The organism is Maritimibacter harenae, assembly GCF_009882975.1.
Taxonomy (GTDB): Bacteria; Pseudomonadota; Alphaproteobacteria; order Rhodobacterales; family Rhodobacteraceae; genus Maritimibacter; species Maritimibacter harenae.
Genome location: NZ_WTUX01000070.1, coordinates 1 through 57,342, shown reverse-complemented (window position 1 = coordinate 57,342; position 57,342 = coordinate 1). Strand labels below are relative to the sequence as shown.

The window sequence follows — 57,342 nt, the reverse complement described above, 5'->3', positions numbered from 1 at the left end:
GCGCAACCGCAGCATCCATGGCGGGGACAGCTATGCCCCGTGATGACGCCCCTGATGCAGCGATCGATCCCCGCACGATGACGCCGGAGTGGTATGCGCGCGAGACCCGCCTCGCGCATATGCTGCCCTATGTGAGCCTCGTCGACGACCAGACGGTGCGCACCCGGGTCAACGAGCTCTTCCGGTGCATTCGGCTCGAGGGGATCAACAGCTACACGACGGACGATGCCTATCTCAACAAGGTGACGGCGCTTTTTGCCCGCATCGTCGCGCAGCTTGGGCCGGAATTCAGCTATTACGTCCACAAGGTCTCCAAGGCCATCAAACCTGATCTCGACCCCATCCGTGAGGACAGCTTCGCAGGCGAGGTGGACCGGCGCTGGCGCGCGAAACTCGAGACCAGTGGGCTCCGCGACAAGACGCTGACGCTCACCGTCATTCACCGCCCACCCCCGAAAAGCCTCCTGCCGTTCCTCAGCCGCAGCGCACCGGACCGCCTGAGAGAGGAAACCCGCAAACGCCTGCAGCGCCTCGGTGAGGCCGTGAACGTCTTCCTCTCGGGGCTTACCGAGCTCAAGCCGCGCCTGCTGTCAGCCGGATCGGGAGAGTTGGTGGGATTTTTGGGCGCGCTCAACACGGGCACCGAGCTGCCGCTCTACCCGGCCAACACCTACGGATTTCTGTCCTTCAACGTCGCCAATACCCGCGTGACGTTTCACGGCGATCATTTCGAGCTTTCCGAGGGCGTCGTGGGCCACCGCTACGGCAAGAGCTTCACCATCGGAGAATACTCGGAAGGCACCTCCTGCACCATGTTCGACATGCTGAACCTGCCGGTCGACATGATCGTGACGCACTCCTTTACGCCGATCAATTCGAACCTCATGGCGGGCCGCATCAAGCGGCAAAAGCGCCAGATGCAGGCCAGCCAGGATGCGGCCCTCTCCCTCCTGGAAGCCCTCGACATCGCCGCCGATGATCTCGAGGCCAAGCGCCAAAGCTTCGGCGAGCATCACATGGTCGTGACGCTCTTTTGCGACACGCTCGAAGAACTGCAGACCCTCAGCGCGGAGATCGTGAACGCCGCCGCAACCGAAGGCGTGAAGATGATCGGCGAGCGGGTCGCGGCCAAGGCGCATTACCTCAGCCAGCATCCCGGCAACCAGCCCAAGCGCGTCCGCGCCAGCGCCGTCACCAACCGCAACTTCGCGGATTTTGCGGCCTTCCACCGGACACAGCTCGGCAAACCTGCAGCACTTACCCCCTGGGGCCGGTTCGTCACATATTTTCCCACGCCGGAGCAGAGCGCCTACCGGTTTTCCTATCACGAGCAGGGCGCGCCCGACAAAGAACCGACCAGCGGGCATACCCTGATCATGGGACGGCCCGGGTCGGGCAAATCGGTGCTCTCGGCCTTCCTGATGACCCAGGTCCGTCGCGCAGGGGCGCGGATCTTCGTCTTCGATTACCGTCTTGGCATGGAGATGGCGGTCCGCGCCAATGGCGGGCGCTACGCGTCTCTGAACGCCGGTCAGCCCACGGGCCTCAACCCGCTCTGGACAGAGACCGATGCGCGCGGCACCGCCTGGCTCTCGGACTGGCTCACAACACTGCTTTACCGCGCCGACAAGCCCCTGACCCCGGCACAGACCAACCGCATCCAGGAGGTCGTGCGCCAGAACGCCCAGGCCACCAATCCGGCCCTGCGGAACTGGCGGGATTTCGCATCGCTTTTTGTGTCCACCGACGATGGCGGCGATCTGCACCAGCGCCTGCTCGAATGGACCGAGGACGGCCGCTATGGCTGGATCTTCGGGCAGAGCCTCGAGGACACGTTCTCGCTCAAGGGCGATGTGGTGGGCTTCGATCTGACCGGCATTCTCGACAGCGAGGCCGACAAGGAACGGATGGCGGTCCTGTCCTATCTCTTCCGCCGGGTCGAGCGCGAAATCGAGGACCGCCGCCCCACCATCATCGTGATCGACGAGGCCTGGAAGGCCCTCGATAACGCGTATTTCGCCGAGCGGCTGTCGAACTGGCTGGTGACAGCGCGCAAACAGAACACGGTCGCGGTGATGATGACGCAATACGCAAGCCAGCTCGAGCGCACCCGGACCGGCAAGACCATCATCGAGGCGGTGCCGACGCAGATCCTGCTCCCCAATATCCGCGCGCAGCCAGCGGACTACGCCATGCTGAACCTCACGGAGAAGGAGCTCGATGTCCTTCTCAACACGGGCAGCAACAGCCGCTTGGCGCTGATCCGCGACGATCAGGGCTCGATCGTCGTCGATGCCGATCTGAGCGCGCTTGGACCCAATCTCACCATCCTTGGCGGCATGGAAAAGGGCGAAGCGCTTGTCGGCGCCGATTACCGCGACCGCCCTGATTTCTGGAGGCTTTCATGACCCGTATTTTGATGTTCGTTGCCGCGCTCGGTGCGTTGGCCTCCTGTGCCCAGTACCAGGAACCGCAGGCCAATTGCTTCACCTTCCTCGCCTCCACGACAGCCATCTCGCCTGATTGCACCTTCACGCCCCTTGGCGCACCGGAGGGCGACATTGAAGTCTAGCCTGCCTCATATCCTGGCCCTTTGCCTGCTGCCCGGTCTCGCTTTGTCTCAAGGCGTGCCGACCAATGACAGTGGGCTGACCGCGCGTGACATCGTCGAGACTGGCGATCGCGAGGCTGACTTGGCCGTTCAGGCCGACAAGCTTGCCGTGCGCGAACTCATTGCCGAGATCGAACGGGAGCAGCTGGAAACCCTGCAACGCATCCTCGATGCCCAGACCAGCTTCGGCGGTCAGGGCTTGCCGGCTATGGTCTCGGGGCTGGAAAGCGGCAGCGGGGATCCGGCCCGGTCAGTCGAGGCGGTCTATGGCAATGCCGACATCGACCCCAATCCCGGCGGTGCGCAGATGTTCGGGGATGCGGCGGAAAACATCGAGCAGCTCATTATCCGCGTGGCTCAGGAGACCAGCGGCTTTGCCGGCGTTGGCCGCGCGGGCCTCTCCCCGGTCCAATGGCGCGCACTCCTACAGGCGCTGATCTGGCAGGAAAGCCGTTTCACCATCGGTGCACGCTCTCCCGTCGGCGCCTTTGGCCTCACCCAGATCATGCCCGGTACCGCCAGCGATCTGGGCATCAATCCGGAATACTATGACAGCCCCTACCTGCAGGTGCATGGCGGTGCACGCTATCTCGCGACACAGCTCAACACCTTCGACGGCAATATCATCAATGCGCTCGCGGCCTATAACGCGGGACCCGGCCGGGTTTTCGAGTATGGCGGCGTGCCACCCTTTCGCGAGACCCAGCACTACGTCCAGGTGATCCCCGAACGCTATAACCTCTATTTGACCCGTATCGGCGGGATCGAAGCGCTTGGCACGATCGACCCCGCGCTTCTGGCCAATGCCAACCTCTCGCTCACTGGGCACGGCGCGGCCTTCTATGGCAACAACTCACCCGCCGCGATCAGGCAAGCCGCCCTACGTATTGCGGATATCGTCGAACGGATTTCCGAGACCGAGGATGTGCAGGAGAGCGTTGCGCTCAACACTTATGCCCGCGCCGAACTCGTGCGTCTCGTGGCCGCCCGCATCCGGCTTCAGGCCGCCCGCACCCGCGTGCTCTCCGCCGAAGAGCTGGCCCAGGCCAGCGCCCGCATGGCCGAAGGCGCGTTCATGGATTTTACGATCAGGGAGATTGAATGATGGGACATCTGCTCTTGAGGACAGCTTTGGCCACGACACTTGGGGTTGGTCTGCATCTTGGCGCCCTATCCCCCGTCCTCGCGCAAGGCGTGCCCGTCGTCGATACCCAGAACATCGCGCAAAACATCCAGCAGCTGCGGCAGATGATCGAGGACGAGATCTTGCAAAACGAGCAGCTGACGCAGCTCCGCGAACAGCTCGGCCTTCTCACGGACCAACTCGCGGAGCTGCAAAGAACCTACGAGGCCCTCACCCGCCTCGCCGAGCTTCCAGAAATCATCCGCACCGAGATGGAAGACGAACTCAATGGCCTACTCGACCAAGAGTTCGGCGATATCCTCGCCACGATTGAGGCGATCAAGACGGGAGATTTCTCGGGCCTCTCGGGCTCCGGCGCGGGCGAAATCGAAACCCAGATGGATCGGGTGCTGGCCGATCTCGGATTTGACGATGACACCCTCTCGGAAATGGCCACGAGCGGCAATCCCGGGGCCAACCGCGTGGCGACGCAGGCCACCACCGGTGCCCTTGTCTCGGCGGCAGCCCAGAACAGCTATGAGGATGCCGGCCAATCGCTCGAGCGGGTCGACCGCCTTGTCGGGCTCATCGACGACATGGACGAACTAAAGGAAAGCATCGATCTCAACACGCGCGTGACCGCGGAGCTCGCCATTGCACTGGTCGCCATGTGGCAACTCGAAGCCATCCAGACCGTGGGCGATGGCACCGGCGGCGTGATCGATGCCGCCACCATCGCCGAAGAGCAGCGCTTCATGGACTTTACGCTGCCGGACCTGCGCGCAGACTGATTTGAGGCATGACGCGTGGCGAGTGAACAGGAAATCATCGAAGAAGAGCTGGTCTATGGTGCTCTGCGCCGTGAACGCCTCTGGCAGCGCCTTGGGCTCATCGGGCTCATCTTCGGCATTCTCGGATGCCTGAGCGCGGCGGCTGTCGCGATCCTCGATGTCGATCCGCCGCCTGTGGTCGTGCCCTATGATCCCGCCACCGGCTTTGCCCTGCCCGAGGCTTCGGTGGGCGCGACGTCTGTCACAGCCAACCAGGCGATCATCGAGGCTGAGGTCTTCCGCTACGTGACCGACCGCGAGGTCTATAACCAGCTCGACAACGACCTGCGCATCCGCAGCGTCCTGCGCCGCTCGGACGGAGCTGCCGAGAGCGGGTTGCGCCAGATCTGGAACAGCGCCAACGAGAATTACCCGCCGACCGTCTATGGCCCCAACGCCAGGCTCGACGTGGAAATCCTCAGCATCAACCGGATCGGAACCAACCGCGCGACGGTCCGCCTGCGCAAGCGCCTGACGTCCATTAACGGCACCCAGACCGGCCTCTTCACTGCGACGCTTCTCTTCGAGTTCCGCCCGGAGACCCGCCGCTCCATCGACGAGGTCTGGACCAACCCCTTCGGCTTCACCGTGCGCGAATATTCCATCCGCTCCGACAGATTGGAGAACTGACGTTGTTGTATATGAGATCGCTTATTTTTGTCATTGCCCTGTTGCCCGGCCTCGCCTCTGCCGAAACCATCCCGCGTGGCGGTCCCAACGACAGCCGAGTGCGCTTGGCCACCTACCAGGAGGGTCAGGTCTACCGTCTCAGCGTGTCGCTCACCCATGTGACCACGGTCGAATTCGGTGAGGGTGAAAGCATCCGCTCGATCATCGCGGGCGACACGGAAGGCTTCGAGATCGATGGCGTCCCCGGTGGTCAGGCCTTTGCAATCAAGCCCGTCGCGCGCGGTGTCCATACCAATGTGACGGTCTACACGAACAGGCGAAGCTACTATTTCAACGTCGAGGAGGTCCGCAGCCCGACCTTCTACGTTGTGCAGTTCCGCTACCCTGACGACGCTGCGCGCCCGATCCGGGCCATCGCCGCCCAAGCGCCGAACTACAATTACGGCGCCAGCGCGCGGACCGAGTTCACGCCAACCCGCATCTGGGATGACGGGACGTTCACGTATTTCGCCTTTCCAAGAAACGCACCTGTGCCAGCGATCTTCCGCTACGCGGGCGGCCGTGAACGCACGGTCAACACGCAAACCCCTGAGGACGGTGTGATCCGCGTCAGCGGCGTAAACCGCCAATGGGTCCTGCGACTTGGCGAAGAGGTGGTCTGCATCGAGGCGATCCCGCCCGCGGAGGCCGCCTCATGAGCGATACCGAGAACACCGAGCTGGAAAAACGCCTCGCCGCCCTTGAGAAAGGCAGTGCCCGCGCCCCCACGGCGGCGCAGCGCCGGTCGCCCCTTCTCGCGCTGATCGTGGTCCTCGTCATCGGCGCGGGTGGTGCCCTGCTTTATCTTCTCTCACAGCCCGACGAAGAGGAAGCCTTGCCGACGGCCACCCCGGATGTCTTCCAAAACGAGGGGGACGGCTTTGGCGCCATCGAGACCTTGCCCCCGCCCGAGCCCGAGGTTGTGTTTGTCGGACCGGATCCAGTCGAGCCCAACGCGGAGCTTCTGGCGCAGATCACCGCGCTGCAGGCCCAGATCGAGGAGTTGCGCAACGCCCCTGAACCAGTTGTCGAGGAAGACACCGCTGCCGCAGATGCGATTGACGCGCTGACCGCGCAGATCGCGGCCCTGCAAGCCGCGTCGGAAACCGCGCAACAGCAGTTTCGCGATGAGCTCACGGCGCGCGACCGCGAACTGGAGCAACTCCGCATGGACCTTGAGCTCGCGCAGCTTGAGGCCAACCGGCCCCTTCCGGCACCCATCGGGCCCACCGAGGACGAGTTACGCGCGCGGGAAGAAGAGCGGCTCCGGCGCGAGGAAGAAGCAAGACGGCTCGCGGAACTTGAACGCCGCGCCGCGGAGGAACGCGCCTTCCAGGAGCGGCGCATCGCCTCGCCGACCATCGCTTTTGGCGGTGCCTCCGGAGCGAATGAAACAGCTCTGACCGAACGCACTTTTGGCGAGGTGACGGATTTCGTGCTGAACGGGGCGCTGCCCTCTACCGTGACGCAGGCCGAGGTGATCGCCAATCCCTCCAACACGATTCTACAGGGCACCATGATCCAGGCCGTCATGGAAACTGCCCTTGACAGCTCCCTGCCCGGCCAGACCCGTGCCGTGGTGTCCGAGGATGTCTACAGCGTCGATGGCGCGCGCCTCTTGATCCCCCGCGGATCCCGTCTCATCGGGCGCTACCGCGCTGGCGTCGATATCGCGCAGCGCCGCGTGACTATCGCTTGGGACCGGATCATCCTGCCCGCGGGCCAGACCGTCCAGATCAGCTCCTTCGGAGGTGATGAACTGGGCCGTTCTGGCGTCACCGGTTTCGTGGACACACGCTTCGCCGAGCGTTTCGGGTCGGCCGCCCTGATCTCGCTGATCTCAGCAGCACCCAGTGCTGCCGCCTCCGAAGTCCAGGATGAGACTGCCGCCGACGCTCTCGAAGACGTTGGCGATGATCTGGCAGATGCCACGGACAGCGTCATAGGCGATTACCTCTCCATCGGCCCCGTCATCTATGTCGACCAGGGCGCCCGCGTCACGGTCATGGTCGACCGCGATCTGGAGATATTCTGAGCCCATGTCGCTGAGCTATCTCGAAACCTCGCTCGACCGGATCGACGCCGCCGCTCGCGACGATGTCATCGAGATCTGCATCAACCCTGATGGCACCTGCTGGGGCGAATTCCAGGGCGATCACTTCATGCGGAGGCTGGACCAGGCGTTGACCGCAACAGAAGTGAAGGACCTCGGCAACCAGATCGCCTCTTCCGCCAACACAACGATGAGCAAGGACCGCCCGATCGTCTCGGTCTCGATCACCTACAAGGGGCGCCCGATCCGCGCACAGGTCATCACCCCGCCTGCCGTGCTCTCGGCCATGTCGATCAGCCTTCGGTTCTTCTCAAGCCTGCCGCTTGACGGGATTGCGCTTGATTTCCTTTTTGGCAAGGAACGCAAGCTTGAAGAACTCCGCCTCGAGAAAACCCACGAACTGCGCGAAGTGGTGGCCGCGGGCGTGATCGACGATGCGCTGGCCTTTTGCGTCGACAACAAGCTTAACATGATCGTCTCTGGCGGCACCTCCACCGGCAAGACCGTGGCTGCACGCAAGATCCTCTCGCACGTGCCATCCGAGGAACGCATCGTCACCATCGAGGAAGCCGCCGAGCTTCTGCCGACCCAGCCCAATGCCGTGACCCTCATCGCCAATCGCGATGCGGAGTTCCAGACCGCCGATGTGCTGCTCACCGCAACGTTGCGCATGCGCCCCGACCGGATCATCCTGGGCGAGGTGCGCGGCAAGGAAGCCATGACCTTCCTCGAGGCGATCAACACTGGCCATGGCGGCTCAATGACCACGCTGCACGCAGAAACCCCGCAACTTGCCGTGCAGCGTCTGGCCATCGCCGCACTCAAGACCGAGATCCCGATGACCTATGCCGACATGATCCAGTACATCGAGAACTCCATCGACGTAATCATCCAGGCCGGTCGCCATGATGGCAAACGCGGCATCACCGAATTCTACCTCCCCGGCACCAATGAGATCGGAGCTTCCCAATGAAAACCTTTGAATACGATATCCTGTCCTTTCCCATGACCCGCAAAACCAGCCTTGCCGACATGCAAGCCAGCCTGAATGCCAAAGGTGCGGAAGGCTGGGAGGTGGTGTCGATCAGCTCCTCGGAATTCGCGAATGTTGGGCACACGGTCTTCCTGAAACGCGAAACGACCACCATCGGAGCCACGGCATGAGGCTGGCACGGCTAAGCGTTGCTTTGACCGGAGTGGCCCTGAGCCTACTGGCTGTCCCCGCCTTCGCCGAGCGCAATCTAGTGCCGACGCTCGATCGCAGCTTCAACGTCTGTCCGGACCGGCCCGCTGAGCCCAGCTGGATGCAAGGAATCCCCCTGCGCCAAGCCTATCAGCGCGTATTGGTCCAGGACATCTATCGCGCCCAAAACCTCGAGCGGATTGTCGAGTCCGGCAGCTGCGATTGCGAGACCCGGTTCCCATCTTGGGACGCAGCTGAGGCGGTGTTTCGTGAGCGCCACGCCAGTGGCGAACGCTGGGAAATGCTGGAAGCTTCCGAAACCTACAATCGACGCGCCAACGACGTTCGCCTCGAGGCCAAAGCCATCTGCGACGCTGCGGGCAATTGGTAAGGCTGATCCCCGATGAGCGTCGTCACATATTTCGTTGAAACCTCCCAAGGCTATCTCGACACCGCGGCGGAAACCCAGTTCGGTTCCGTTGCAGCTACTGTCGGCACGCTTCTGGTGCTGGGAACAACATTGGTGGTGATCCTTGTGTTCCTCAACATGATCTACCAGTACAAGGCGATGGACGGGCGCACGGCATTCTGGCTCGCGGTCAAGATCGGACTGATCGGGATATTCGCGACTAACTGGGTGCAGTTCAACGCGCTCTCATCCGCCATCCTTGCCGGGATCGACAGCATTGCAGGGGCGCTCGTGGCCTCGGTCGGTGGTGGGACTCCCGGCCCTTCTGGTACCTTCGCCGAAGAATTCGACCGGTTGATCGCCGAGTTGGGGGACTATTTGAATGCCGCTGGTTCCGAGTTGAACTGGATGGCAGGGGCCATGCTCGACATTGTCGGGGTGCTGCTGCTTTCCATCCTCGGCGGGCTGGCCGCCTTCATTCTCGTGGCCTCGCGTTTGATGATCGCGCTTCTGATCGGGATCGCGCCGGTCATGATATTCCTGACACTCTTCGAGGTGACCAAAGACTACTTCGCGCGCTGGCTGTCGGCGCTGGTTTCCTTTGCGCTCTACCCCATCGTCGTCGCCGGCGTGTTCGCGACAATCACCGGCGTTTCCTCCGCACTCATCGGCGAGCTTGGCGATCCTGAAGGCGCCTCAAACATCGGCGCGCTCATTCCCTTCTTCATGATGGTGCTCATGGCCAAGGGCTTCATCATCGCAACGCCCTTCATCGTTCGCGCGATCTCCGGCAACATCATGATGCCCGCCCTCTCCGGAGGTCTCGGCGGGGGCTACAGCTTCGCCCGCGCCGCCATGGGCAGCCAGCAGGCCTACAACCGCTATCTGATCGGCGGTGCCAGTGGCGCGGAATATGCCGCCCTTAGAGCGCGGCAGTTCTTTGGTGTGCAGCAGATGCCAGTGCGGCAAGGCATGGGGCAGACCGGACAGGCAAGTGGCACTGGGTCACCTGGGGCAGGGTCTCAAATGCTGGCTCAACTGGCCCGGTTGGGAAGGCTGGGGCGGCGGTGACGGGCAAATGTGAAAAACCCTCCAAAACCGCAAAGGTATCGCTGGTGATCTGCCACGGGCTGTATGCATATCCAAAGGTTTGACTATATTAAAATAGGATTGCCAGCAAGAACGACTGCTTACCGCCTGACTTTTATTAGAATCCTCTACGCCTTCGATAACCACGCTGGGTGGGTTCTGCGAACTGAACCACTGGCAGCGGCCTCCCTTCACAAATCAACCTAGCGAACTCCACCTTTGGGAAGTCGAAGAGATAGCGGCTTCTGCCTTGTGCGGCTGTTAGCAAGCATAGATTTTCGCCGCCAAAGTCAAATCCGACAATCTTGCCCAATGATCCCCATTCTTTGAGAAGCCGTGTTTCCTCGCAATAAACGGTGTAGATATCTACGCCGTCGAACCGTTCCGGATAGTTTTCTGACAGCATCCGTTCATATTGGGTCAGATCAGTTGGGCGGCGGGTTCCATCGATAATCCAAATCACTTGACCGTAGAAATCTGTGCGCTTTCTTACCTCATCCGACTTGATAGCAGAGTGCTGGAACTCGATCACAAGGTCATAGGGTGTTTTGATATCCGCAATATGAAGCTCGCCAGTTTCATCGCGAGCTGGCACCTCTTGCCAGTCGGTAAAAAACCGGTTCTTCCAGTCGCGATGCCACTCGGTTTCGTTTTCCCACCAATGATCACAATGATGGCGGCCTTTGTGCGCCCAATGCCAGACCTTCTTGGTACCGCATCGAGCTAGCATGGCGGCATTGCAGCCTGGGCAGTAGCCCAAGGCACCAGGCGTCGCCTCAACTCGTTGACCATTCAAAAGTGCAAAACGCATTCCGATCACGCCTAGTTCAAATCTGACTTTACGTTCTGGTACAACGTCACTAACTCGGCCATGCCCATGTCTAAGATTGGCTCATACATAAAGGAATTGAGATGTATGTTTGCTGGCGTGATTAGATTGACCCGGCGTAGAAGGCCTATTTTTTCAGCTTCGTTATTAAACAAGTCTTTGAATTTCTGAAATATTTTCCCTGTTTGTTTATTCGAAACATCATATTCAGCCTCCGCAGAACGGATCTTTGCGACCATGTATCGCTCGGCTCGCATTCTGATCGCGATTGACAGAGCGATCTTGTGCTCAAGATTGATGCCATCGGCAACTTTTTCACACTCATCGGCGGTCGCGAAAAGATGCTCAATAACTGGCTGCGTCAGATCAACATCGGGGAATGTACACCCGGCCAAATGGCGTTCGAACACGTCCTTGTAATCCTCGATGGTGAGGGCTTCCGTTTCATCTTTGAAGTGGAGCATCCTGGTAAGCTGCAGGTAGTCAGCATTAGGATTCCCATCGGCATCTTTGGGGCCAAGCGTGTATTCGATTAAATTACGTAAGAACGGTATATAGGCAATTAGAACTGACGGTTCGGCCAACCTGCCTTGCCACTTACGAAACGGACTCTGGATTTCCGTCCGCTCGAATGGCTCAAGCTTGATCCCGTCATCAGATCGAAACGCCAGCCGACACTGATGTGCTGGACAGATATCTCTGCTTGAAACTGTTCGAAGGAAATCGAAGTTGTGAGTCAGAACGATGGCAAGGCAATTAGTGTCTTCGGTCTTGGTCACATCCTCTAAGAAATCAATGATCGCGAACTTGTTTTTGTAGTCAAACGAGTCAGAAATGTCGTCAAAGACAAAGAGGGTCTTGGTGCGGTTCTTCCATCGCACGAACACCTCATACATGATATCAAGGATGTAGAGTGCGCGACTTTCACCTGTGCTTAGCGCTCGGAGCAGCTCTTGCTTTTCGGATGAAGCGTAACGCCTCTCTTCACCTGAATCTTTGATGATGAAAGCAATCGAAGGAGCACTTCCTTTGAGGATCGCATCGGCCTTATTTTCAACGGAAAGTTCAAACGGCAGGTAGAGAAAGCGACGATTGAAGTCTGCCACTACAGCGTCCCAATCACCTCTGCTGCTGTCCGCGTCTGCGATGATTTCAGCGAGAGCACTTTGACCAGCTCGATACTCGGATACGAGCGCTTTGTATTCATCAAGTGCAGCCCGAAGATATTGCATCCAAAGGTCACGTTTCAGGCCCTCCCGGTCGTTGAGCATGGGCAGAAGGTGTTTGTTATCTGTGATATAATCTCGGAAAGCCTGCAGCTCCTTGTTTTTGAGCTTTGAATTGAATGTGTCAAATTTCTTCGCCACCGCCTTATCGTTCAAGACGCGAAGCTTCTCCTCTTCGATTCGCTCGCGAAGAGATTGGTCCGATGAAACCTCTTCCTTCTGATCCGTTTTTTCATCCGCCAAGCTGATGCTGTGTCCAGCGTTAAAAAAGTTGTTCGCTTCGAGCTGCTGCTGAACCTGGGCGACATTGTGATACTGAAAATCCCTTCGAAGGATTGGCGATTGTTCGGTTATCTCGTCATACTTTTGCGCAAAGTCTTCGACCGCAGCCGCCACATCTTCACTGGCAAGGAATTGCTGAACTTTTGGGTCATACAGGATTCTGTAGTCGGCTTTGCCGAGGTCCGATTGATGAAGTTCGTTGAGCTCGTCCTCAATCGCAGAAAGTGCCTCATAGTAGCTGCGGCCAAATACATCCTCTATAATCGGGTCTAAGTTTTCCCGTGATCTTTCTCCAAACCCCGCAGCGTTCCTGAGAGCTTTGTCCAAAGCCTTCTTTGCTTCGCCAATCGACTGATGGATTCCCTCGTACTTCGCTCTGAGTTCGGCGTTCGCAAGAAGAGTGGACACCTGACTTGAAGAGAATTTGTCATCGTAGGATTTAACGACGAAAATTTCCTCTTTCTTAATGGCTTCGCCATTCAGGGTGATCTCACAAGTAGGTTCGCGATTCGGGAAGTGCAGGTCCTTCGGCGAATTGCCTTCCGAAAGGTCCATCATTGTCTTCGCAAGCGATGTTTTCATAACACCGTTTGGAGCGTAGATCGCGTAGCCTTTGTGCTTAAACTCCAGCTCTGCCTCGAGTTTTCCAATTCCATAGCAATATCTTAAATTTATGTTCAGCTTGTCAGCCACGACATTCTCCAAATGATCTCTGCGCCCCAAAAGGCCATTGCATTTGGCCCTAGCGGCTCAGAGCATGCAAGGAAACAACCTCTGCTTCCCACCGCTCATGCCTGAATTATCCTTTCAACCAACGTTGGAAGAATTTGAGGAACAAGCTTCGAACTGGCTGCATCCAACTCCAAGAGCGGCTTCGACAGGTACGGATGAAACTTCTCAGACATGAAGTTACCTGCTCCCGCGAACAGATCAACGGGTTCGCCAGATCGAATATCTGCCAGCACTGAGCGTAGATCTGGTGTTTCGTCCCCGGTCTGCACCATCAGAAACCCGTCATGCTGTTCGACCAAGAACCCCATACTTCTGAGCGCTAGCGCCAAGGTTGACGTCTTAACCGTCCCAGCCCGGGTTGCAATGATCGATGCATGCTCGCCAAGACTGTGGATGTTCTTGGTCCGGAACCCGAGTCGCTCATAGTGGGCGCGCGCTTCGTCAAGCATCGCTAGCGAAACCGGCTCCATGTAGGGTGGACTGATATCCCCCTCCAGCACGGTGAACATCCGGTCTATCACCTCGTCATGAATGTCCCCCGCATCTCCGCCGAAGACAGGAGGCACACCGGCCTTCGCGGGTTTGACCACGATGACCTTTTCAAGATCATGGATCTCTTGAACCACCCAACGCCGCCCAGAAAATATCAGCAGCATCCCAGGCGCAAGAACATTGTCGATCGGCAGGGTTCCAAGATCCCGCCCCTCTGCAACCAAACGGAATTCCTCAGGTGTCTGGAACACCGCATAGAAGCTGTAATGCTCAACCAGCTTTTCGCCTGTCGGTCCCAGAAGTAACAGCCCGCTCCCGGACTGTTCGATCAAGCCGGTTTCTGGATGTCCAATTGCACGCAACACATCTGCGAAGACTCCGGTCGTGACCTTTCGGAAGGGGCCTTCGCGGCAGAGCACGTTGTATACCACACTTGCGGACGCACCGCCGCGCTGCGCGATGACTGACAGTATCTGATGGACGAGCGTCGAGAGATGAAGCGCCTGCGGTTTTGGTGGTTCGCACCAGCCTTCAAGCAACAGGTCTATCATCGCGATGGACCTAATCAGGCCGAGGCGAAGACGATCCACGAAACTGCTCTCCGGCGTCAATTTGGCTTCGACAGCGTACTGCCTGAGAATGGCCGGTTGTCCTTCACGCCGGCCTGACCGGCCAAGCCGTTGTCGCAAAGCCGCAACGCTGAATGGCGCACCGATTTGAGCCACGCAGGTCACGTCACCGATGTCGATTCCAAGCTCAAGCGTTGACGTGCATACTGCGGTTGTCGGTCTCGCAGGGTCCTTCAAGCGCCGCTCAACGAAGTCACGGTGTTCTCGGGAGAGGCTCGCGTGGTGGGGATAGAATTCCTGTGGCAGGTGCTCCCGTTCGCAAAGCTCCCGCAACCGATCTGCGTAAATCTCGACCCGTTGGCGCGCCCCGGCGAAGACCAGGTTGTCACTGCCTCGAAGATGCTTGAACAGATGGGCTGCTATGGCGTCAGTTGCGGATGGACTATTGTCATCTTCATCGCCTGAGAGGTAGCCGCGAAGCTGAAGCTTCAATTCAGCTTCGCCGCCATTTGCTTCGATCAGCTGGACAGAGCTTGCTGCGTCAGGGCGAAGATAGGCCTTGGCGAGGTCCATGTCCCCCAGCGTCGCTGACAGACCTATCCGACGGACTGGACGCTTTATCGCAAGCTCGAGCCTTGTGAGCAGTGAACGAAGCTGAACACCGCGTTCGCTGTCCAGGACTGTGTGCAGTTCGTCGATAACGACCGCCCGCGTGGCCCCAAACAGGCGAGGGATTTCCAAACCGCGACGAATTAAAAGCGCCTCAAGGGACTCTGGGGTTATCAGCAGGATCCCTTTCGGAGATTTCAACGCCCGCGTCTTGACGGATTGCGAGACATCCCCGTGCCAGGGAATAACCGGAAGCTCTGCTTCTTGGCACATGCCCTCCAGCCGCATGGCCTGGTCCGTGATCAAGGCTTTCAGCGGACCGATGTAGAGCAGGTCGAAGCCGGTGCCGTCGGACGGCTCGTCAAGCACCTGTGAAATCAACGGCAGGAACGCCGCCTCGGTCTTTCCGCCCGCCGTGGACGCCGCAACGATCAAATCGGTATTGGTCTCGCAGATCGTCCGGATGGATCGCGCCTGGATGTCGCGAAGTTCGCGCCATCCTTGCTGGCGTATCCATTTCTGCACAGGTCTCGCCAGTTTGTCGAACGCACTGCTCATCGGCGTCAGAGCTTGAAGCTGATCAGATCATCGTCACCGGGGTCTTGGGCACCAGTCGACTCGTCTACCTCGGTCATGTCTTCGCCGAGGTCTTCGGAGACTTCGATCTTTTCGATCAGATCGCTCCACTCGACACCGGGGTTTTGCTCGAGCACGGAAAGCAGGTTCACGAAGGCCGTCACCGTATTGCGCGGGGTGCGGAAGTAAGCTTCACCGATCCGGTCCGAGCAATGCGCCATGAATGCCTCGAGTGCGGCGTCCGGCAGAACACTGGCATCGTCCTGCATGATCCGCCGGACATTGGCCAGAAGTACGAAAAGGTCTTCAGGGGTCAGGCTGGCGAGCCGGACAACCGGTCCTGAAAGGTCGACCAATCCGTCTCGCGCGAAGGTATTTTCGGCCAAACGCGACTGAAGGGCTTCGTAGCTATAGAGCCCACGACGGGTGTTCATCAGAAACTCCGGGGTTCCACCCATGAGAAATCCGAGGTTCTCGGCGCTACCCTGCAGCACATCGTTCAGGATCCGGAGGATCTGTTCATAGTTTGCATTGCGGGCCTGCGACGAGGTGAGCTTGTAGAGGTTCACCATCTCGTCGAGGCCGACGAGCAAGCCTTTGTAACCGGCCTCGCACACAAATGCCGACATAAGCTTCAGATGGTCATAGACACTGGCGTCGTCGATGATCGTTCGCACACCAAGCGCTTTGCGCGCGTCGGTGCGTGTCGCGAACTCGCCGCGCAGCCATCTCAGGGCTGCGGATTTCAACTCGTCGTCGCCGGTCTCATGGCCTTCCCAATATCGACGGATGACTTCGGCGAACTCAAACCCTCCGGTAAGTTCTTCAAAGTGGCCAAGGCGTTCACGAATGACGGTCCCAGTGGGCAAATCCCGTTCTTCAGCATCTCGGTGAGCTTGGCTGACAAACCGTTCCACCACGCTGGCCAATGCCCCGCCATCGGGCTTTGTCCGCGTCGAGAGGTTTCGGGCCATCTCCGCATAAAGCCCCCGAGCTTGTCCGCCGGTCGCGTGAATGCGGCGATCCGGCGCCAGATCCGCGAACATCACGACCAGGCCTTTCTCCAAGGCCACGAGGCGAATCAGGTTCATGAAGAACGTCTTGCCCGATCCGTATTCCCCGATGATGAACCGGATCGCCGATCCGCCATCTGATATCCGGTCCATGTCCTTGACGAGCTCTTCAATCTCCCGGACGCGGCCGACCTGAATATGGCGCAAACCGAGCTTGGGCACGACCCCGGCCCGAAGCGCCTGTACGATTGCATCGCGTTCACGTGGTTTCAACTTAGACATCCCTGCCCTCCGCACTCATCTTTTCTTTTACCGCCTCCGCAATCTCCGGAGACACGTCATATCCATCATACTCGTCGAGAAGCGCTTCATCGTAGGTCTCAAAAGCCCATTCATTCACGACTTCCAGTGCCCCGGACGCCATCAAGCCATGCGAGGCGCAGATCGTCTCGAACTCCGTTTCAGACCAATGCTCACGAGTAACTAGTTCGAGGACAAGGGCGCCGTGTTTCGAGTCAAGCCCCGCCAGCTGGCTTTGGCTGGCGGGCCCGGACGCACCACTTTCTTCCTCTTCGACGTCGAAAATCTGCCCAAGGACAGACGACACGCGCTCAGTGTCCGAACGGATTGCTGCGATCCGCGACGCGTCGAGTTTGGGTCCGCTGGCTTTTTCAAGCTCGGGTATCGCTTCGCCCGGGCGACCTGGTTGCGACGCACGAACAGTGCGGGGACCATCCGAAACTTCGCCAGCATGCAGGTCCGAGTAGGCCAGCGCAGGATCAAGGCCCAAAGCCTTGTAGACTTTCTCGATGCTTGCGACTTCGTCGGAGTGAATAATGCCATCGGCATGTGCTGCACCAACCAGCGCTGCCCGCATGGCGGCCTGGTTGTCTTGGCCCACCTCCTTCAGTTTCCGTCGCAGAAGCGCCATGTCCGGTGGCACGGCTAGGAACCATTCAAGGTTTGCACGCAGCCTGCGGCGTTCCTGATCGCTGAGGGTCGCGGCAGAAACCTGATCTTCCAACGCCCTGCGTTCAGGCTCCGCGATGCGACCATCCGCATGGACGACGAACGACCCAAGTGCCAATTCGATCAAGGCGCTTCGATAGCTGTCGGAAACTTCCTCCAGTCTTTCGATGGGTTCACCCAGACTAAAAAGCACAACGGGCTCCTCCGCCTTGGGCGACCGGAGAGCAAACCGAGGGTCGGGTGCCAGACCGAAACCGAGGCGCGCGAGCGCGTCGGCGGCTCCAGTCATTTGCCGTTTCCCGATCTTCTCGTTCGTTTCTCCCTCCAGACGCCCGATCACCTCCTCAAGCGGCACCAATCCCCCCCGATCGACAATATCGCTTGCCCAAGATTTCAAGTGGTCCATTTCCTCTGATGGGAAGGCATCCCACAGTTCAGAAGGCAGCAAGGCATGCGCTTCAACGCTTCCGCGACCATCAGGATTTCGGCCCAAGAAGCGACTGAGCTTGTCGAGATCGTTCATCACCTCGTCAGCCAACTCCTGGGCAATCTCGACCGGTTTGCGCAGGCCGGAAATATCCGGGACCGGCTTGCCATCAACGGTTGGGTTGGCAGATCCCTGAAACTCGCTGGAGGCGGCGCGATAGGATGCCGTGAGTGATTTCCGGGGTTTTGTCACTTTGAGCCCATCAGGAAAACGCCGATCAAACCGCATACGGAAAAGAGCGGCGAACTCGTCACGGCACCGCGTCGCGGGAGTTCTCAGATTTGTTTCCGGATGGCAGATGAACCAACTCAGCAACCAGTCAGCCGTCAGGTTCTCGCCTTTGTCGATCTGGGCTCCGATTGCGTATTTGAGTGAGAACGGAAGTTCCCAGCCCTGCTTCTCGAAAATCGGCTCGATAGCGTCAAGGTCGGTTTCGGCAATCATTGCGATATCGAGGAACTCGCCCAAATACCGCCTGACGGAATGGTTATCAGGGTAGAGTGACTGCAGCCGCCGAACTTCCTGGACGATCTCCTTTGCATCTTCGTTCGACTGATCGACGAAGAAGCGACGCTCCAGCCCGTAGAAGTACAGGAACATGTAGCCGGGGTTATAGGAGGCGTCGCTTCGCCCAGTTGCCAACCACTCCAAGTAGGTTGCTCGACACTGGGGTGAGATATCCGAGTATCCGGGCCAATACGGCATGCCATCGCCAGCCTTGTCCCTGCCCGAGCGCGCGACCGGCAGGGATGGATCGATATAGGCTCGGCATTTGTCGCGATACCCGTAAGAGTTCAGCAAGGGAGGCGTGCCAACATAGACCATCCCGCCGATGTTGCGACCGGCGACGCTAGCTGTTTCGCTAGAGGGGACCCACCCGCTTTTCTTTGTTCGGGACGACCTGCTCGATGCAACTCGCCCAGATTGTTTTCTTTCAGCGGCTGCCGCAAGAGCTGGCGCCGCAGACTTTCCAGCGCGAACGATCTCAGCGTAGTCCTGCTTCGGTGGGGAATAGGCTTGAGTCGCAGCCGATGCTCTGGAAACATTGGCTTCGCGAGTTCGTTCGCGTTCACGCTCGACACGTTTTTCATATGCATTTGGAGGCGCTACCAGCGCTGAATTCGTTTCTGTTGTTTCCGAACTCTTTGCGCCGCCATTTGTAGCGGCAATTTTTCTAGATCGCCGCCTTTCTTGCCACCAAACCAAAAAGATGGGCGCTCCCAATGCAAAAAGAACTTGGCTGCCGTCCGACCATGACTGCAATGCAAGTGCAATAATTAACAAAGCAGCAAAGAAATAAATCGCTAAAAAAAATGTAACGCGAAAAACCTTCCATACAAGACTCATCAATAAAATCTCCTAACTGGCCAGTTCGATCTCAAGAGAACGGCGCCCGCCTCTCAACCTCTAGGCGATTTTTCTCTGCTAGAACAATCGAATCCCCAGTGGGGGTGCACATTTCACCAGTTTTCGAAGAGGTCAGGCGTGTTCGTGTCACGCACTCGGCTCAAACCTTCGCCAACATGCAAACATGGGTGCTTGATCCTATACAATCCCTTCGCGCCCTCAAAATGAGCGCTGCCACCATTGGGCATACGGACCGTGACCACGTCTGCACCGCATATGGGGCACTGATGCCGGAAACTGCGCTGGCGCTTTGCATTCGAAGAAGACAGTAAGACCCAGCTTTCTCGAACGTCGGTAGTGCCACCATTTGGCAAGCGCCGCGAATGAGCTCGCCGTCGAAACCAACGAGGAACCATCAGACCACTCCCCTTTCCTCAATACTACTCCCAGACATCCCTTTTCTGACATAGAAGCCGTTTGGGATCGCCTCCTGGACGAGCGGTACATGCGAAATCAGACCCACCGCACGGTTCTGTCGGACGATAGAGTTGAGGACCTGTAGGACTTGGTCGAGCGTGCCGGACCCGTTTTCGGTGTCGAGGCTTCCAAACCCTTCGTCGATAAAAATCGTGTCGAGCCGGACCTTGCCGCTCGCCGCTTCGACCACGTCGGCAAGACCCAGTGCGAGAGCGAGTGCTGCAATGAACGTCTCGCCGCCTGAGAGTGTGCTTGTAGCGCGTGATTTCCCGGTGTGCGCGTCAAACACCTGTGTTCCAAGGCCTCGCTTACCTCGCCCTCCATTCTCCATCTCGCGCTCAAGACTATACTGATAGTTTGTCATTGGGCCGAAGCGTAAGTTTGCCGCTTCCAGAATCTGGTCGAACATCGCGCCTATCGCGAATGTCTCCAGGGTCAGTCTTTGCGAGTTCTGCCCGTTCACCAGCGCAGCTAGTCCGCGCAGCGGGCCTGATGCCGCTTCGGCTTCGTCAAGCTTGCGCAGCGTCTCTTCAATCCCCTTTCTAAGCCGATCCAAATGATCGACACGGGTCTGGGCGGCGATGCGTTCTTCGGTCACCCTGCCGAGTGCCTCAGCATGGGTCTGGTGCGTTTCCCGCAGCGCTTCGATGTCAGGCCGGGGCATGCCTTCAATCGCAGAGGTAGCATCTGTGACTGCATCAGACGCACTCTTGTGCTCACGCCGGTAGGTCTCGACCGTTTCTCTATCTTCATTGAGAGTTTCGATGGCTGACTTGAGAGACTGAAAGGCCTCTGCTGTGAGGCCAGCTCCAGCCAGTCTCGTCCGGAAGACCTCAACCGCCTTTTGATGGCGCGCCTTACAGTCCACGAGCGCCTTATTTGCGCTTTCAATATCCTTATCCGCGCCGAGTGCCATTTCGCGCGCGGATTTCAGCGCTTTGTCTGCCGCGATCCGCGCCGCCTGAAGTGACTCCAGCGACTCGGTCACCTTCTTCAGTGTGGCCGCGAGCGCCGTGACATCGCGCAGGTCCTCAGGCACCTCGGCAAGCTTGCCGTCGCGAGTCGCCTTGGCCTCAGTAGCCTTGTTCCGCCGCTCATCGAAGCTGTCCCGCAACTCATCGCGTTTCCGCTCCAGTTCCTCGACCTGCCGTCCCAGTTCCTCAATCCCGGCCTCCGCGGCAAGGATGTCGACCCGGGGACCAAGCGCTGCGAGTGCTGCGTCCTCACGACCGATCTGCGCCGCGATGACGTCCGCACGCGCCTCTGGCGGCTCAAGGGTGGACAAGCGTTTCCGTCGCTCGTCAAGCGTCGCTTGCACGCCGACCAGTGCTTCGCCGGCTTGCCGGGCTTCGCGATCGGCGGCCAGCCATGCTTCTCGTGACTCTCGGAATGCCTTGTCCAGGCCGGCACTACCGATCTCGCCAGTCGCCGGCGCAGGATGTTCGGTTGCGCCGCAGACCGGACATGGCGACCCTGCTTCCAATCTCGTCGCGAGGTGAAGCGCCTGTGCTGCCGCTAGATCCCGTTCGGCCGTCTCATAATCATCTCGCGCCTTCTCGGCCTTTCCGGTCGCAGCTTCCGACGTCCGCAGTTGTTCTGCGACAGCGTCCTGAGCCGTTGCGACATCCTGCAAAGCGCCCTCGTAGGACTTGGCTGCCAGATGCCGTTTTTCGAGTTCTGCGCGCCGATCCGCGATCTCGGCGCGCTTCGCCTCCGTTTCGCGCGCAGCTTTTAGCTCTGCGCTTTTCGAGGTGCGCTTCTCCTGCAGTTCGGTCAGTTGTGCCTTTGCTGCCTGAAAAGCGTTGTCGGCGTCTCGCTGCTCTTTCAGCGCGGTTTCGACTGCCTTATTGCTATCGGCCGCTGCCTCGAGGATTCGACCATACCTCTCCAGTTCATCACTTCTCCGGCGCAGGGTTTCGACCTCATCGGCACGATCGTCCTCGCGCCGGAGCGCCTCTGCCGCCTTTTCTGCTTCTCTGGAAGCAAGCTCGCTGGCCTCGTCAGCCTTCTTGCGCGCACCCTCGGCTTCACCAACCTCACGTTCGGCATCCCCTACTCGTTCCTCGACATCGATCAGACCGCGTGCGCGCTCGGCTTGTCGGACCTGCTCAGAAAGCGTCTCGACATCGCCCTTCTGCGCCTCAAGTGCGCGAAGCCGTTCGTTCATCTTTTCGGCCGTCGCGAATTTTTCTTCGATCGCCTCCGCCTGACGCACTGCTTTCTCGGCAGCTTCCGCCGTCGCCTTCCCGGTTTCTTCGTTCGCGCGTAGCTCTGCGCATTTCCCAGTTGCGGCTTCGATGCCCGAAATCAGTGCATCAGTGCTTTCGAATCCTTCTGCGGCGAGCTGTCTGGCGCATAGCGCACGTTCATCCCGCACCTGCCGTTCAGCCTCATCGGCTGCCGACTTGAGATCGGCCATGAGCTTCTCGTACAGCGAGACATCGAAGAGTTCTCGCAGGATTTCGAGGCGCTCTTTCGTCTTGGCCGAAAGGAATTTCTCGAAGCGCCCTTGCGGCAGGAGGACGATCTGGCGAAATTGCTCGGAGCCATATCCAAGCATCTCAACAACAGCCGCGTCGACGTCGCGCACCTTCTTCTCGGCCAAGATCTTGCCCCGTGCCGCATCTGTGATTGCGTCCAGCGCCATTCCGGTCGCATCGAACAGGTAAGCTTCGTGTGCGCTCCGCGTCTCGCCTTCACCGCGTGCCTTGGGCCGCATCTGGTCGGGTCGGCGAAGCACAACATATCGCCGCTCACCAATGTCGAACACGAACTCCGCCTCGGTTATTATATCCGGATCTGCGTGATCCGAGCGCAACGAAGGAGCGTCTTGCTCTGCCTTCGCCGCTTCGCCAAAGAGCGCAAAGGTCATCGCGCTGAAGATGGTCGATTTACCTGATCCTGTTTGTCCGTAGATGCCGAAAAGACCCGCCTCGACGGCATCCCGAAAGTCGATAACCACCCGACCTGGATAGGGACCGAACGCCTGAAGTGTTAGCCGAACCGGTCTCATTGGACATCCTCCGCCTCACACAGGCGACCGAGTGCCGACGCTACGACCTCCAGTTCCTTCTCTGAGAACCCTTCGTCCCGCACGTGTTCAACGAAGTCGCCAATGACTTCGACAGGGTTCGCGACCGCCAGGGCACGTCCCGTTAAAGACTTTACTTCTTGCGCCTGTTCATCCCGCTCGTAGATAAGTTCACAGGCGTTCGGGAACACGTCGCGGATGCGCTTCATTCCATCGATCACAGGCGCATCATCGGTAAGCACGGCTTTGATAAAATCGTCAGATCGATCTGCGAGGAGAAGTTCTGCGTGACGTCCCTTCAAGACGCGCACTTGGCGAATGGGTGTGAAAGGAATGATCTCAATCGTGGTTTGCCCGACTGCATCGATCTCGACGAGGCTCATCGACTTCTGGCAGTCAGATTCATCAAACCCGAAAGCTAATGGCGATCCCGAGTACCGGATATGAGGGGCACCAACCGATTGCGGCCGGTGCAGATGGCCAAGAGCCACATAGTGGGCACCCTCGAACACGGCCGAACTGACGGTCTCGATGCCGCCGACCCTAGTGAGAGGTCGTTCACTTTCGCTGCTCGAAGCCCCGGCTACGAAAGCATGCGAAACGACGACCCAACGCGTACCATCGGGAATGTTACGCCGACCGCAAGCCACCTGAGCGGCGAGAACGTCCTCGGGCGCGTGGAGAGCTTCGTCGGAAAAACATTCACGGGCGGCATACTCGTAGGCGAACGGCAACCCCGTGAACGCCACAGGTCCGTGGGCGTCCGTAAGTAACAGCGGCTTCTCGTCCGCACTGATAGCCCCACGTATCAAAGCGCGTCGTGTGTCTGTCATGATCGCCATGGATGCGATTCGATCACCAGAGTCGTGATTGCCGGCGATCATCACCACGGCCGCGTCGGTCTCTGAGGCAACGCGCGCCAAGAACCCATTGAACTGTCGCACGGCAGACGTCGGCGGGGCAGCCCGGTCAAAAATATCTCCTGCAATTACAAGAACATCAACGTCGCGAGAGGTGATCGCCGAAACGATCTGGTCGAGAATTGCTGCGTGATCGGCATCAAGAGGAATCCCGTTGAACTGACGCCCGAGATGGAGGTCGGCGGTGTGGAGAATCCTCATGGCAATAACTCGTATATTTTTTATTCGTATATTTTCTAGATGGACATACAGGCCAGAGTCAAGGTAGGGATGCGCACATGAAGCTCGACGACCTCAAACATGCGCAGAGAGAGCGCCTGATCTTTCTGGACCGCTGCCTGACTTGGCGGGGTATGGCAAACCGCAAGGATCTGATCGACCACTTCGGTATTTCGACCGCGCAGGCAGCGCTGGACTTCCGTGTCTATCTTGGTCTCGCGCACAGTTCACCGCCGACCTATGATCCGGTGCGAAAGACATACATAGCTGCGAGCGAGCACGAGGCATTGGCACCATCCGGCCTGACCGAAGCATTCGATATCTTGGCGGGCGTCGATGAAGACACGCCTTCGTCCGCGTTGCCGCGACCGGAACGGAAGGCAGATCAAAGGACCATCGCGTTTCTTCATCAAGCAATCAGGTCGGGGAACGCCGTCCACGTCCGATACACATCAATGTCGTCCGGTGCCGACGAAGGGCAGTGGATCGCACCGACCCGCTTCACGTCCGATGGTGAAAGCGTGCACTTGCGTGCCCACAGTTTCAAACGCGGTGAATATCGGAACTACCTCCCGATCCGCATCGATCCTGACAGCTCGTTCGAGGAGAAACCCATAGACAAGCCTCTGCCGGAGGACGTGGACTGGAATACTCGAGCAATCATTTGGCTGCGACCAAAAACAGGACTTTCAGATGAGCAAGCAAAGGTCGTCAGACGTGAATTCGGCTTTGAAGGCGAATGGCTCCGTGTCGAAACCAGAAAAGCGCTGGAATTCTTTTTTGATCGTCGATGGGGGTTGGATACCGTAGGTGCACGGCTTGAGCGCGCGAAAACGGACTACGAACCAATATGATAACTAGATCCCTTCTCGTACGCCGTTCTTGCTCCGCTCCATAGTTGCCTCTAACATATCGAGACCATCGACGGCGGAACGCATCTGCGCCTCACCCACGACGCTCGTGGTCTCGGCATCCGCGACCGGGCCCTCAAAATCCATCTCCATCTGCCGCTGTTCCTCAGCGATGACGGCTTGAACGACGGGCGCGGTCTTCTTTGGCACGACATGCGCTGACGGCTGACCTGCAGCAGCCTGGTCTGCTGCCTCGATATCGGCCTCGGATCCGCCTGACCCTTTCGCTGGCGGCGTCATCGGCATGGCGCGCATACTCAGCGGCAGCGTACCCTGTGATCCGCCTCCCCCCGGCTCCGGAAACGGCAACTCGCCTGTCTGCGCCGCGTAGATCGCCTTGAACAGCCGGTCGTCGAAATACTGGATCCGCTTCGCCCGGACCGGCATTTGCGCATCGATCACCATGACGATCTCGTCGAGCGGCAGGCGGCGGGCCTCATCTTCCGGCAACAGCGAGCTTTCTTCGGTCCGTGTGGATTGGCTGCGGCCTTCGAAGGGGTTCTTGCCTATGGACTGAGACCGCGTAACCACGGTCTTGGTGTTCTTGCCGACCGCCTTGCTTAGTTCCTCGACGGTCTTCTCATCTGAGGGCGTCAGGTAGAGCTTTACACCCGCGTTGCCCTGCAAGGCGCGGCGGGTGTTCTCGCCGTAGATTTCATCGAGGGCAGGGATGGTTTGGGTGACGACGGCCAGATGACCGCGGTAGGTCCTCAGGGTCTCGATGCTTTCGACCACGATGGGCATCTTGCCCAAGCGATTGAACTCATCGAGCATGATCATCACGGGCCAGGGCTCATCCGGCCCGGGATCCTTTTCCTGCATGGCCGAGAGGAGATCAGAGAAGAAGAGCCGGATCAGCGGCGCGAGGGGTTTGACCATCAGTGGCTGGACGACGAGATAGACCGAAAAGGGCTTTTTCCGGATCGTCCGGAAATCAAAATCCGACACCGCCGTCGCTTCATCGATGGCCGGGTTCTGCCATTGATCGAGCCCCGAGGTCATCAGGAGCGAAACGTATGAGGTCAGCGTGTCGTTGTTGGTCGAGGCCAGCCGCGTGAAGATCAGCTTCGCGGCCCTGTTCTCCACCTCATGGCCCCGCGCGAAGTATTCCTTCTGCTTGTTCCCGCCCGAAGCCGCGATGCGATAGATTTCGCCGAGAGTCGGACGCTTGCGCTGGAAGGCCAGCAGGCCTGCCGCCACAAAAAGATCGATTCCGCCCTTGAGGAGGCCCTGCACCCGGTCGTTGTCGCTTTGCAGGAACAGCGTCGCCAGGAGTTGCAGTTCCATCTGTTGGCGCGCGGGATCTTTCAGCTGATAGATGCGCAGGAGCGGGTTGTAGCGATGCGTGCGCCTGCCCTCCCAATCGGTGGGGGCAAAGCGATAGACCTTGTCACCTTGGGCGGCGCGGTGCCGGGCCGTGGCCTCGAAACACTCTCCCTTTACATCGAGCGTCACGGCGGAGCCTTGCCAGGTCAGCAGGTTTGGAATGACGAAACCCGTGGTCTTGCCGCGGCCCGTGGGCGCCACGATCAGCGCATGCGGGAAGACCTTGGAGCAAATGTATTTTGCGCGGGAGCCGGGCGCCCCAAGCTTGCCGAGGATGAACCCGGTCCCAGGCGCCCCGAAAAACCCGTTTGCCTTCATCTCGCGCGCGCTCTGCCAATGAGTCTGACCAAAGCGTGTCAGGGCAGACCCTGAGAGAGCGAGGCTCAGCATCAGGCCGGCGGCGGCGAAGCTGCCGATGATCAGATGGATGAGTTGCGCGTCCTCGGGGCGGCGGTCCAGGATCGCCATGTAGTTCTGCGCGATATAAGCAAAGTCGATCTCGGCCCCGAAGCCGAGATCCTGGTAGGTCAGCACCGCCGAGGCGATGGTATAGCCCATGGCGGCGGTCACCAGCGTCACCAACAGGACGCCCGTGGCAATTCGCGCTTTTCCCATGGGCGCGCTCAATGGACCTGGCCCCGCTCGGTCTCGCCATCCACGTCTGTGGCGCGGTGTTTTTCGTATTCGGCATCGGCCAGATCATCGACCACCTGACGCAAGGCCTCGGTATTGGCCGTCGCGGCATCAGATTGCAGGTAGACCTTGGCGACATAGAGCCGGTCGAGGCGGTCCTCGAGAACCTGTTCCAGCGCATCAGCATCGCCGGATGTGAGGCGGCCCAATTGGCGGTCATCCAGCACCCGTGCGATCTCGTTGCGGAAGGCATCCCGTTCCGCTTCGGTCTCGAAGGGCGCGGACAGCTCCCCGGCCCGTTCATGATCAAGGACACGTGCAATCTCCTCTGGGACACGGTCGGTACGGTCAGACTGCATCGCCGTTTCATCGCGGGTCGCTAGACGTTCGTCGCGCGTGCCAACCCCAAGCCCCTCGCGCATCTCGGTTTCCCGGCGAACTTGATTGATGGCTTCCGTGTCCCGTATCTCCACAACGGCGGCATAGGTCGCGCCGAGCCCGCGGGCGAGGTGGGACGGCATGTCCGGGTAGCGCGCGCGCAAGTCATCGGCGACAGCATCTGCAACGGGCGTGCGGAGGTCGCGTCCCTCCATGATCCGGTCGACTTCGCGGGTGATCTCGCTGGCGCGGGCCGCATCGCTGATGGTCTCCCTGTAGGGCTCGGACCGGTCGATCACATCTCCCGGTCGTGCGAGCAAGTCCGGGTGTGCCTCGAGATACGCGCGCTGCTCCGCTTCGATCCGGCGCTCCGCCCGCGAGACAACCTCCCAGTCCCGGTCCTCGATCTGCTGCGCTGTCAGACCGTCTGCGCGCATCTCCTGACGGATTGTCCCTTCCATCGCCCGGACCGCGCCCTCGTGATAGTGGAACCGCTCGCTGACCGCATCCGCTTCCATTACACCATCCCGGCGCAGCACGTTCTCCCGTTCCAGAAGCGTGCCAAGCTCGACATGCACGTCATTCAGGATGTCACGCGCCTTTTCCAGGTCGGCGCGGCGTTCGAGGTTCAGGTCCCGCGCCTCGGCCACCTTGGAGAGATCATCGGCGATCCATTGATGCTCAAGCGCGGCATTCGAGGCGCCGGTTTCGATCCGGGCGACCACTTCCGATGTGCTGATCCCGGTGCCGCGCAGCGCGGTGTCGATGCGCGATCTCAAGTCGGGCATTGCCAGACGCGCGAGCTGGCTGTTGTCGATATTGGCCTCGGAATAGACCCCGCCCTCCGAGGGGGTCTCCGACAGCGTGGATGATCGCAGCCCCAAGGGCTGCATGTGCTGGACCTGCTTCTGGATCTCGATGAGGCGCTTTTCCAGCGCGGGACGTTCCGCATCGGACTTCTCGGCGATCATGCCCTGAACCCGCGCGAGCTTTTCCGCATAGAGGCTTCTCAGATCCTCGAAACTTTGATCCTCGGCCATATACACATCTCCTGTTCGGTCCACCTGCCCGCCATGCGCCAGCACCTCGCCCGCGCGAAAGAGGGCTGTGGCAATATCCTCGCGGGCCTCGCGCGAAGCCTCCGCAGCAAGCGAATGGTAGACGGTTCTGGTGTTGGCGATCTCCGCCAGCGTCCGGGTCAGGTCGGCCCCGACGCGTTCACGCTCGCGGGGCGCGCGACCCTCTTCCTTCGCGGCATAAACTTCGCTGGTCCGGGCCGGGTAATGGACAACCCCGCGATCGACCCGGCGCGTGGCTTCCAGGCGCACGCCGTACTTTTCCGCCTCCTCGACCATGGCGAGGCGGAAGTCGTCATAGTTGAAGCGGTGGTTGCGCCCCAGGTAGAAGAACTCGCCTTCTTGCGAGCGGCGGTTCAGAACCAGATGCGCATGCGGGTGATCGCGGTCCTCATGCACCGCGATGATGTAGTCGAAATGCCCTTCGTCGGTCTGGAAGAACCGCTCCGCCACATCTGTCGCGATGTCGCGCACATCCTCCCCGCGCGTGCCGACGGGGAAGGACATGAGCATGTGGGTTGTCTGGCCCAGCTTGGGTTTGAAGCCTGCATCCCACCGCTTGGCAAAGCGCTCGGTCAGATCCTTGATGTCACGCGCCTCGAGCTTCGCCTTGCCATCCAGAAACCCGCTACTGTCCACGATATGGGTGGACTTGGTGGTGAGGTACTCGAGCTGGTTTGCGAGCTGTGATTTGGTATGCGTACCGCCGCCCCGGATCGCCTTGAAGACCGCCGGCCGATGCCCTGCCGCCGCGCGCACAAGCTGGCGCTGCTTGGCGACATGCAGCCCCTGCATCGAGCCCCGGATTCGGCTCCAGCCGTCCCGAAAGACCTCGCCCGTGACAGCGTCAACAGCATCATTCAGCCGCATGGGCAAACTCCCTTAGCGCAGCACTGGCTTCGAGCTGCATCGCGTCACGGCGGCGGCGCAGGAGCAGGTCGATCTCGTCGGCGGAATCGAGGATGAACCGCGCCAGCCCGCGCATCTGCGCGAGACGCAATTCGGTGAACTCGGCACTCGTGCCGCCCACGGCCACCTGCCCCATCCGGTTGGCCCGCGTCATCTGCTTGGCGATCTGCGCGACCCCATTGCCAACCTCATGCAGCGAGGCGCGGTAACGCGCCATCTCAGCCGCCATCTGCGCGTCCGGAACGAACACCCCGCCTGCCGCCTGAATGAGCCGCCGCAGACCCTCGGCCCGGCTCTCGATCCCCGCCTCGGCCAGCACCTCGTCGAGCGCCGCCAGCTCCGCAGCCGTGACCTTCACACTGACTGCTAAGACCGGAATAGCGGCATCGGCCTGGCGCTCGGCATCGGCTTTGAGCGTGTACTGGATCGCCCGCGGCGACACGCCAAACCGCTCCGCCAACACGGATGTCGACACACCTTCCGCAGCCTCGCGAACGATCTCCATGCGGTCCGCATCTGTGAGACGTTTTGAACGAGACATGCGAAGAAAGACCCCCTATTTCCTGCCACCTTCCACCAAGGCTGCCCCTACCTTACGATAATATAGTAAACTGTCAATTATATACTTACGTTGCCTTCAGGCTCAGGCAGCCTTGGTGTCCGCTTCCCCCGCGGCCCGCAGGGACGCGGCTCTGCTGCCCTCACCACCGGGCGACCCACCTGTCCAATGGGTCCCCTTCCCCAGCACCGCCCGAGGGTCTGGCCGAACACGCACGTGTTCGGACGGAACCGCGGGCGGGCGCAAACCCCACCGACAGGGCGGACAGGCAGGGTCAAGGAGGGCCAGATTTGGCTCCGCCAAATCTCTGCCGCAAAAACCGGGAGGCCCTGGCCGATAGGTTTTTGTGGATGGCCCCCTTGAGGCTGACTGTCCGCCCTGTCGCGGCCTGATCATTCCGGGCGGCGATCGTCCTTTGAGCGCGCGGCTACCGGAAGCAAAGTCAGGTTGCTGGCGGCGATCACACGCGCCGGTGACGGCATCCCTGGAACAGGGATCGGGCCGCCCCAAGATCGTCCTGGGGCGGCCCATACTCGTCAGAGGATTCAGTCCTGGGGATCCTTCGCGCTCGGCGGGAACATCACCAGCTCAGAGACCGCGACCGGGAAGTCGAGCTTGAGGCTGAAGAACTCCGAACCGTCCCCGTTGCGGGTGTTGCGGAACATCGCACCCACTCGCTGAAAACGGGTGCGCTCCTGGCCATCGGTGTCGGTGAACTTGACGGGGACGGTGGCGACGTAGTGGTTGGTCATTTGGGTTACTCCTTGTTGCGATGGGGATCACCCAGCACGGGGCAAGAGGCCCGGTCGCAAGCGCAAATGCGGAGGGTCCGCGGCTCCGCCGTGGAAGCCGTATTTGTGCTTGCCGAAGCGTGAGCTGAGGGCACGGACGGGCCGACCCCGTGCGATCCACATCAATGAGCAAAAAGGAGTGATCCGGATGACCCTTGCCATCACGCTGCCGCCACCATCCGCGTCCTCGTCCCGCCAAGCCTGGCCGGGGAGCTAACGGAGCCCGATCGCTTAGGTGCGATGTCCCGAAACGCCACCCGAGGGTTGTGCAGGTCTTCAGCCTCATGTGCGACGTCTCGACCCCTCGGTCTTGCGCTGCTGACGATGTGCGAGGTGCGCACCATCCCCAGCCCGTACCGATGCGGATGGGCCGAACTCTGACGGGCTGGGTAGAGGGATGACGGTGCTGGACGCCGTGAGCTGCCGATCAAGTGTGACCGATCGCACGCGCCATGAGACATGACGAAAGGGCCGCCCGAAGGCGACCCTCTCAATTCACTCCTGCGACGCCGTCTTCGCCGGGTCAGCAACCCGCATGACCGTCAGGCCTTTCGCTTCCGCCTTCTGCCCGAGGTTCAGAGCGACCCCGTTGCCGCCGAAGAGTACAACCCCCGTCGCCGCGAACTTGTCGTCCAGCATCTCGTCGTTGCACTTGAACGGTGCCGCCCGCCCGTGTGCGGACCAGCGCGGATCGAAGCGCGCCTGCGCGACCCCGCGGGCGCGCGCCCACCGGGCCGCAATCATCTCCGCCCCGTGCTTGCCTCCCTTGTGGCAGAGGAAGATCTCCTGGTTGCGGTTCTGCTTGATCCGTTCGCGAACTTTGTCGAGCGTATTGAAGATCACATCGACATCGGTCCAGTCGGTGGCGCCCGAGACGATCAGGGGCACCCCCTCGACTTTCGACTTCTCGGCGGTTTCGCGGTCGTGCTGCTCCAGCAGCTGCCGCGCCTCGAAGACCGCCCCGGTCTCTTGCGCCCGGACGCTTGCGCGCGACCCGGCGGCCGGGATGAAGGCGTGACCGGTCTCGATCTCGTAGCATTCCGCCGCTGCCTCGCTCATCACCTCGATGGCGCTGACGATCTCGCGCAGTTGCAGGAAGCGGGCCTGCGCCTCTTCGAGCGCGGTCTCGGCGATCTCCGATCCATCGTGGGATTTTGCCAGTGCGCCGATCTTGTCGGCGGTGCGGTCGACCTCCTTGCCGAGCGCCACCTTGCGCCGCTGCAGGATCGTGGCGAGCCCATGGGCCAGCGGTTCGATTTCTGCCTCAAGGCCGGTCCCGCGCAGCGGACCGAGCAATGCCTCGAAGCTCTCGCGGATGATGCGGTCGGTCAGGATGTGATCTTCCGGGATCGGCAGCTGTGCGTCCTTCTCGGTCAGTCCGAAAAGCTCGATGGTTTCGTAGGTGTTCGCTTGATCGTATGCCATGTCTGTTCTCCAGATTTCGGTTGTTCGACCACCACGTGAGTGTGGTGGCATGGCCGAATGCCTGGTTTCCGAATCTGCCCGGGTCAGGGACGGCGCAGCCGCCGGCTTGCCGGGCGCAAAAGTTTTCCGTGCGCAACACACGACACATGCGCGCCCTCACCCACGGGACCGCCCCGCGTCACAGGCCCGGCCTTCGCCGAAAAGTTTTGCGATCCTTGACGCGGGCTGATTTGGGGGCCATCCGGAGGATATGCTTCCGCACTCATGTGTGTGTGTTTTGACGGTAGGTTTGCCCGACCCGAGCAGGCAAACGGCCCGACCGGACGCGGGAGACGGATGAAGCGGCGGGATCGTTTTGCCCCGCAAAACAGACCAGAGCGCAATCCGGCGGAGCGGCCGGGGAGGGACGTGCTCGCGAGGCGGGCAAACCGGGATGCCAGGCGCAACGCCGCGGTGAGGCCGCATGGCCGAATGCGCGACGGACCGAAGGGCCGTTCTCCCCTGCGACACGCGAAGCCAAGATGGGGAGGCTAGAAGCGTTAAACCAAGGTTGATGTACAGGAAACTCCCCTGCCAACTATACTAAGTTCCTATCAGAGCATGCGACATGGACAGAAAGCCGACCTTCGCGGCGACACATCGTACCTGTGCTCTAGATTCTCTGTAAAATACCAAATCGGCATGTCTGTGAGGTAAGTCTTGGGTGTAATCCGGACTGGACGGCGATATATAGATATTATGCCTGCCGATTTCTCTGCCTTATCGCCCTCCGAGTTCGAGGCGCTTTCAGCCGACCTTATCGGGCGCGCTCTTGGTATCCGCTTCGAGCAATTCGGCGAAGGAGCTGATGGTGGAATAGATGGACGCCACGCGCCGGAGGCGCAAAGCCTGACGATCCTACAAGCTAAGAGATACGAGAGATCTGCTATCTCAGCTTTGAAGCGTGAAATGTCGAAGGAGCGCGCGAAGATCGATCAGTTGGCGCCCGATCGCTACATCCTGTCAACGTCCGTAGCGATGACCCCACAAAGGAAGCAGGACCTCGTGGAGATTTGCGGCCCCGCCATTCGATCTCCGGGAAACATCTTCGGGCGCGAGGATCTTGAGGCATTGCTGCGCGCGCATCCTGACATCGAGGAAGCTCATCCCAAGTTATGGATCCCCGCGAGCGGGCGTACGCTGAAGCGAATGCTTCATGAGACGCTGGATGAGCGCGAGGGCCACCTGAAGCCTCCTTCGGTCCTTCGAGCGTTGCTTCCAAAGCCAGGGATCGGCGGAAAGGTGGAGTCAGAGGCGGAAACGCAACGGGATACCCTGTTCCTTGTCGGAGCGCGCCCCGACCACGATCACTTCATCCTTTGGCTCGGTCCAAAGCTCGAAGCGCACGGATATCGCGTTTTTTCCGAGATCCTGACTCTCGAGCCTGGAGACAGATGGCACAAGGAGATTGGAGTGGCGTTGGAGCACCGCGCTGCGAAGGTTCTGGCAGTGGCGGGCGCGGCCACCCGCGCCAACGACGACGCGATGGACCTGATCGACAGGGCGAAAACGCTTGCTGCAAGTTTTGGCGACACTCGCCTGATTATCCCGTTACGGATCGAGGAGGGGGCCAAGATTGATGGCCTCCGCGATGCGACGCCTGCCGATTTCGCGCGGGGTTGGGCAGAAGGGCTTTCGAAGCTTCTGGAGACGCTGCGTCGCCAAGGCGTAACGCGCCGACGCGAGCACATCGCGGTCGCAGCTCAATGGGACAGCTTCCGCAAGCGTGGTGCTGTTCCGCTAGTGCGCGAGCCAGAGTCCTTGGTCTCGAATTGGATTCAGATCTTGGAAATGCCCGATGAACTCCACTTCTACGAGGCGGCAGGAGCGGTCCAGACCGACGTCCTCAAGAGGCGGGTGCGAGGGCTGTCGTTTCCCGCCGTCGCGCATGAGCGAGGCGTGATCACCTTCGCTGCGCCCCCTGATGTTGGGGAAAGCCTCGAAGGCGTAGCGAAGTTGCGCCTACGGACTTCTGTGCCGGTTGTCGATGCGGTAGAAAAGGGTATGCCTGAGATAGGCGTCGCGGGACGCGATCTGTCGAACATGCTCACGGGCCTGTTGCGCGATGGATGGGAACGGCACTGCAGGAATATTGGCATGGTCGCCTATGCGTATTCCAACGGCGATGGTTTCCATGTGTCCCCTAACCAGGTCGCGATTGGTGAGCGGGTGCCCTGGGGGCGACAAGGTGAGCGCCGGTCGTCGATGCTGCGCAACATCGCCCGAAAGCATGTTTGGTCCTATGGGGTGACGGCGATTCCCCGAAACTGGCCTTTCTGGCACTTCCGTCTGAAAGCGCGCGTCCTTTTCGCGATGGATAACAATACGGAGCAGGGCGAACGCATAGATGATCCGAAGAAGATGCATCGCCTTCGCAGATCGGGCTGCAAGGGTTGGCGCAACAAGCAATGGCACGGACGGCTTCTGGCATTCCTTCAGATCATGTCGGGTGACTCAGCCTACATTCGGGTTCCGCTGGCTCCAGGCCAGGACATGCTTCTTTCCTCTGAGCCCCTTCTCTTCACGTCGCCGGTCAGTACAGCTCTTCCTGACGTGGGCGACCCGGATGCCGAGGAGCAGGACGAAAGCACGCTCGGGCGGCCAGAGGCTGACGACGACGATGCTGAGCCCGAAGGAGACGGTAAATGAGGTTTCCCGAAGCAAGCTTGATCGTAGATCACTTCGATGAGCCAGAACTCGACTTCCGCCATGACCAGAGGAGCCACCACCCAAAGGACGGCCTGTTTCTCTATGGACCTCATGACGGCCCTCGGAAGCTTCGAGAAGTCCGAATTGGGGTTGTGGGAACGTCGGACGGGATCGGACACTTCCGATCTTGGAGCCGCCGGCTGCTTTCCGGGATACCGGTGCCGCCTCCGGGGCCGACGGAGAAGAAGGACCGTCTTCATCTCGCGGATTTCGCCGGGCTCGAAGAGACATTCGGCATTACTTTCGATCCAGATCGGCTCAGGTCCCTGACGGTCGAGTTTGACGCCATCGAGCGGGCGACCAGGGTGCAGAACATGCACGAGGCCGTCGATGCGGTCGCCCGTATCTACACTGAGCGCGTCCACAAGTTCAGGCGCAACGAGGAGGGTTCGATTGATGTATGGATGTTCGTCGTGCCCGAGATAGTCTACGAGCGCTGCCGTCCGGAATCGAGGCGGACCGGTTTGACCCTGGTCGCTGGAAAAACGCCCAAGAAGCAGCGCGCAAGGTCACCCCAGTCGTTCCTTTTCATGGACGAACGGTTCGATCCGCGCATTGAGGACGTGTTTGACGACATTCCCGACTTCCGTAGGCACATCAAGGCGACTTTGCTCTCGATCGCGCCCTCTCAGATCCTGCGCGAGTCGACCCTTGAGCCGACAGCGTTCCTCAACAGTGCGGGCTATCCGAAGCGAACCACCCAAGACCCTGCGACAGTGGCGTGGAACATCGCGACGGGGCTTTACTATAAGACACAGGACCGTCCACCCTGGCGGCTGTCGAACGTGCGCGAAGGAGTATGCTACATCGGGATGGTCTACAAGAACCTCCCAAACAACCGCGATAATCACGTCTGCTGCGCGGCGCAGATGTTTTTGAGTGAAGGCGATGGCGTGGTGTTCCGCGGCGCGAATGGCCCTTGGAAGACCGGCAAGTACGAATACCATCTAAACGCTGACGCCGCGAAAGAACTTCTAGAGACTGTGATAGAAGCGTACCGGGATCTGCACTCCGAGCCGCCCAAGGAACTCTTCATCCATGGGCAGGCGTCATTCAACGACGAGGAGTGGCAGGCCTTCTGTCAGGCGGCTCCGAAGGGGACGAACGTCGTCGGTGTACGGATCAGACCTACGGGTGGTGACGCAAAGCTCTTCCGTGCAGGCGACTACCCCGTGATCAGAGGAACGGCTCTAAGTTTAGACGAGAAGAACGCCTATCTTTGGACGAGCGGCTACGTCCCGCAGCTGGATACGTATATCGGGCCTGAAACACCCAACCCGCTTATGGTGACGATCCTGCGCTCAAAGCATCATAAGCCAGAGATGCGGACGGTACTTGCTGACATCATGGGACTGACAAAGATCAACTACAACTCGTGCAACTTCAACGATGGGTTGCCGGTAACAGTCCGCTTCGCAAAGATGGTCGGAGACATCCTTGTGATGGGTTCGGCGCGGGAGGGCGGACCGCAGCCATTCAAGTACTATATTTGACCGGGCTGTTTTCGGGTGTGTGTTCGGACGCGGGGCAGGCCGTTCTAAGGGCTGCCGCCATCTTATGTTTTGGGGCCGTTCGCAACCTGAACGCGCCTGGCAAATCACTAACTGACCTTACTTTCATGCAAATGGACATTGTAAGAGGGGAACCGTGATCCCACGGCTCCCCTTTCGGTGCGGATCGTCTAATCTCGCGCGTTGGTCACGCGACCAGCGACAGCCCTGCGCCTGCGTCCTGTGGCTGCTCACCGCTGTCGATGAACGGGATGATCGAGAAGGTCTGCCCGCCGCGCTGCTCTTCGTTCTGCACGGCGTTGACGCGCAGGTCACCGTAAGGCGTGTTGATCAGCAGCGTCAGGTAGTCATTGCCCGTGCGGCTGCTTTTGGCCATCCACGCCGAGCCGACGCGGATCGGTGTGCCCCGGGGCGAGCTGACCTCGATCCGGTAATCGGGGTGGGTCTCCTCGGTTTTGTAGCTGTTCTCGATCAGGATGAACTCCAGATCGAACATCATGTTGGCGATGTAGCCGGCGAAGGCGTTGTCGGCGTCCATGGCGGTGAGCTCGCCCGAGATCGAGCCGGATTTCATCAGGCCGTTAGAGACCAGCGCGATGATCTCGAATGCGCCGCTTTGGGTCGCGCGCGCTTCTTTCGTCTGTACCGCGTTGACCCGGAAAGGGCCGAGGCCGACATCGATCTGCATCGAGATGTAGGGGTTGCCGCTGGTATTGCCGGTTTCGTTCCAGGCCGTGCCGATGCGCACCTTGCGGCCCGACTTGTTGATCGCCGTCACGTCATAATCCGGGCTGCGCGCGGACATCTTGGCCCGTGCCTCAAGCTGGATGGCGATGTCAAATCGCGTCGAGTGGATCATGCCGGTGTATTCGGCGGCGGCGGTCTCGACATTGCGGGTGAGGGTTCCTGCGAACATGGGATGGTTCCTTTTGGATTGGCCGGTGCCTGACGTTCTTGCCAGCGCATCCGGGATTGCTTTCTCGACCCCTCCTGGGATCACAAACCAGAAAGCTTGCTTTCCTTTCAGCCCCGCCCACGGGTCAGAGCTGCCGTCCGAGTGGGCATGCCCCCGCGCGTTCGGGTGCTGCGCCCCTCCCCTGCCCGTCTGGTCTTGATTGGCTACCCGGATTTTCCGCGCTGTCCTTCGATTGCGCGATGAAGAACTCCGCCTCTTTTCCGTTCAACCGGTGCCCGCTCCGGTCGGTCAGGCCGATGCAGCTACCGTTCGGCACAAAGGTGATGAGGTACTGACCGAGCCGGTCCTTGTGGACAACGTAGCCGGTATTGGCCCAGTGCACGGTCTGACCGGCATCGACGGCCGCCTTGATGTCTTCGAATGTCATGTGATCCTCCTCAAAAAGATTGCTGGGGAAACGACGCAAGAAGCCTGATCTTCCGACCGGGCTTCTATGCAGCATTCGTTTGGCAAACGACCGAGAGCTGTCAGGCGCTTTGCGTGGCTTGCGTGGCGCGCGCCGCCATCCAATCTTTCAGGCCGAGAACCGTTCTTCCGGCGGCCACCTCGAATGCCCAAGCAACCCTTGGATCGCCGCAGGGCTCCCCGCTGAGGTGCTGCTCGATATGGCCATTGGCCATCCATGGCTCAGGCTGTATCCGTCGCAGCCAGTCCGCCATGCTCGGAATGCGGCCCTGGCAGTCTTCGCGGACATGCTGCTCGCCGATCCAGCGCACGGGGATGTCCCGACCCGCGCTATTGGTCAGGGTCAGACCGAAGACACGTTCGGCCTCGAACAGGCCTTGAGCATGATGACGCAAGGCGCGGTGCGTGAAGAGGGCGAGGTGTTCTTTCGAGGCGTCGAACCAGTCGTGGATGTCCTGATAGTCAGATGGCACCCCACCGAATTTCCGGGCAGAGCTTTCAGCATGATGAAGCGGATGGGCCATCTCAAAGCCCGTCGTCATAGCTGTGCGAGCATTCAACGTAGCGGTCGGCGTGATCGAGGGTGATGCTGTCTGCTGCAATGTCCCAGGTCAGCGTGCCGTAGCCGCCCTCGTTGTTCTCGAACCCCGGATGATGGTGATAGGCGAGTGACCAGGCGAAATCGCCCACGGCGGTGACAAGCGCTTCCGGCAGTTGGACCTCCGCAGGCTGCACATTCACGTCCTCGACATTGCCGGAGTCGCCATAGCCTTCGTATTCGGCGGTGACCTCGTTGATGCCAAGCGCGCGCAATTGCACGATCAGTTCCGCTCGGGTTGCTTTCAGGGTGGTTTCGTGCTCGGCGCGCCACTGAGCCGCCATTGCGGCATAGTCGATCTGGGGATTGGTCATGGGTCTGTCCTCTTATCAGAAGTTGGGGGGCCAGGCGTCGCATTGGTCAGCGCGCGCCCGGAAAGCGCAGACCGGCCAAATCCCGATCCGCGACGCCCGACCCAAAGCCCGCTTTGGCTTTTCAGGCGGCTTGGTCTGCCGCGTTGCTGGTTCCCTGCCCCACAATCCGGGCCAGAATGCTGACCGTGTCGATCCCGTCCCCATGCGGCAGGAACACCCGCAGCTGGAAGGCAATGATCTCGGTGAAACACCCCATGGCCTTGAGGCCTTCGATCATGCCCTTGTCCGCACCGCCCAGCTCAAGGCGCATCTCGCCTGCGACCCGGCGACGGGTCAGCGTCAGACCCCGGCCCAGATCGACCGGCGTGGTGGTGCCAAGAGCCGCAGTCAGCATCTCCTGTGGCGTTTGCGGGTTAGAAACGAGGAAGCTGGCGCGCAGCGCGGCCGCCCCTTCCTCGCTCAGCGTGCGCCCGATCATGGCGGTCGCCCCGTCCGGCGTGACGCGGTAGATGCGTTCATTCGTGGTCGGGATGTCCTTCCAGATCGGCAACAGCAGCCCGGTCAGCAGGTAGAGCTTGGTCGTGGTGGTTTTTGGCAGGGACGCTGCCTCGGCATCCCAAAGCTTTGCAAACTCGGGCCTGTCGATGTCTTCCCAGGCCGAAGACGTGAACCGAGCCTCTTCGAGATAGCTAGACCCGTTTGGCCGCACCGCCTTGCGCATCAGTGTGACAATATCCTCGTCATACATCTGCATGGGGCGCGCCGAGATGAGCGCCGCGCGACCGGAGGCGCGATTGACCATCGGTAACTTGTCGGGATTGCGCGACATGGCCTCTTCGGCGTCCAGCACATACACTGGGTCGGTGACCTCCAGCCCGATAATCCGCGTCACGGCGCCGGATTTCGGGCAGGTCCAGAGATCCTCGGTGGAGACCTGTTCTATCTTGTCGCCGCGTAGGGTTTCCACGCCGAGATCGAGCGTGCCCGCCGCGCGCGCCCGTTCCGTCTGATCGGCAATCCGGCGCATGAACTCGGCAAAGAGTGCGTTCTGCATGTGGATGGGAAGGGCAAGCACCCGGTTGAGAAACCGCTGGATCGGGGGAAGCTCCTCAAGGAGCACCCCGTCCTTGTCGATCAGCCGCAGGGCGGTCCAGTCGGTGAAGCTCTCGTAGCTCATCGCCTCAGCGCGCCCGGCGGCAAGATCGGCGAAATACCCACGCAGCGCCGCTCGCGCGATCGGGCTTTCGAGATTGTCCTCCTCGCGGAACATGCCTTGCGAGCCGGTCTCGCGCTGACCCTTGGTCAAGGCCCCCAGCTGGTCGAGGCGCTTGGCTATAGTCGAGGTGAAACGCTTTTCGCCATGCACATCCGAGGTGCAGACCCGGAAGAAGGGCGCGCTGACTTGGGCAGAGCGATGCGTGCGGCCGAGCCCCTGGATGGCCGCATCGGCGCGCCAGCCGGGCTCCAGCAGGTAGTGCCGCCGCCGTTTCTGGTTCTTCGCCGTTTGCGCCGCATGATACGACCGGCCCGTACCGCCCGCATCGGAGAAGATAAGGATATCCTTATCACCGTCCATGAAGGCTTGGGTTTCGGATGAATTGCTGCTGGCGGCGCGCTTTTCGATGAAGAGATGACCATCCTCGGCCTTGAGGGGTCGGATGGACCGCCCCGTGACTTCTGCCACGGCCTCGTCGCCAAAGGCCCAGAGGATCTGATCCAGCGCCGAGGGGATCGGCGCCAGCGTCATCAACTCCATCATGGCCGCGTCACGCAGAGCGAGCGCCTCGCGCGAGACGACCAGCGCGCCAGTTTCATCCCGAAGCGGCTCAGCCACCATGTTGCCGTCGATCTCCACGAGCTTTTGGGCATGGATCGGAAAAGCCTGTTCGAGGTAGGCGAGAACATAGTCGCGTGGCGTCAAGGCACCCTCGACGAGTTCATCCTCCGGGTCCATCGTCTCAAGCCGACGCTTCAACAGGCTCTCACCCGTCGAGACCACCTGGATGACGCAAGCCTTGCCTGCCGCCAGATCGTCCGCGATGGCGTGGATGATGGTCGGGGCCTTCATGCCCATCAGCAGATGATTGAAGAAACGCTGCTTTGTGCTCTCGAAGCGGGACTTGGCCGAGGCGCGTGCTGCCGAGGCATTGGTCTCTCCCGAGGCATCGTTGACGCCGGTGGCTGTCAAAGCGGCTTCGAGATTGTGGTGGATTGTGCGAAAGGCTCCCGCATAGGCGTCGTAGATCTCGATCTGGGCCGGGGTGAGCGCGTGTTCGAGCACGTCATACTCCACGCCATCGAAGCTGAGGGCGCGGGCCGTGTAGAGGCCGAGCGTCTTGAGATCGCGCGCGACCACCTCCATGGCGGCGACACCGCCAGCTTCCATCGCAGAAACGAAGCTCTCGCGGCTTGGGAAGGGGTATTCCGGCCCCTGCCCCCAGAGACCAAGACGCGCGGCATAGGCCAGGTTGTGCACGCTCGTGGCACCCGTGGCCGAGATGTAGAAGACGCGGGCGCGGGGTGCGGCCAGTTGCAGCCGCAGGCCCGCAAGGCCCTGCTGGGAGGGTTTGACCCCCCTGCCCTGCTCGGACCCTGCCGCGTTCTGCATGGCATGGGCCTCATCAAAGGCCAGCACGCCATCGAAGTCGTCGCCCATCCAGGCGAGGATCTGGCTCAGTCGCGTGGTGCCGCATTTGCCCGCGGACCGCAGCGTGGCGTAGGTGACGAAGAGGATACCGTCGCCCATCGGGATGGGCTGATCCGGTTTCCATTTGGAGAGCGGCTGGATGTCGGCGGGCGAGCCGCCAAGATCGGTCCAGTCGCGGATCGCGTCCTCGATGAGCGTGGCGGATTTGGAGACCCAGATCGCCTTTCTGCGTCCAGCGAGCCAGTTCACCAGGATGAGCCCGGCGCATTCGCGCCCCTTGCCGCAGCCCGTGCCGTCACCGAGGAAGTAGCCAAGGCGATAAGCATTGGCGTCCGGGTCATCATCGGCACGGGTGAGTTTGGTCTGGTCGTCGTCGATGGTGAACCGCCCCGGCAGGTCACGCCCATGGGCATCATGGGCCATGATGATGGTCTCGAGCTGAGCCTCGGAGAGATGCCCATCCTCGATCAGCCTGGCTGGCAGGCGCAATTCCGCACTGGCCGTGTCCGAAGGCACGGGCGGCGCCACGGAAGCCATGGCGATGCTTTCGACCAGCGGAGTGGGATGTTCCTGCGCGCCCGCGATCTCAATGCGCTGCGGCCGGTAGCGCGCATAGATGTCCGAGACGGGCCTGTTGTCGCGCGGGGTCTGAAAGCTTGTGAAGCTGAGCGGACGGACGGCATTGGGCCGTGGATTGGAGGCGGCGAGAGGCGCAGCGGCGGTCTTGCGCGGGGCAGAAGAGTGAACGGTCGGCCGCGCGTGCGGCATCGACGCCACCCTTTGGGCGGGGCGCGCCTCGGGCCGGGTTGCGGCCACTGCGTCGACATATGCCAAGGCTTCATCCAAGTCCCTGACGCTGGCGCGGATCATCTCTCCGTCCTCCTGCACCTTGTCGAAGACCATCAGCTGGGTTTCCACAGAGGTGCCGAGCTTGCGGTAAACCTGTCCCGGCATCGTGAGGGCCAAGCGCGGCGTCAGGAGACCGCAAGCGCGCGACCAATGCGCGGCATCGCGTTCGGGCGTGAATCCCGGCGGCATGATCGCCACCAGCCGCCCGCCATGCGCGAGACGCTTTGCAGCCGCAATGAGATGTTTGGCGGCGATGTGCTTGTCGCGGGATCGGTCGACCGAAGAGGCGAAGGGCGGGTTCATCACCACGATGTCGGGTAGAACCGGCGTCTGCAGCAGATCGTCGATATGCTCGCCGTCATGGCTCGTCACCTCGCCACCGAAGACAGCGCGCAATAGGCTCTGGCGAAAGGGGTCGATGTCATTGAGCAAAAGCGTGGCACCGGCCCGGGCGGCGAAAGCAGCCAGGGCACCGGTGCCAGCCGAGGGCTCCAGAACGGTCTCGCCCTTGCGGATCGCCGCGGCCCGCAAAACCAGCGCCGCGAATGGCAGCGGCGTGGAAAACTGCTGTAGCCGGATCTGCTGCTCTGACCGGCGGGTTTCCGTCAGGAGCCGTGAGGCAAGTAGCCTTGCAGCGGCGGTGTCACCTGCCGCGCCGTTCCCACGCAGCAGCACCTGGACAGCCGCTGCCTGCATCATGTCATAGGCCATGCGCCAGTCCCAGGCGCCACCGGCATCGCTGCCATGAAACGTCTCGCGCATGATACGCGCGAGCGCTGAACTGCGCAGGGGCTGGTCATCGACCTCCGTGCCGATTTGCGCGAGGGCAGAGGCGAGATCGGCTTCGGAGATTGCGAGAGCCGGGTTGGCCGTTCTGGGTTTGGACATGGGGATTTTCCTTTGGATCAGGGTCTGAGTTCCAAAGGACAAAAAGCCCGCTTTCGCTTTTCAGGGTGACGTAGTCAGACCGCGCCGACCTCAAAGGCTTGGTCAGGACTTGGGTTCGACCTGCCGCTTCGCATCAATCAATGCCTGTGCGGCCTGCATCACCTGAACCTGAGATGTTCCCGAGCGTGCATCCTCCAGCGCGGCCTGCACCTGCGCGCAAAACCACGTGTCATAAGAATTCGCTTCAGCGGCCACGGAAATGCTCCTCGAGCCCGATATCCAGCAGCTTGCCGAGGTCATCGGGCATGTCTGCAACGCGCACAGCAATTGGGAAACGGTGCCCCGTCAGGTCAGGCGCGCATTGCTCCTCTAGACCGAGGTGCTGCCTATCCTTTTCCGTCTCATTCATTGTGCTTTCTCCGACCGCATTATCAGCCGATGCTACATCTTCGAGCGTGGCGTCGTAAATGATAATGCCAAAGGGTCATAGCAAGCTGGCCCACTTACCGATCGGGCACCGCTTCAAGGGATTTCTCGAACCGCTTGCCTGCCGCTGCAGCTTCTTTCAAGAGCGCGTCGAAATTGTCAGGTGGGTTGCCATCTTCCAGCATCCCTTTGAACGTCGCATAGGCATCCGTCTTGCTGCCATAGGCGCGCAGGGTCTTGTCGTCGTTCACCCATGCCACCACGATGACCTTCGCATCGCTGTTGAACCGGTAGAACAGCCGATACTGCTGGAAGAATTTCGCCCGGAACCAGTGCTTGCGGTGATCGCCGAGTGTGCCGCCTTGCCGGAAGGCGGCGGCACCCGGATCTGCAGGTATGGCCTCGGTGACCAGCTTGAAGATGGCGGCCAGCCGTTTCGTCGGGTTTTTCTTGTGCCAGGTCTTGGGGTCGCGAGCCTTACGCGCCTCTACCTCCTCGACCAGCCCTTCGAGCTGGTCCAGAAAGAGTGGGTGCGCATAAATCGACCATCCATTCACGACAAGGGGCGCTTGGGCGGGCACGCTATCGCCGCTCATTCATCCTCGAGCGATAGCGGCGCATCGAGATCGACATCAACGTCTCCGACCAGTGCTGCAAGACGGTCATGCAAAGCCCCATCGAAAGCCCGAATGCGGTCCGGATGCGCCTTGATATCGGCCTCGACAAAATCGAGAAAGGCTCCGAGCACGGGATCTTCCTCGTCGCTGCGCACGGGCTCGATATAGACCCTGCCACTCGGCTCGGTGCAGTAACGAATCTGGTCGCCCTTGCCCAGCTTGAGCTGTTTGCGCACACCCGCCGGCACGGTCGTCTGATACCGATCCGTGAGTTTCGAGACATCTTGTGCGAGGGCTGTCATGGCAGTCTCCTGAAGAAAAGGGGCTTTGCTGCCCGCGATAGGTAATGCATTTGCATTGCCTTGTCAAGACAAGCCGCAGCATCTGCTGTCGCCGGGCAGGTCGATGAACCGTCCGGCGCAGGACCTAATTTCGCCCCGCCAGGAACTCCGCCAGCACCGGGCTAGCCGCACCTTTCGTGGAGCTGAGCAGCTCCGAGCCCGCAAGCGAGGCCTTCGACAGGCGTACGAGCCCACCAGTTTCCTCGATGCGGTAGCAGCGGCGCTTTTGCCGCCCACGCCTGTAGTGGGTCGCGGTGACAATCTGGCAGGTACTGCCATCGGTGAGCGTCACAGGGGTGGCGAGCTTGATCTTGTCGCCTTCCTCGTAGTCCGGGATCGCAGCCCAGTCCTGGCAGCGCTGGCGCCAGGCATGAGCATAGCTGTCTGGGTCTTTCAGCTCGGACAGCAGGGCCAATAGGCTCAGTGGCGCGCGGGATTCGACCGGTCCCGCGCTTTCCTCCATGTCCTTGTAGCCCCAGCAGCCGTCATCATATCGGGTAAGGAATACGGCGGCGAAAGTGATCGAGCCGTCAGGATCGGTGACATAGGTCGCGTCCTCGACAGGGGTGCCGTCGCGATTGGTAACCCTAGCCGCTGCATACCAGGTGGAGCCAACCTTGCAGGCCTTGACCAGTTCAGTTTTGCGCGTGTCGCCCTCAAAGGTGCAGAGCCGGGCAATTTCCGCTTTCTCATCCGCGTAGGATTTGACGCGGCCGTCGGTGTAGAACAGCCATCCCATCTCAGAGTCCTTTCTCTCATTGGGGAATTGTTGTCGCCAATGTCCCGAGAGGGCCGCCGGCCCGGCAGGGTATTGGCGATGCATGTTTGAGAAAGGGCGCGTTACGCCGCCCTCCGGTCATCGATTTCCATCAGCGCATCGAGCGGCACGCGGTAGGGCTGCATGGCGTCAAAATCCTCGCAATTGCCACAGTTCTGCACGATCGCAAAGGTGTCGCAGGCATCCTTGAGGATGACCCTGAAGGTGCCACCGAGGCCCGAGGGCACTTCGTAGGTCCCGCCGATGAGATAGTCCGAGGCCCGGCGCACGAAGACGCGGATGCTGTGGCCATCGGTGGCGAGCCGGATGGCCCCTCGCCCCCGGTCGATGAGCACCTGCACGTCATCCAGGATGTCGGTGTAAAACTGGCCGGTCAGATCGCGAAACGCCATGCGGCGCTGCGCCATCCAGTCGGTGTCCCGAAACGGGTTCATGCCGTCGGCGAAGGCGAAGGAGGGATCGGCCTGCTCGGTGGTAACGATACGGGTGGTCGTGCCATCGATGCCGTTTGAGCGCAGATGCACACCATTGCCGACGATGAGGATCAGGGCCGGCCTGTCCACGGGCCCGTTCCAGTTGGGCAGGAAGGTCTTGCAGGCACGCGCATGTGCGATTTGCGCCGCAACAGCGGAGGCAGAGAACTTGAGAATAGCCATGGGGATGTCTTTCTGTTCGGTTTGGAAGGGTCGACCCGCGCGGGCGGCATGGTCCACGCGCGGGTCGCGTGAGGACTCAGGCCGCTTGCGCGATGTCGCCGTCAGGCTCCGGGGTTTCCGCCGCGGGCTCCGCCTCATCACAGGCGACACCGGCTGTCTGCATCATGGGCGGGCACCAGGCGGCCACGGCAGCGCGCTGCGCGTCCGTGAGCGTGGCGAAGGGCTCGGCGAAGAGCTTGTCACAAAAGGCGACGATCTCCTTCTTGCTCGACGAGGCCAGCGTCACCGCCTCCTGGGCGAGACCCAGATCCTCGCCGAGGATCTTCAGGAGCCAAGCCTTCTTGAAGCGGTTGAAGAGCGCCGCATTCGGCGTCCAGTGGGAGCGGATGTCGGGCATGATCTCGATCTCGAACGCATGCATCAGGCTGTCGCGCTGGCGGTCCCGCGCGAAGCAGGACTGCGTGGTGCTGGCCGTGGCATAGGCCACGAGCTTGGCCTTTTCGCCTGCCTCCAGCGCGCGAAACGCCGCGAACTGATCGGCGGGCGCGCGGGTGTCATCGAGCCAGGAGAGGTCCAGCGCCTCATGCGCCGCCGCCACCTGCTCGAGCGAGGTTGCGTCGATCTCGTCCATCTTGGCATGGCTGCGGTATTCCTTGCGGGCATCGATCTTGATCGCCTGCGTGACACTCATGCCGCTGGCCAGAACGTCGCTCACCAGCTTGAAGAGCGTCAGATCGAGCGTAGCTTCCGGATGCAGCGCCATCGCGGCCCCAAGCGCCATGGCTCGCTCGGTCTTGAGGTCCTCAGCCAGTGAGGCCGGATAGGTGATTTCGCCGGCGTCTGGGGCCTCCTCCCCGGTCGGGCTAGCCGAGGAGCCGCGCGCGCCCTCCTTTTTGACGGTGTCTTCCGGGCGGACGAGGCCAACATGGAGGGTCACCTGCCCGCCCGACCAGGACGCGATTACCCCAGACCGCGCGAGGTCCTCGGCGCTGTAGGCCTCCTGCAGGTCGCGGGCTTCCTCTTCCAAGGCGTCCACGCGCTCGTAAAGCGCGTTGTAGGCACCGTCCTCGAGCCCCTCATCCTCCATCTCGAGCTGCAGTTTCTCAAGCTCGGCGGTGATCTCATCGATGCGCTTTTGCGCAGCCTCATCAGGCTCGATCGGGCCGGGATAAACGCGGCCGTAGTCGGCCATGGTCGCGTAATCATAGCGGACCATGGCATCGGCCCAGGCAAAGCCCAGCTTTATGCGGGCCTCTTCGGCGGCGGCACCGAGCTTCTCGAGCAGGATGGTCTCGACCAGCGCGGCGTCTTCGAGCACGGAATGCTCTTCCAGAAGGTCAGCGGCGACAGCGCCGCCCCGCGCCTCGTAGTCCGCGCGCACGAAGGCCCCGATATCGTCACTGACCTGCACGCCGCGGGATTTGAGCGCCTGGCGGACCGTATAGGCCTGCAGGTAGCTATCTTCCTTGGTGAGCGCCTCGAAGACTTCGCGCTGCACCTCCTGGCTCGGATGCTCCGCAAAGGCCTTCATCGTGTCGAGCGTGATCGTCTTGGCCCGGGCCGCGGCGCGGATGTCGGGGTGGATTAGGCCATAGCGCAACCGGCCTTTCACGGCCGCCACCGTGGTGCCGAAGGTCTTTGCGATCGTCTCGGGCGTCTGGTCGTCGACCTCCATCATCCGCGCGAAAGCCTCGAACTCGTCGATGGCATTCATCGGCGCCTGGGTGATGTTCTCAGCGAGCGACAGGGCCGTGGTGACATCGCAATCCTCTGGCACAAGACGGCAGTCGATCTTGGCCTTCGCCGTGAAGCCTTTCGCGGCCCTGTCCGCGACCAGCTCCTTCAGCGCGGCATGCCGACGGCCACCGGCGAGGACAGCATATTTGCCGTCGAGCTTCTGGACCATGAGCGGCTGCAGGAGACCCAGAACGGCGATGCTTGCCTTCAGATGGGCGATGTTCTCAGGATCATAGGTTTCCGGCGAGTTGCTGCGCACATTGGCGGGATGTGAGACCAGATCGCCGATGGCGACGGAGACGGGTTTGAAGCTTGTGGTCATGGCGTTTCCTTTTCGGTGGGTTTGGAGCGGCCCGCGCATTCAGATGCGCGGCCAATCCCCGTCTTCAGGGATCACCACAACAAAAGGCCCACTCTCCCTTTGAGGGGTCAGCGGGCCTTCATCGCCTGGGCTGTCAGGAGGGGTGTCCCCTCCCCTACCAGTCGCGCGCCAGCATGATGGTCAGCACGCGCATGGTGGTGGCGGGATTGTCCGGGGCCTCGGCGCCATAGCGGAAGTCGGAATCCGCTTCGTACAAATCCAGTTTCCAGAACACGGTCTCGCCGCGGACCTCGACCGCCCCGAAATCATGCCATCCTTCGGGATCGTTCTCGGGCTCGAAGGTCTCGAATATGCCCGTGGCCTTCACCGCCTCGGCCATGAAGCCGTCACCGGCATTCATAATTGAGCGGGTGACATGCATGCGGCCCTGAATAGACTGGGCGGTTGGCACACCGAGGCACGCGAGCTTGCGAAACGCGTCGTTCTGCGCTGCGATCACACTCGGATCAGGGCGGTCTGTCTGGGGTTGTCCTGTCATGGACATGGGGTGCTCCTTTGAGAAGTTGAAACACCCTTCCAAAAGCCAGCTTTTTCTTTTTCCCCCTGGCGGCAGGACAGAAGCAGAAGGGGCCCTACCCGAACAATCGCTTGGGTCTGTAATTCGGGTTGGGGATGGTTTCGATCCAGCCGCCTTGGTGCTTGATGGTCTCAAGTGCCGCCGAGAGCGGATAAGCGCCCTCGGACGGGCTCCACCAATAGGCGCCGTGCTTGAAGGTGATGATCTTGCGGCGGCCGTCGTTGAAGCAGGCCACCCGCAGCGTCTTGGGTTCCTTACGTGACATGGGCGTCTCCGTTCTCCCTGTGGTCAGGCGGCCTTGGCTCGGCCCCCTGCCCTGCCCGCCTCCGATCTGGCGATCAGGTAATCACAGGCGCGCTGCGCATCCGCGGCGTGCTTGAAGATCGCACCCTTGTCCGACCGAAGAACGCGCAACCAGTTATGGAGGTAGGCAGCATTCATCTCGAGCGTATGCGCCGTAAAGCCGAGCGTCTGACCCAGGAACACCGAGGTCAATTCCGCGACGATCTCCTCGCGCGCGTAAGAGGTGTTGCCAAACTTCGAGAACCCGAAATCACGGTTCAGTCGATGCCGGGCCTTCGTGGCATGGGCCAGCTCATGCGCCCAGACCCCGTAGAAATTGCGCGGGTCCTGGAACCGCGTGATGGATGGCATGTAGACCTTGTCCACGGGGGGCAAATAGTACGCCTCCGTGCCCGTGAAGACGGTCGTGATGTCGATGGCATCGAAAAACGCCTGCATGTGCGGGATGGGCTCGGACGGCGGATGCTCGGGCGCGGGCTCCGGGTCTGGGAAGAAGCTGTCGGGCAGGCCATCGATCTGGCAGGCATTGAACACGCGGTAGGATTTCTGGAAGCGGAAGATGCGGGCTTCCTCGGAGCGATCATCGCCATCGCTGCGGTCGTCCTCGCCGCCCGCGTCTTTCCGGCTTTGGCCGTAATAGACGACGACAGAGGATTTCTCGCCCTTGCGGACCTTTGCGTCCAACGCATTGGCCTGAGGCAGAGTCATCCAGAAGGGAGAGCTGTGGCCCGCCATCACGGTCCGCATCGTCAGCAGGAAGTTGTTCACCCCCTGGTAGGGTTCGCCGCCCACGCGCAGGGGGCGTGAGCTGCCGCCTGCGGTCCAGGGCTTGCGCCACGGCAGGACGCCGCGCTCGATGATGCGGATGATTTCGTTTGTGATGACCTCGGAGGCATCGAATTTGGGCGTGGGGGATCGGGCCATGGCTGGCCTCCTTTCGAATGTTTGTGAGAGGGAGTGGTGATCAGATTGACTGACGGGGCCGCGGATCGTTGACGATCCTCGCGCCGAGCCGCTCGACCGTGTCGATGTAGGTGGTCAGCGAGACGCACCTGCCGGCACCTGAAAGGTCAGGATCGACAGATCTGTCCCGCGCCACCCGCGGCAAGTTCGCGAATGCGATAACATCGGTGACGGGTCGGATATCGATGAACGGGGTCCCTCGTGCGACCGCAAGAGCGGCCAAGGGAAAGCGTTCGATCGGCGCGAAAGTCGACACTGTGGTCCAGCCGAGATGAAGGAACGTCCCACCCTCCCCGCAGATCACATGCGCGTTTGGCAATAATGCCGCCTGCCTGAGGTAGCCAAGATCGCGCAGGACGGTCTCGCGCTCGAGTTGCCGCGATAGCGCCGTCTGGCCAGTTCTGCGCAGCTCTCTATGCCGCCACCAGGAGGCGGCGGTTGTGCGGAGCACGCGCAAGACACCTGTTTCCATTAGAATGCCCTTCATTAGGAAAGACAGACCGGAATCCGGTCCGGACCCATCCGAGGGACCCCAAAGGCCCTCATCCGTCAGTCACAAAACCCGAAGGACACTTTTACTTTTCAGCAGCCAACTGGTCCGGGGTAACGGCCGAGGGTCCGACACCACCGCGGACCCCAGTGACGGCATGCAGTAAGTGGCGGTTTCGATCCAAGATCGGCAAGCCATATCGGCAACTCCGGCCCGACTGCTGCAGTCTTTCTCATATTATCAATAGCTTATCTGACGTTCTCGATCGGCAAAAGCGCTCCAACGGTGACCTCTCAGGCCCAAAGATCAGGATTTGCTTCGTTCAGAGCACTGCAGCGTTACGGATAAGCACGGGAAACGAAGGCGCAGCGCCTCCTGTCAGCTTGAATTTCAGCGATGTTGCCGCTATATACCGTCAGTATCACCGTAGGAGCATAGATCATGCACATCACGAACTTTGCTGAAGCTGGGCAATTCGAACCGCGCAAGATCGCCGCGGTGCTACGCACATCAGCAGAAGAGATCGCATTGACCGTCGGCTTGGGCAAAGACGCGTTGCAGAGGCGAGCCCGCATCGGTTCGGACAAGACGCAGCGCCGCCTGCGCGAATTGGTAGAGGTGCTGAACAAAGTTGAGCCCCGCTTCGGCTCGGAACTGATGGCCTATGCATGGTACCGGTCAGAGCCCCTGCCCGGCTTTGATGGCCGGACAGCCATGCAGCTGGTGCAGGAAGGCAAAGCTCAGCAAGTTCTGGAATACATCGATGCGGTCGATGCGGGCGTCTTTGCCTGATGCCGCTGAAAGATGGACGCTACACAGGGCCACTCTATCGCGCCCTGAACCCGGTCTATGCGCGTGAACCTCTGTCCGGACGAGGCGCTGAACTCTATGGAGGGCGCTTTAACGCCAAGGGCACCCCTGCCCTCTACACCTCGCTGGATCCCGCGACCGCTCTTAGAGAAGCCAACCAGGTAGGCAGCCTGCAACCCACGATCCTGGTGTCCTACAAAGCCGACCTTGGGCCTATTTTCGATACCCGCGATCAGGACAAGCTCGAACGGTATGGTGTGACCGAGGCGATGCTTGCCGACTCTGCATGGCGCATGAAGATGCTCGATGGCCAATTGGTACCGACACAGGAGCTAGCACGCGCCCTTATAGCAGATCGGTTTGCGGGGCTTCTGATCCAAAGCTTTGCGAAGGGTGCGTCATCAACGGACTTCAACATCGTCCTGTGGGCCTGGACTGCCAACAAGGGTTCTTTGGAAGTGGTGGATGACGAAAAGCGGCTGTCGCGCATGTGAGTTGTGAGACTTGGTGCCGGATCTGTCCACCGCGGTGGACATCGGCGGGTCGGAGGTACATGGATTGACTGTGTAGTATCGCCCTAGTGGAATTTGGCTCTGTCGCTTTGATGCATGTGGCGAGACCGCGCGTCATTGGACTAGTTGATGGCCAGACGTCCACCGCGGTGGACACTAGGCGGTTTGCATAGCAGTTTTGGATAGACGCTTGATCAAAGCCACTGGATCAAACTGGTCTTGACGTTGGCCCAAGGTGATACTGTGAAAGTACGCTCCAAAATCCCTGATGCGTTGTCCAAGTTGTAGCATGATGAAGATCGCGCATGACGCTTTCTGAGCTCCTACTGCATTCTTGGCTTTCTCAAATGTTTCTGGGTGAATCCCCATCATGGGTGCAAGAGTTCGAGCATGGTTTTCAATGTCCAACCAGTCTCTAAGTCTCTCTGTGGAGAACGATGTCGCTTGATCGCAGACTGAGGTTAGCAAGTCTGGTTTCAGAGCTTCATTGCCTGTGTTGCTATCTAAATCTTTTTTTTCTTCTTCAGACATAGATTGGTGCCGGACAGTTTGTCCGTCATTGGCGGGCAACTCCACAGTTTCTGGTGGGTTATCTGGGGTATACAAAGTCTGGCATTCTTTGTCCGTGTCGGCGAGCAGCGCGTGGTATTCGGTAAGGCTCAGCTTCCTGCGTAGAGCTCTCCGTGCGTGGTTGATGAATGTGTTGCTGGGATCATGCTCTTCCAAATGGGCGAGCTTTGTCAGGATCTGTTTGCGGACAAATATCCGATCCCGCCGGTTATTTTCCATCTCATGTGCGATGGCGATAAGCTCGCTCGCACGTTGGAGGAGGGGGGTTAGAGACAGTCCATAGCTGATGCATTCCCCGCTGGATGAGCGAACGCGGTAGCGCTTTCTGTTCGAGCTGTCATTGCGTTTGATGAACCCGAGTTCGACGAAGCGGTTGATGTGCCTGCGGAGTGTCCGTTCGTCGATTCCGCCGACGCGCTGGCAAATCGAGTCGTTGGACGCGAAAACCGTTTCGCCATGGCCGGGCTTCAAGAAACTGAGCATGGCTTGAAGTGTTTGGATATGGCCAGGACGCAGACCGAATACGCTACGTGCATCTCTTAGTGCCCTGAAGATGGTCCAGATGTCGGTTTCAGCCGCAGAAATTGAGCCGCGTGATGCATCAGCATCAGCGGTTCTGATCGATAGTTTTGTAAATGCCATGGTTTCTTCACGACGACCGTTCGGCCCACAACTTCCCAGTCTCTTCCCGAGATTTCGCTCAGAAAAAGGCAATAAAAACCCGTCCACCGAATCGGTGACTCTTGACCGGTTTGCTGGAGGTTGCTACATCATGAGTGCTAATCGAATGATGAGGGCTCTCCAGGGGAAACTTTGGGGGGCTCTTTTCTTTCTGGTCTTCGCTTTTCTCCTCTGCTCGAGTTACTCTGTGTGGCTCGGGGCTTAGGACCCAGAGCCGCTCTCATTCCGCCACTGTTCGAAGAGCTTCAAAAGCGCTGCCTCCGCGCGCTCTTCGATCCATTGGCCGAATTCTGGGTTGTCCTTCTTGGTGATCTTGATAGCGATCGTTTTCTGGTCGACTGTCAGCGTTCCCACAGAGCTACCGTCCCCATCTTTGACAACGGACGTTAGGCTGCGGTTGGCTTGCTTCTTGTCGCTACGCGCCTTGTTCGAGCAAGCCGAGTAGACTGCCTGAAACTTATCCGCGCTTGGAGTGTCGTCGGGCAGGGCGGCGATCACCTCTTTGGCTGTGTTCACCAGATCTATCTTTTTCGACAAAGCGGCCAGGTCACCCCATTGCCGTCGTCCGATGCCATGTGCCGGCCCGATCAGCTGTACAAGCCCTTCTGGCAGTTGCTCTATGACGACGCGATGATTGGACACGCCCTGCCGTGTCAAGCCGAGAGCATCCTGAATGACGTTTGGCTTGTAACCTGATTCCTGCATCTCTTTGATAAAAAGAGATTTCTCAATGAAAGACGGGTCTAGTCGGAGGTTGTTCTCTTGGCCCTGTGCGATCAGAGATGCGTCGTCATCCAGGCTTCGAACGATCGCCTTGACCGTTCCGCCGACCATGCGGATCGCTGCGAGCCTGCGTCGTCCGTAGATGATACGGTATCTGTCCGGTTGCGCTGATGGACGGACCATAATTGGTACTTGTTGCCCATGCTTGCGAATGCTTTCGGCCAACTCATCAATACTGGAATCCTCCAGCACCAACCGATCGCGCAGACCATCCATGTCAATCTGATCGGGCTCGATGTCACGGATCGAATTCGCGGTAATCTCGCGCAAAGAGTCGCGCAATCCGCCAACAGATCCTGGCAGTTTTGCTGCTTTTGGCGGGGTAGGGGAGGGGGCCGCGCTCTCCTTCTCGTCCTTTGGAGGCTGATTGAAGATATTTCGGGCCATCAGCGACGCCCCCATGCCATTTGGATTGTCTGTTCCAACTCATCTCCAACGCCATTCACGCTGGTCAGAGCGCGATCAATCGTTTTTCTAATGAATTGGCTCGGATCAACTTCGTAGACGGTTTGCTGGGTCATACCGGCGTCCGAGATTGCTGTAGATTTCAGCATTGGCTCAGTCATGACCTGTCCGGCCAAGATCGATCTCAGGTAGCCCGCCATCTGGGTCTGAGGCCCGTCCGACGGCTCGTATCTCGTGATCAAGAACTTTACGAAGTCCCATGTAACGCGCCTGCCAATGGCTTCTTCGACAGCCTTTACCGTTTCCGAAGCAAGTTTCAGGAACTGGCTCATTGAAGCAATGTCGAGCATGCCAGGCACGACCGTTACTAGGAGTCCCGTCGAGGCTGCCAACGCCGTTAGGGTCAGAAAGCCAAGTTGAGGTGGGCAGTCGATCAGAACGATGTCGTAATTCGCCTCTACTTCCTCAAGCGCTAAGGCAAGACGCTCCGCAAATATGGGTTGCACCCGGCGGGCGAGGGCGTTTGCCGTCTCAGTTTCGTATTCCGAGAGCATCAGGCCCGCTGGGACCATATCGAGCTTATGGAAGTAGGTTTTTTGGATGACGGCTGAGAGCGGAACTTGTTCCTCATATCTCAGGGCATCATAGATTGTGCCGCCTTCGGCGAACTCGAGCTCTGGCCGAAAGCCGAAAAAGGTGGTCAAACTTGCCTGCGGATCGAGATCCAAGACCAACACTCGGTAACCTCGCAAAGCATACCGTTGTGCAAGATGGATCGTTGCTGTTGTTTTTGACGATCCGCCTTTGAAATTGACGACAGATATCACCTGGAGACGATCGCCTTCACGTCGACCGGGGCGGTAGCTTTCTGCGTTCTTTCCGGTGCGCCCCAGAATGTCGCGCAGCTTATCGATCTCTTGGGCTGTGTAGAACCGGTGTCCGCGGTTGTCTGTATGAACTTCCGGGAAGCTGCCGTCCTTGTGCCGGTTGCGCAGGTTAGATGTGCTAACGCGCAGGAGGCTGGCAACTTCGGTAGAACTGAATCGGCGCAGGGACTTTCGTTCTTCGGGCTCGAAAGCGATCTTCATCTGGCGATCCAAAGATTCAGCCAGATTGTCGGCAAATGCTCCGATGTCGGAAGAGCCTATGCCTTGCGCGTATCCAACGTTACGATCATCCATGTCCTGCCGCCCACTCTCGGCCTCTGTTGAGGCTCTTGGTCATTCTGACGGTGTACAGCGCGACTGACGCGTTTTACCGTCAGAATGGGAATGCCACGATCAAGTGAGTCCGGCAAGAAGAATCTAGATGTAGTGTGAAAGTTATCCACAGCACCAATACGTACAGTCACATCAAGATAACTGCAAGTTGTTGATTTTATGGTGATAAATCCAAAAGACCGTGCTTCAAGCCATTCATGGGGATTGTTTGGATGGTATTGGCTAAACCCATGCAACCAATGGCACAATTGACCTTCTGACGGTGTTTAGAGCGATAGATTCAGCTGTTTGAGCCTCTGCTAGTTACAGTTGGGAGTGAGCCGATTCTGATGAAATTAGGCCAAGCCGCTCCGCTCGTTCGAGCAACATTTTGACCGAAGACGGCTGCCAGCTGGCACGACCTCGAGGGGTCCGTTCGCGCATCGACTCTAGCCGATCGCAGATCGCCTGCAGCGTGATTTCGGGGTCCGCGCCTTTGATCGCTGCGACGATGGCCGGCAGGCGGTCATCGGTTTCGCGGCGTCCGGCGCGGCCAAGCACCTCGGCAGGAAGGAACCCGTCGCGCACATATGCCTTCACAGCGCGGAGCAGTCGGCCTTGTGTCCAATGGTGATCTGGGGGCAGGGGGGCATTGATAATTCGCAGCACGTCTTCCCAAGCCATATCGGGGCGCAGGCGGCGCACATGAGGCACCCAATCCTGCGCGGTCTCGTTCAGGCGTTCCATATAGCCGTCCTGCCGTGCCAGCCGCACCTTGCGCAGCGCGGCGGGATCCTTGGCGCGTAGCCCTGGGTTGCCGCCTACGCGCCCTTTGGCGCGCGCAGAGGCAAGCCCGGCCTTTGTGCGCTCGCGGATCAGAGCGCGTTCGAACTCAGCCGCAGCGCCCAGAACCTGCAACGTGAACTTGCCCTGGGGCGAGGCAGTGTCGATCGGGTCCTGGAGCGAGCGGAAGAACGCCCCCTTTCCCTCCAGTCTTTCGATCACCTCCAGCAAGTGCGACAGAGATCGCGCAAGCCGGTCGATCCGCACAACGACCAGCGTATCGCCGCTCTGGACGCGTTCGAGCACGCGTGCCAGCACCGGTCGCGCGCGATTGCCGCCCGAGGCGTGCTCTTCAAAGATCTCGGCGCATCCCGCAGACTGCAGGGCCTCAGACTGGGGCAGGGGGGTCTGATCCTCTGTGGAAACACGGGCGTAGCCTATCAGGGGCATGAAAACGGGCCGTTTGCAATTTTATGTATCATCAATAAACGACCGAATGACCGCGCGATCAGAGCCCCGCGGCCTTTGTCAGGTTCACGCGGAACCGATCGCGGCGGCGCTGGTAGCGCCGGGTCATCTCGGCCGAGACGTGGCCGAGTTGCTTCTGGACGTAGCGCTCGTCTACTTCGGCGGAGCTAGCGAGACCTGCGCGCAGGGAGTGGCCTGAGAAGAGAGCGAGGCGGTCTTTCTCGGGCAGCTCTGATCGGATGTCCGCGTCCAGCACGGTGCGTTTGATCAGGCGCGCCACATGTTTGTCGTTCAATCTCGTCTCCGTGGCACGCTTGCCGTCCCGCGAGGTCCCGACGAACACGGGACCGAAATCGATCTTCCCAAAGTGCAGCCACTGTTCCAGCGCATGCACCGGGCAGGTCTGATCGCTGGAGCCGCGCCCGATCTCCACTTCGCGCCATCCGGTTTTGGCGTTCAGTGTCAGTACTGCGCCGTCGTCGAGGATCTCGATCCAGCCGCCGCTGTCGGGCGTGTCGTCTTTGCCGAAGTCGAGGCTGACGATTTCCGAGCGTCTGAGACCACCGGCATACCCGATGAGAAGAATAGCCCGATCCCGCAACCCGCGTAGATCGAAGGGAAGGGTGGCGACCATGGCGAGGATGTCCTCCGGCAAGATTGCCTCTTTCTGCACCGGAGGGCGTGCATGCTTGCGTTTGATGCCCGCGAGCACGGTGGCGATGTGCCGGTCCTTGCGATCCAGCGTGAACCCGCGTTGCCCGTAGTTCCAAGCAAGCCCCGACAGACGACGGTCAATGGTCGAAACGGATAGGGCAGGGGCGCCGCTCGTCGGCGCCGCCAGGTCGGTCAGGTAGAGCCCGATCATCTCCGGCGACGGGGGAATAGGCTCTGTCCCCTTCAACCTGCACCATCGCGCAAAGTGCTTCCAGTCGGTGGCGTAAGCCTTGTTGGTGTTTTCGGCCGTCGAAGCTTTGGCGTAGTCTCGCGCAGTGTCGACCAGCCGGTCCAGTGTCCCGGAGCCTGCCACATGGGCGGGGAGGGCGATCGTGTCGCCGTCTGTAGGCATTCTCTCGTCGCGCTCATTGCCATTCTTCGTGTCATGGGACGCTGAGTGCGATTTCTCGGCATTTGCGGGCTTGTTTGTCGGACTGCTGGAGTCTTTGGGACTTTGGGGCATTTGTTATCAATCACTTGCTAAGACAGGATTTTGAGATAGAGTCAGAGTTCATGAG

Annotated in this window: 50 protein-coding genes (1 of these 50 only partly in view); 17 read left to right on the top strand and 33 right to left on the bottom strand. The window is 60.2% G+C overall.

The features are described 5' to 3' along the window. The 12 genes in view from GQE99_RS21200 to GQE99_RS21150 are tightly spaced (at most 15 nt apart) and all read left to right on the top strand, a layout consistent with a single transcriptional unit that may run on beyond the window. Window positions 1-43 carry the final stretch of a type IV secretion system protein VirB3 gene (locus GQE99_RS21200; RefSeq protein ID WP_008282962.1) on the top strand. It extends 236 nt beyond the left edge of the window, so 43 of the gene's 279 nt are visible here — the last part of the coding sequence; the start codon falls outside the window, past its left edge; its stop codon occupies window positions 41-43. Next, complete coding sequence (locus GQE99_RS21195) at window positions 33-2,408, top strand: VirB4 family type IV secretion/conjugal transfer ATPase (protein WP_161353888.1); 2,376 nt, start codon at window positions 33-35, stop codon at window positions 2,406-2,408. Before GQE99_RS21200 ends, GQE99_RS21195 begins: the two co-directional genes overlap by 11 nt. Next, window positions 2,405-2,572 (top strand): hypothetical protein, encoded by a 168-nt coding sequence (locus GQE99_RS21360; protein WP_008327378.1) that lies wholly within the window; start codon window positions 2,405-2,407, stop codon window positions 2,570-2,572. The genes GQE99_RS21195 and GQE99_RS21360 overlap by 4 nt, the downstream gene beginning before the upstream one ends. Further along, on the top strand, window positions 2,562-3,716 hold the full coding sequence (locus GQE99_RS21190; protein ID WP_173585991.1) for a lytic transglycosylase domain-containing protein: 1,155 nt from the start codon (window positions 2,562-2,564) through the stop codon (window positions 3,714-3,716). The genes GQE99_RS21360 and GQE99_RS21190 overlap by 11 nt, the downstream gene beginning before the upstream one ends. After that, entirely contained in the window at window positions 3,716-4,525 is an 810-nt protein-coding gene (locus GQE99_RS21185; RefSeq protein WP_043755082.1) for a type IV secretion system protein, read from the top strand. The genes GQE99_RS21190 and GQE99_RS21185 overlap by 1 nt, the downstream gene beginning before the upstream one ends. Before the next feature lie 15 nt (window positions 4,526-4,540). Next, window positions 4,541-5,194, top strand: a complete 654-nt coding sequence (locus GQE99_RS21180) for a virB8 family protein (RefSeq protein ID WP_043755065.1) — start codon at window positions 4,541-4,543, stop codon at window positions 5,192-5,194. An 11-nt stretch (window positions 5,195-5,205) separates the two neighbouring features. Then, window positions 5,206-5,892 (top strand): TrbG/VirB9 family P-type conjugative transfer protein, encoded by a 687-nt coding sequence (locus tag GQE99_RS21175; RefSeq protein WP_173585992.1) that lies wholly within the window; start codon window positions 5,206-5,208, stop codon window positions 5,890-5,892. Continuing rightward, window positions 5,889-7,268: a TrbI/VirB10 family protein gene (locus GQE99_RS21170; RefSeq protein ID WP_043755071.1), complete on the top strand. Its 1,380-nt coding sequence runs from the start codon at window positions 5,889-5,891 to the stop codon at window positions 7,266-7,268. Before GQE99_RS21175 ends, GQE99_RS21170 begins: the two co-directional genes overlap by 4 nt. Before the next feature lie 4 nt (window positions 7,269-7,272). Beyond that, complete coding sequence (locus GQE99_RS21165; RefSeq protein WP_043755074.1) at window positions 7,273-8,259, top strand: ATPase, T2SS/T4P/T4SS family; 987 nt, start codon at window positions 7,273-7,275, stop codon at window positions 8,257-8,259. Next, window positions 8,256-8,450 carry a DUF4177 domain-containing protein gene (locus GQE99_RS21160; RefSeq protein WP_043755076.1) on the top strand — a complete coding sequence of 65 codons (195 nt, stop codon included), beginning with the start codon at window positions 8,256-8,258 and terminating at the stop codon, window positions 8,448-8,450. Before GQE99_RS21165 ends, GQE99_RS21160 begins: the two co-directional genes overlap by 4 nt. Beyond that, window positions 8,447-8,860, top strand: a complete 414-nt coding sequence (locus tag GQE99_RS21155; protein ID WP_043755080.1) for a hypothetical protein — start codon at window positions 8,447-8,449, stop codon at window positions 8,858-8,860. Before GQE99_RS21160 ends, GQE99_RS21155 begins: the two co-directional genes overlap by 4 nt. A 12-nt stretch (window positions 8,861-8,872) precedes the next feature. Continuing rightward, window positions 8,873-9,949 (top strand): type IV secretion system protein, encoded by a 1,077-nt coding sequence (locus tag GQE99_RS21150; protein ID WP_064260170.1) that lies wholly within the window; start codon window positions 8,873-8,875, stop codon window positions 9,947-9,949. Between the two features lie 136 nt (window positions 9,950-10,085). Here GQE99_RS21150 and GQE99_RS21145 read toward each other — a convergent pair whose 3' ends face one another. The 7 genes from GQE99_RS21145 to GQE99_RS21115 form a co-directional block, all read right to left on the bottom strand. After that, window positions 10,086-10,778, bottom strand: coding sequence for a competence protein CoiA (locus GQE99_RS21145; protein ID WP_132605693.1), 693 nt, complete (start codon window positions 10,776-10,778; stop codon window positions 10,086-10,088). An 11-nt stretch (window positions 10,779-10,789) separates the two neighbouring features. Then, window positions 10,790-12,997 (bottom strand): phage infection protein, encoded by a 2,208-nt coding sequence (locus tag GQE99_RS21140; RefSeq protein WP_161353886.1) that lies wholly within the window; start codon window positions 12,995-12,997, stop codon window positions 10,790-10,792. A 95-nt stretch (window positions 12,998-13,092) separates the two neighbouring features. Then, a complete protein-coding gene (locus GQE99_RS21135) occupies window positions 13,093-15,264 on the bottom strand; it encodes a DEAD/DEAH box helicase (protein WP_043754075.1) in 2,172 nt (723 codons plus the stop codon). A gap of 5 nt (window positions 15,265-15,269) precedes the next feature. Then, window positions 15,270-16,577 carry an ATP-binding protein gene (locus GQE99_RS21130; protein ID WP_064260171.1) on the bottom strand — a complete coding sequence of 436 codons (1,308 nt, stop codon included), beginning with the start codon at window positions 16,575-16,577 and terminating at the stop codon, window positions 15,270-15,272. Continuing rightward, a complete protein-coding gene (locus GQE99_RS21125; RefSeq protein ID WP_081979700.1) occupies window positions 16,570-19,098 on the bottom strand; it encodes a tellurite resistance TerB family protein in 2,529 nt (842 codons plus the stop codon). The genes GQE99_RS21130 and GQE99_RS21125 overlap by 8 nt, the downstream gene beginning before the upstream one ends. A gap of 415 nt (window positions 19,099-19,513) precedes the next feature. Continuing rightward, window positions 19,514-22,588: an AAA family ATPase gene (locus GQE99_RS21120; protein WP_043754081.1), complete on the bottom strand. Its 3,075-nt coding sequence runs from the start codon at window positions 22,586-22,588 to the stop codon at window positions 19,514-19,516. Beyond that, window positions 22,585-23,727 carry an exonuclease SbcCD subunit D gene (locus GQE99_RS21115; protein WP_043754083.1) on the bottom strand — a complete coding sequence of 381 codons (1,143 nt, stop codon included), beginning with the start codon at window positions 23,725-23,727 and terminating at the stop codon, window positions 22,585-22,587. Before GQE99_RS21115 ends, GQE99_RS21120 begins: the two co-directional genes overlap by 4 nt. 77 nt (window positions 23,728-23,804) lie before the next feature. Here GQE99_RS21115 and GQE99_RS21110 point away from each other — a divergent pair, with 77 nt between their 5' ends. After that, a complete protein-coding gene (locus GQE99_RS21110; protein WP_043754087.1) occupies window positions 23,805-24,599 on the top strand; it encodes a WYL domain-containing protein in 795 nt (264 codons plus the stop codon). A 3-nt stretch (window positions 24,600-24,602) separates the two neighbouring features. Here GQE99_RS21110 and GQE99_RS21105 read toward each other — a convergent pair whose 3' ends face one another. The 5 genes from GQE99_RS21105 to GQE99_RS21085 form a co-directional block, all read right to left on the bottom strand. Further along, window positions 24,603-26,597, bottom strand: coding sequence for a type IV secretory system conjugative DNA transfer family protein (locus GQE99_RS21105; RefSeq protein ID WP_161353885.1), 1,995 nt, complete (start codon window positions 26,595-26,597; stop codon window positions 24,603-24,605). A gap of 8 nt (window positions 26,598-26,605) precedes the next feature. Next, a complete protein-coding gene (locus GQE99_RS21100) occupies window positions 26,606-28,939 on the bottom strand; it encodes a relaxase/mobilization nuclease domain-containing protein (protein ID WP_152467442.1) in 2,334 nt (777 codons plus the stop codon). Then, a complete protein-coding gene (locus tag GQE99_RS21095) occupies window positions 28,926-29,519 on the bottom strand; it encodes a helix-turn-helix domain-containing protein (protein ID WP_152467443.1) in 594 nt (197 codons plus the stop codon). The genes GQE99_RS21100 and GQE99_RS21095 overlap by 14 nt, the downstream gene beginning before the upstream one ends. 563 nt (window positions 29,520-30,082) lie before the next feature. Continuing rightward, window positions 30,083-30,289 (bottom strand): hypothetical protein, encoded by a 207-nt coding sequence (locus GQE99_RS21090; protein ID WP_007120662.1) that lies wholly within the window; start codon window positions 30,287-30,289, stop codon window positions 30,083-30,085. Between the two features lie 534 nt (window positions 30,290-30,823). Further along, the gene (locus GQE99_RS21085; RefSeq protein ID WP_161353884.1) at window positions 30,824-31,753 is read right to left on the bottom strand and encodes a DUF2493 domain-containing protein; all 930 of its coding nucleotides are present in this window, start codon (window positions 31,751-31,753) and stop codon (window positions 30,824-30,826) included. Between the two features lie 738 nt (window positions 31,754-32,491). Between GQE99_RS21085 and GQE99_RS21080 the strand changes: the two genes are divergently transcribed. Both GQE99_RS21080 and GQE99_RS21075 read left to right on the top strand, forming a co-directional pair. Continuing rightward, window positions 32,492-34,441 (top strand): TIR domain-containing protein, encoded by a 1,950-nt coding sequence (locus GQE99_RS21080; protein WP_043754103.1) that lies wholly within the window; start codon window positions 32,492-32,494, stop codon window positions 34,439-34,441. Continuing rightward, window positions 34,438-35,994 carry an argonaute/piwi family protein gene (locus GQE99_RS21075; protein WP_043754109.1) on the top strand — a complete coding sequence of 519 codons (1,557 nt, stop codon included), beginning with the start codon at window positions 34,438-34,440 and terminating at the stop codon, window positions 35,992-35,994. The genes GQE99_RS21080 and GQE99_RS21075 overlap by 4 nt, the downstream gene beginning before the upstream one ends. A gap of 205 nt (window positions 35,995-36,199) precedes the next feature. Here GQE99_RS21075 and GQE99_RS21070 read toward each other — a convergent pair whose 3' ends face one another. From GQE99_RS21070 to GQE99_RS21000, 16 genes are all read right to left on the bottom strand, one after another. Then, window positions 36,200-36,928, bottom strand: coding sequence for a DUF736 family protein (locus GQE99_RS21070; RefSeq protein WP_043754112.1), 729 nt, complete (start codon window positions 36,926-36,928; stop codon window positions 36,200-36,202). Window positions 36,929-37,052: 124 nt separating this feature from the next. After that, window positions 37,053-37,355, bottom strand: a complete 303-nt coding sequence (locus GQE99_RS21065) for a hypothetical protein (RefSeq protein ID WP_028288606.1) — start codon at window positions 37,353-37,355, stop codon at window positions 37,053-37,055. Between the two features lie 100 nt (window positions 37,356-37,455). Then, complete coding sequence (locus tag GQE99_RS21060) at window positions 37,456-37,917, bottom strand: DUF6915 family protein (protein ID WP_028288607.1); 462 nt, start codon at window positions 37,915-37,917, stop codon at window positions 37,456-37,458. Window position 37,918: 1 nt separating this feature from the next. Beyond that, complete coding sequence (locus GQE99_RS21055) at window positions 37,919-38,305, bottom strand: DUF6878 family protein (protein WP_028288608.1); 387 nt, start codon at window positions 38,303-38,305, stop codon at window positions 37,919-37,921. Between the two features lie 121 nt (window positions 38,306-38,426). Then, a complete protein-coding gene (locus GQE99_RS21050; protein ID WP_161353883.1) occupies window positions 38,427-42,689 on the bottom strand; it encodes a strawberry notch family protein in 4,263 nt (1,420 codons plus the stop codon). A 102-nt stretch (window positions 42,690-42,791) separates the two neighbouring features. After that, window positions 42,792-42,944, bottom strand: a complete 153-nt coding sequence (locus GQE99_RS21045) for an antitoxin PaaA2 family protein (protein WP_043754116.1) — start codon at window positions 42,942-42,944, stop codon at window positions 42,792-42,794. Next, complete coding sequence (locus GQE99_RS21355; protein WP_009819683.1) at window positions 42,934-43,098, bottom strand: hypothetical protein; 165 nt, start codon at window positions 43,096-43,098, stop codon at window positions 42,934-42,936. Before GQE99_RS21355 ends, GQE99_RS21045 begins: the two co-directional genes overlap by 11 nt. 94 nt (window positions 43,099-43,192) lie before the next feature. Beyond that, window positions 43,193-43,711, bottom strand: a complete 519-nt coding sequence (locus GQE99_RS21040; RefSeq protein WP_024099306.1) for a type II toxin-antitoxin system YhaV family toxin — start codon at window positions 43,709-43,711, stop codon at window positions 43,193-43,195. Then, complete coding sequence (locus GQE99_RS21035) at window positions 43,708-44,034, bottom strand: type II toxin-antitoxin system PrlF family antitoxin (RefSeq protein ID WP_005668772.1); 327 nt, start codon at window positions 44,032-44,034, stop codon at window positions 43,708-43,710. Before GQE99_RS21035 ends, GQE99_RS21040 begins: the two co-directional genes overlap by 4 nt. A 124-nt stretch (window positions 44,035-44,158) precedes the next feature. After that, the gene (locus tag GQE99_RS21030; protein ID WP_028288610.1) at window positions 44,159-44,812 is read right to left on the bottom strand and encodes a DUF6927 domain-containing protein; all 654 of its coding nucleotides are present in this window, start codon (window positions 44,810-44,812) and stop codon (window positions 44,159-44,161) included. Window positions 44,813-44,913: 101 nt separating this feature from the next. Further along, entirely contained in the window at window positions 44,914-45,507 is a 594-nt protein-coding gene (locus tag GQE99_RS21025) for a hypothetical protein (RefSeq protein WP_025042408.1), read from the bottom strand. A 76-nt stretch (window positions 45,508-45,583) separates the two neighbouring features. After that, window positions 45,584-47,566 carry a ParB/RepB/Spo0J family partition protein gene (locus GQE99_RS21020; protein WP_043754129.1) on the bottom strand — a complete coding sequence of 661 codons (1,983 nt, stop codon included), beginning with the start codon at window positions 47,564-47,566 and terminating at the stop codon, window positions 45,584-45,586. A 154-nt stretch (window positions 47,567-47,720) separates the two neighbouring features. After that, window positions 47,721-48,110 carry a DUF3768 domain-containing protein gene (locus GQE99_RS21015; RefSeq protein WP_161353882.1) on the bottom strand — a complete coding sequence of 130 codons (390 nt, stop codon included), beginning with the start codon at window positions 48,108-48,110 and terminating at the stop codon, window positions 47,721-47,723. 88 nt (window positions 48,111-48,198) lie between these two features. Then, on the bottom strand, window positions 48,199-48,408 hold the full coding sequence (locus tag GQE99_RS21010; RefSeq protein ID WP_043754132.1) for a DUF6330 family protein: 210 nt from the start codon (window positions 48,406-48,408) through the stop codon (window positions 48,199-48,201). Between the two features lie 23 nt (window positions 48,409-48,431). After that, window positions 48,432-49,370 (bottom strand): ArdC family protein, encoded by a 939-nt coding sequence (locus GQE99_RS21005; RefSeq protein WP_043754134.1) that lies wholly within the window; start codon window positions 49,368-49,370, stop codon window positions 48,432-48,434. A gap of 40 nt (window positions 49,371-49,410) precedes the next feature. Then, window positions 49,411-49,896 carry a hypothetical protein gene (locus tag GQE99_RS21000; RefSeq protein WP_043754136.1) on the bottom strand — a complete coding sequence of 162 codons (486 nt, stop codon included), beginning with the start codon at window positions 49,894-49,896 and terminating at the stop codon, window positions 49,411-49,413. 444 nt (window positions 49,897-50,340) lie between these two features. Between GQE99_RS21000 and GQE99_RS20995 the strand changes: the two genes are divergently transcribed. Together GQE99_RS20995 and GQE99_RS20990 are read left to right on the top strand one after the other, a co-directional pair. Then, the gene (locus GQE99_RS20995; protein WP_027264271.1) at window positions 50,341-50,691 is read left to right on the top strand and encodes an MbcA/ParS/Xre antitoxin family protein; all 351 of its coding nucleotides are present in this window, start codon (window positions 50,341-50,343) and stop codon (window positions 50,689-50,691) included. Further along, the gene (locus GQE99_RS20990) at window positions 50,691-51,203 is read left to right on the top strand and encodes an RES family NAD+ phosphorylase (protein ID WP_043754138.1); all 513 of its coding nucleotides are present in this window, start codon (window positions 50,691-50,693) and stop codon (window positions 51,201-51,203) included. The genes GQE99_RS20995 and GQE99_RS20990 overlap by 1 nt, the downstream gene beginning before the upstream one ends. Window positions 51,204-51,377: 174 nt before the next feature. Here the strand turns inward: GQE99_RS20990 and repC are convergent, their stop codons facing one another. The 5 genes from repC to GQE99_RS20965 form a co-directional block, all read right to left on the bottom strand. After that, on the bottom strand, window positions 51,378-52,433 hold the full coding sequence (gene repC, locus GQE99_RS20985) for a plasmid replication protein RepC (protein WP_085870099.1): 1,056 nt from the start codon (window positions 52,431-52,433) through the stop codon (window positions 51,378-51,380). 240 nt (window positions 52,434-52,673) lie between these two features. Next, a complete protein-coding gene (repB, locus tag GQE99_RS20980; protein ID WP_223229246.1) occupies window positions 52,674-53,642 on the bottom strand; it encodes a plasmid partitioning protein RepB in 969 nt (322 codons plus the stop codon). Then, on the bottom strand, window positions 53,642-54,841 hold the full coding sequence (repA, locus tag GQE99_RS20975; RefSeq protein ID WP_043754158.1) for a plasmid partitioning protein RepA: 1,200 nt from the start codon (window positions 54,839-54,841) through the stop codon (window positions 53,642-53,644). Before repA ends, repB begins: the two co-directional genes overlap by 1 nt. Window positions 54,842-55,183: 342 nt before the next feature. Then, window positions 55,184-56,092: a recombinase family protein gene (locus tag GQE99_RS20970; protein ID WP_043754160.1), complete on the bottom strand. Its 909-nt coding sequence runs from the start codon at window positions 56,090-56,092 to the stop codon at window positions 55,184-55,186. Between the two features lie 58 nt (window positions 56,093-56,150). Then, the gene (locus GQE99_RS20965; RefSeq protein WP_161353881.1) at window positions 56,151-57,176 is read right to left on the bottom strand and encodes a tyrosine-type recombinase/integrase; all 1,026 of its coding nucleotides are present in this window, start codon (window positions 57,174-57,176) and stop codon (window positions 56,151-56,153) included. Window positions 57,177-57,342: the final 166 nt, after the last annotated feature.

What these genes read in the sequence shown, in the direction of transcription:
- GQE99_RS21195 (WP_161353888.1), top strand. Translation starts at nt 33, where the DNA reads ATGCCCCGTGATGACGCCCCTGATGCAGCGATCGATCCCCGCACGATG.
- GQE99_RS21360 (WP_008327378.1), top strand. Translation starts at nt 2,405, where the DNA reads ATGACCCGTATTTTGATGTTCGTTGCCGCGCTCGGTGCGTTGGCCTCC.
- GQE99_RS21185 (WP_043755082.1), top strand. Translation starts at nt 3,716, where the DNA reads ATGGGACATCTGCTCTTGAGGACAGCTTTGGCCACGACACTTGGGGTT.
- GQE99_RS21175 (WP_173585992.1), top strand. Translation starts at nt 5,206, where the DNA reads ATGAGATCGCTTATTTTTGTCATTGCCCTGTTGCCCGGCCTCGCCTCT.
- GQE99_RS21170 (WP_043755071.1), top strand. Translation starts at nt 5,889, where the DNA reads ATGAGCGATACCGAGAACACCGAGCTGGAAAAACGCCTCGCCGCCCTT.
- GQE99_RS21165 (WP_043755074.1), top strand. Translation starts at nt 7,273, where the DNA reads ATGTCGCTGAGCTATCTCGAAACCTCGCTCGACCGGATCGACGCCGCC.
- GQE99_RS21160 (WP_043755076.1), top strand. Translation starts at nt 8,256, where the DNA reads ATGAAAACCTTTGAATACGATATCCTGTCCTTTCCCATGACCCGCAAA.
- GQE99_RS21155 (WP_043755080.1), top strand. Translation starts at nt 8,447, where the DNA reads ATGAGGCTGGCACGGCTAAGCGTTGCTTTGACCGGAGTGGCCCTGAGC.
- GQE99_RS21150 (WP_064260170.1), top strand. Translation starts at nt 8,873, where the DNA reads ATGAGCGTCGTCACATATTTCGTTGAAACCTCCCAAGGCTATCTCGAC.
- GQE99_RS21145 (WP_132605693.1), bottom strand. Translation starts at nt 10,778, where the DNA reads ATGCGTTTTGCACTTTTGAATGGTCAACGAGTTGAGGCGACGCCTGGT.
- GQE99_RS21135 (WP_043754075.1), bottom strand. Translation starts at nt 15,264, where the DNA reads ATGAGCAGTGCGTTCGACAAACTGGCGAGACCTGTGCAGAAATGGATA.
- GQE99_RS21130 (WP_064260171.1), bottom strand. Translation starts at nt 16,577, where the DNA reads ATGTCTAAGTTGAAACCACGTGAACGCGATGCAATCGTACAGGCGCTT.
- GQE99_RS21125 (WP_081979700.1), bottom strand. Translation starts at nt 19,098, where the DNA reads ATGAGTCTTGTATGGAAGGTTTTTCGCGTTACATTTTTTTTAGCGATT.
- GQE99_RS21120 (WP_043754081.1), bottom strand. Translation starts at nt 22,588, where the DNA reads ATGAGACCGGTTCGGCTAACACTTCAGGCGTTCGGTCCCTATCCAGGT.
- GQE99_RS21115 (WP_043754083.1), bottom strand. Translation starts at nt 23,727, where the DNA reads ATGAGGATTCTCCACACCGCCGACCTCCATCTCGGGCGTCAGTTCAAC.
- GQE99_RS21110 (WP_043754087.1), top strand. Translation starts at nt 23,805, where the DNA reads ATGAAGCTCGACGACCTCAAACATGCGCAGAGAGAGCGCCTGATCTTT.
- GQE99_RS21105 (WP_161353885.1), bottom strand. Translation starts at nt 26,597, where the DNA reads ATGGGAAAAGCGCGAATTGCCACGGGCGTCCTGTTGGTGACGCTGGTG.
- GQE99_RS21100 (WP_152467442.1), bottom strand. Translation starts at nt 28,939, where the DNA reads ATGCGGCTGAATGATGCTGTTGACGCTGTCACGGGCGAGGTCTTTCGG.
- GQE99_RS21095 (WP_152467443.1), bottom strand. Translation starts at nt 29,519, where the DNA reads ATGTCTCGTTCAAAACGTCTCACAGATGCGGACCGCATGGAGATCGTT.
- GQE99_RS21090 (WP_007120662.1), bottom strand. Translation starts at nt 30,289, where the DNA reads ATGACCAACCACTACGTCGCCACCGTCCCCGTCAAGTTCACCGACACC.
- GQE99_RS21085 (WP_161353884.1), bottom strand. Translation starts at nt 31,753, where the DNA reads ATGGCATACGATCAAGCGAACACCTACGAAACCATCGAGCTTTTCGGA.
- GQE99_RS21080 (WP_043754103.1), top strand. Translation starts at nt 32,492, where the DNA reads ATGCCTGCCGATTTCTCTGCCTTATCGCCCTCCGAGTTCGAGGCGCTT.
- GQE99_RS21075 (WP_043754109.1), top strand. Translation starts at nt 34,438, where the DNA reads ATGAGGTTTCCCGAAGCAAGCTTGATCGTAGATCACTTCGATGAGCCA.
- GQE99_RS21070 (WP_043754112.1), bottom strand. Translation starts at nt 36,928, where the DNA reads ATGTTCGCAGGAACCCTCACCCGCAATGTCGAGACCGCCGCCGCCGAA.
- GQE99_RS21065 (WP_028288606.1), bottom strand. Translation starts at nt 37,355, where the DNA reads ATGACATTCGAAGACATCAAGGCGGCCGTCGATGCCGGTCAGACCGTG.
- GQE99_RS21060 (WP_028288607.1), bottom strand. Translation starts at nt 37,917, where the DNA reads ATGGCCCATCCGCTTCATCATGCTGAAAGCTCTGCCCGGAAATTCGGT.
- GQE99_RS21055 (WP_028288608.1), bottom strand. Translation starts at nt 38,305, where the DNA reads ATGACCAATCCCCAGATCGACTATGCCGCAATGGCGGCTCAGTGGCGC.
- GQE99_RS21050 (WP_161353883.1), bottom strand. Translation starts at nt 42,689, where the DNA reads ATGTCCAAACCCAGAACGGCCAACCCGGCTCTCGCAATCTCCGAAGCC.
- GQE99_RS21355 (WP_009819683.1), bottom strand. Translation starts at nt 43,098, where the DNA reads ATGAATGAGACGGAAAAGGATAGGCAGCACCTCGGTCTAGAGGAGCAA.
- GQE99_RS21040 (WP_024099306.1), bottom strand. Translation starts at nt 43,711, where the DNA reads ATGAGCGGCGATAGCGTGCCCGCCCAAGCGCCCCTTGTCGTGAATGGA.
- GQE99_RS21035 (WP_005668772.1), bottom strand. Translation starts at nt 44,034, where the DNA reads ATGACAGCCCTCGCACAAGATGTCTCGAAACTCACGGATCGGTATCAG.
- GQE99_RS21030 (WP_028288610.1), bottom strand. Translation starts at nt 44,812, where the DNA reads ATGGGATGGCTGTTCTACACCGACGGCCGCGTCAAATCCTACGCGGAT.
- GQE99_RS21025 (WP_025042408.1), bottom strand. Translation starts at nt 45,507, where the DNA reads ATGGCTATTCTCAAGTTCTCTGCCTCCGCTGTTGCGGCGCAAATCGCA.
- GQE99_RS21020 (WP_043754129.1), bottom strand. Translation starts at nt 47,566, where the DNA reads ATGACCACAAGCTTCAAACCCGTCTCCGTCGCCATCGGCGATCTGGTC.
- GQE99_RS21015 (WP_161353882.1), bottom strand. Translation starts at nt 48,110, where the DNA reads ATGTCCATGACAGGACAACCCCAGACAGACCGCCCTGATCCGAGTGTG.
- GQE99_RS21010 (WP_043754132.1), bottom strand. Translation starts at nt 48,408, where the DNA reads ATGTCACGTAAGGAACCCAAGACGCTGCGGGTGGCCTGCTTCAACGAC.
- GQE99_RS21005 (WP_043754134.1), bottom strand. Translation starts at nt 49,370, where the DNA reads ATGGCCCGATCCCCCACGCCCAAATTCGATGCCTCCGAGGTCATCACA.
- GQE99_RS21000 (WP_043754136.1), bottom strand. Translation starts at nt 49,896, where the DNA reads ATGAAGGGCATTCTAATGGAAACAGGTGTCTTGCGCGTGCTCCGCACA.
- GQE99_RS20995 (WP_027264271.1), top strand. Translation starts at nt 50,341, where the DNA reads ATGCACATCACGAACTTTGCTGAAGCTGGGCAATTCGAACCGCGCAAG.
- GQE99_RS20990 (WP_043754138.1), top strand. Translation starts at nt 50,691, where the DNA reads ATGCCGCTGAAAGATGGACGCTACACAGGGCCACTCTATCGCGCCCTG.
- repC (WP_085870099.1), bottom strand. Translation starts at nt 52,433, where the DNA reads ATGGCATTTACAAAACTATCGATCAGAACCGCTGATGCTGATGCATCA.
- repB (WP_223229246.1), bottom strand. Translation starts at nt 53,642, where the DNA reads ATGGCCCGAAATATCTTCAATCAGCCTCCAAAGGACGAGAAGGAGAGC.
- repA (WP_043754158.1), bottom strand. Translation starts at nt 54,841, where the DNA reads ATGGATGATCGTAACGTTGGATACGCGCAAGGCATAGGCTCTTCCGAC.
- GQE99_RS20970 (WP_043754160.1), bottom strand. Translation starts at nt 56,092, where the DNA reads ATGCCCCTGATAGGCTACGCCCGTGTTTCCACAGAGGATCAGACCCCC.
- GQE99_RS20965 (WP_161353881.1), bottom strand. Translation starts at nt 57,176, where the DNA reads ATGCCTACAGACGGCGACACGATCGCCCTCCCCGCCCATGTGGCAGGC.